The sequence below is a fragment of the Bradyrhizobium sp. genome (genome assembly GCF_004799445.1).
Classification (GTDB): Bacteria; Pseudomonadota; Alphaproteobacteria; order Rhizobiales; family Xanthobacteraceae; genus Bradyrhizobium.
In genome coordinates, this window is the sequence record NZ_SSNA01000098.1 from 1 (window position 1) to 57671 (window position 57671).

Annotated in this window: 52 protein-coding genes and 1 tRNA gene (1 of these 53 running past the window's edge); 25 read left to right on the plus strand and 28 right to left on the minus strand. The window is 63.3% G+C overall.

The window, feature by feature from the left end; translation table 11 throughout:
* Positions 1 to 623 precede the first annotated feature (623 nt).
* Positions 624 to 698: transfer RNA gene (locus tag E8A46_RS12755), tRNA-Val, on the plus strand.
* A 618-nt stretch (positions 699 to 1316) separates the two neighbouring features.
* Here E8A46_RS12755 and E8A46_RS12760 read toward each other — a convergent pair.
* Positions 1317 to 1490 carry a hypothetical protein gene (locus tag E8A46_RS12760; RefSeq protein ID WP_291561072.1) on the minus strand — a complete coding sequence of 58 codons (174 nt, stop codon included), beginning with the start codon at positions 1488 to 1490 and terminating at the stop codon, positions 1317 to 1319.
* A 65-nt stretch (positions 1491 to 1555) separates the two neighbouring features.
* Between E8A46_RS12760 and E8A46_RS12765 the strand changes: the two genes are divergently transcribed.
* Positions 1556 to 1987, plus strand: a complete 432-nt coding sequence (locus E8A46_RS12765; RefSeq protein WP_291561075.1) for a hypothetical protein — start codon at positions 1556 to 1558, stop codon at positions 1985 to 1987.
* Position 1988: 1 nt separating this feature from the next.
* Here E8A46_RS12765 and E8A46_RS12770 read toward each other — a convergent pair whose 3' ends face one another.
* Together E8A46_RS12770 and E8A46_RS12775 are read right to left on the minus strand one after the other, a co-directional pair.
* Complete coding sequence (locus E8A46_RS12770; RefSeq protein WP_291561076.1) at positions 1989 to 2219, minus strand: hypothetical protein; 231 nt, start codon at positions 2217 to 2219, stop codon at positions 1989 to 1991.
* A gap of 157 nt (positions 2220 to 2376) precedes the next feature.
* Positions 2377 to 2601, minus strand: a complete 225-nt coding sequence (locus E8A46_RS12775) for a response regulator (protein WP_291561078.1) — start codon at positions 2599 to 2601, stop codon at positions 2377 to 2379.
* Between the two features lie 1002 nt (positions 2602 to 3603).
* Here E8A46_RS12775 and E8A46_RS12780 point away from each other — a divergent pair.
* From E8A46_RS12780 to E8A46_RS12790, 3 genes are read left to right on the plus strand one after another with little or no spacing between them, the layout of a single operon-like run.
* Positions 3604 to 4101 (plus strand): hypothetical protein, encoded by a 498-nt coding sequence (locus tag E8A46_RS12780; protein ID WP_291561080.1) that lies wholly within the window; start codon positions 3604 to 3606, stop codon positions 4099 to 4101.
* Positions 4013 to 6568, plus strand: a complete 2556-nt coding sequence (locus tag E8A46_RS12785) for an EAL domain-containing protein (RefSeq protein ID WP_291561082.1) — start codon at positions 4013 to 4015, stop codon at positions 6566 to 6568. Before E8A46_RS12780 ends, E8A46_RS12785 begins: the two co-directional genes overlap by 89 nt.
* Positions 6569 to 6618: 50 nt before the next feature.
* The gene (locus E8A46_RS12790; RefSeq protein ID WP_291561084.1) at positions 6619 to 7737 is read left to right on the plus strand and encodes a DUF2336 domain-containing protein; all 1119 of its coding nucleotides are present in this window, start codon (positions 6619 to 6621) and stop codon (positions 7735 to 7737) included.
* Between the two features lie 119 nt (positions 7738 to 7856).
* Here E8A46_RS12790 and E8A46_RS12795 read toward each other — a convergent pair whose 3' ends face one another.
* On the minus strand, positions 7857 to 8369 hold the full coding sequence (locus E8A46_RS12795) for a hypothetical protein (protein WP_291561087.1): 513 nt from the start codon (positions 8367 to 8369) through the stop codon (positions 7857 to 7859).
* Between the two features lie 160 nt (positions 8370 to 8529).
* A complete protein-coding gene (locus E8A46_RS12800) occupies positions 8530 to 10074 on the minus strand; it encodes an acetolactate synthase large subunit (protein ID WP_291561089.1) in 1545 nt (514 codons plus the stop codon).
* A 229-nt stretch (positions 10075 to 10303) separates the two neighbouring features.
* On the opposite strand from E8A46_RS12800, the gene E8A46_RS12805 reads away from it, so the two are divergent.
* Together E8A46_RS12805 and E8A46_RS12810 are read left to right on the plus strand one after the other, a co-directional pair.
* Positions 10304 to 10921: a L,D-transpeptidase gene (locus E8A46_RS12805; protein WP_291561092.1), complete on the plus strand. Its 618-nt coding sequence runs from the start codon at positions 10304 to 10306 to the stop codon at positions 10919 to 10921.
* Between the two features lie 167 nt (positions 10922 to 11088).
* Positions 11089 to 11892: a DUF2927 domain-containing protein gene (locus E8A46_RS12810; RefSeq protein WP_291561094.1), complete on the plus strand. Its 804-nt coding sequence runs from the start codon at positions 11089 to 11091 to the stop codon at positions 11890 to 11892.
* A gap of 105 nt (positions 11893 to 11997) precedes the next feature.
* Here the strand turns inward: E8A46_RS12810 and E8A46_RS12815 are convergent, their stop codons facing one another.
* A complete protein-coding gene (locus tag E8A46_RS12815; protein WP_291561098.1) occupies positions 11998 to 13170 on the minus strand; it encodes an isovaleryl-CoA dehydrogenase in 1173 nt (390 codons plus the stop codon).
* Between the two features lie 369 nt (positions 13171 to 13539).
* Between E8A46_RS12815 and E8A46_RS12820 the strand changes: the two genes are divergently transcribed.
* From E8A46_RS12820 to mdlC, 6 genes are all read left to right on the plus strand, one after another.
* Positions 13540 to 14814: a cytochrome P450 gene (locus tag E8A46_RS12820; RefSeq protein WP_291561100.1), complete on the plus strand. Its 1275-nt coding sequence runs from the start codon at positions 13540 to 13542 to the stop codon at positions 14812 to 14814.
* A 114-nt stretch (positions 14815 to 14928) separates the two neighbouring features.
* Complete coding sequence (locus E8A46_RS12825; RefSeq protein WP_291561103.1) at positions 14929 to 15366, plus strand: PaaI family thioesterase; 438 nt, start codon at positions 14929 to 14931, stop codon at positions 15364 to 15366.
* A complete protein-coding gene (locus tag E8A46_RS12830; protein WP_291561106.1) occupies positions 15363 to 16529 on the plus strand; it encodes an acyl-CoA dehydrogenase family protein in 1167 nt (388 codons plus the stop codon). Before E8A46_RS12825 ends, E8A46_RS12830 begins: the two co-directional genes overlap by 4 nt.
* A gap of 9 nt (positions 16530 to 16538) precedes the next feature.
* The gene (locus tag E8A46_RS12835) at positions 16539 to 17669 is read left to right on the plus strand and encodes a CaiB/BaiF CoA-transferase family protein (RefSeq protein WP_291561109.1); all 1131 of its coding nucleotides are present in this window, start codon (positions 16539 to 16541) and stop codon (positions 17667 to 17669) included.
* The gene (locus tag E8A46_RS12840) at positions 17666 to 18511 is read left to right on the plus strand and encodes a MaoC family dehydratase N-terminal domain-containing protein (RefSeq protein WP_291561111.1); all 846 of its coding nucleotides are present in this window, start codon (positions 17666 to 17668) and stop codon (positions 18509 to 18511) included. Before E8A46_RS12835 ends, E8A46_RS12840 begins: the two co-directional genes overlap by 4 nt.
* A 123-nt stretch (positions 18512 to 18634) precedes the next feature.
* Positions 18635 to 20260 (plus strand): benzoylformate decarboxylase, encoded by a 1626-nt coding sequence (mdlC, locus tag E8A46_RS12845; RefSeq protein WP_291561113.1) that lies wholly within the window; start codon positions 18635 to 18637, stop codon positions 20258 to 20260.
* 194 nt (positions 20261 to 20454) lie between these two features.
* On the opposite strand, the gene E8A46_RS12850 is transcribed toward mdlC, so the two are convergent.
* From E8A46_RS12850 to E8A46_RS12865, 4 genes are all read right to left on the minus strand, one after another.
* Positions 20455 to 20961, minus strand: a complete 507-nt coding sequence (locus tag E8A46_RS12850) for a DUF2867 domain-containing protein (protein ID WP_291561116.1) — start codon at positions 20959 to 20961, stop codon at positions 20455 to 20457.
* 214 nt (positions 20962 to 21175) lie between these two features.
* Positions 21176 to 21661, minus strand: coding sequence for a hypothetical protein (locus E8A46_RS12855; RefSeq protein ID WP_291561117.1), 486 nt, complete (start codon positions 21659 to 21661; stop codon positions 21176 to 21178).
* Between the two features lie 195 nt (positions 21662 to 21856).
* Complete coding sequence (locus E8A46_RS12860; protein WP_291561118.1) at positions 21857 to 22651, minus strand: SDR family oxidoreductase; 795 nt, start codon at positions 22649 to 22651, stop codon at positions 21857 to 21859.
* Positions 22652 to 22835: 184 nt separating this feature from the next.
* A complete protein-coding gene (locus tag E8A46_RS12865; protein WP_291561120.1) occupies positions 22836 to 23540 on the minus strand; it encodes a hemolysin III family protein in 705 nt (234 codons plus the stop codon).
* 169 nt (positions 23541 to 23709) lie between these two features.
* Between E8A46_RS12865 and E8A46_RS12870 the strand changes: the two genes are divergently transcribed.
* Together E8A46_RS12870 and E8A46_RS12875 are read left to right on the plus strand one after the other, a co-directional pair.
* On the plus strand, positions 23710 to 25179 hold the full coding sequence (locus tag E8A46_RS12870) for a YcjX family protein (RefSeq protein WP_291561121.1): 1470 nt from the start codon (positions 23710 to 23712) through the stop codon (positions 25177 to 25179).
* Positions 25176 to 26207, plus strand: coding sequence for a TIGR01620 family protein (locus E8A46_RS12875; RefSeq protein ID WP_291561123.1), 1032 nt, complete (start codon positions 25176 to 25178; stop codon positions 26205 to 26207). The genes E8A46_RS12870 and E8A46_RS12875 overlap by 4 nt, the downstream gene beginning before the upstream one ends.
* A gap of 4 nt (positions 26208 to 26211) precedes the next feature.
* Here the strand turns inward: E8A46_RS12875 and E8A46_RS12880 are convergent, their stop codons facing one another.
* The gene (locus E8A46_RS12880) at positions 26212 to 27891 is read right to left on the minus strand and encodes a glycosyltransferase family 39 protein (protein WP_291561183.1); all 1680 of its coding nucleotides are present in this window, start codon (positions 27889 to 27891) and stop codon (positions 26212 to 26214) included.
* A 207-nt stretch (positions 27892 to 28098) separates the two neighbouring features.
* On the opposite strand from E8A46_RS12880, the gene E8A46_RS12885 reads away from it, so the two are divergent.
* From E8A46_RS12885 to E8A46_RS12900, 4 genes are all read left to right on the plus strand, one after another.
* Entirely contained in the window at positions 28099 to 29826 is a 1728-nt protein-coding gene (locus E8A46_RS12885; protein WP_291561125.1) for an adenylate/guanylate cyclase domain-containing protein, read from the plus strand.
* A 189-nt stretch (positions 29827 to 30015) separates the two neighbouring features.
* Positions 30016 to 30267, plus strand: coding sequence for a hypothetical protein (locus tag E8A46_RS12890; RefSeq protein WP_291561128.1), 252 nt, complete (start codon positions 30016 to 30018; stop codon positions 30265 to 30267).
* A 303-nt stretch (positions 30268 to 30570) separates the two neighbouring features.
* On the plus strand, positions 30571 to 31776 hold the full coding sequence (locus E8A46_RS12895; protein ID WP_291561130.1) for a molybdopterin-dependent oxidoreductase: 1206 nt from the start codon (positions 30571 to 30573) through the stop codon (positions 31774 to 31776).
* Between the two features lie 11 nt (positions 31777 to 31787).
* Positions 31788 to 32108: a cytochrome c gene (locus tag E8A46_RS12900; protein WP_291561132.1), complete on the plus strand. Its 321-nt coding sequence runs from the start codon at positions 31788 to 31790 to the stop codon at positions 32106 to 32108.
* A 174-nt stretch (positions 32109 to 32282) separates the two neighbouring features.
* Here the strand turns inward: E8A46_RS12900 and E8A46_RS12905 are convergent, their stop codons facing one another.
* On the minus strand, positions 32283 to 32606 hold the full coding sequence (locus tag E8A46_RS12905; protein WP_291561134.1) for a hypothetical protein: 324 nt from the start codon (positions 32604 to 32606) through the stop codon (positions 32283 to 32285).
* 12 nt (positions 32607 to 32618) lie between these two features.
* Between E8A46_RS12905 and E8A46_RS12910 the strand changes: the two genes are divergently transcribed.
* The 5 genes from E8A46_RS12910 to E8A46_RS12930 all read left to right on the plus strand — a co-directional run bounded on the left by E8A46_RS12910 (position 32619) and on the right by E8A46_RS12930 (position 38949).
* Positions 32619 to 32825, plus strand: coding sequence for a hypothetical protein (locus E8A46_RS12910; RefSeq protein ID WP_291561135.1), 207 nt, complete (start codon positions 32619 to 32621; stop codon positions 32823 to 32825).
* 285 nt (positions 32826 to 33110) lie between these two features.
* On the plus strand, positions 33111 to 33311 hold the full coding sequence (locus tag E8A46_RS12915) for a cold-shock protein (protein ID WP_079600225.1): 201 nt from the start codon (positions 33111 to 33113) through the stop codon (positions 33309 to 33311).
* A 330-nt stretch (positions 33312 to 33641) separates the two neighbouring features.
* A complete protein-coding gene (gene putA / locus E8A46_RS12920; RefSeq protein WP_291561137.1) occupies positions 33642 to 36728 on the plus strand; it encodes a bifunctional proline dehydrogenase/L-glutamate gamma-semialdehyde dehydrogenase PutA in 3087 nt (1028 codons plus the stop codon).
* A 302-nt stretch (positions 36729 to 37030) separates the two neighbouring features.
* On the plus strand, positions 37031 to 38236 hold the full coding sequence (locus tag E8A46_RS12925; RefSeq protein ID WP_291561140.1) for a CaiB/BaiF CoA-transferase family protein: 1206 nt from the start codon (positions 37031 to 37033) through the stop codon (positions 38234 to 38236).
* A 65-nt stretch (positions 38237 to 38301) separates the two neighbouring features.
* Entirely contained in the window at positions 38302 to 38949 is a 648-nt protein-coding gene (locus E8A46_RS12930; RefSeq protein WP_291561141.1) for a glutathione S-transferase family protein, read from the plus strand.
* On the opposite strand, the gene E8A46_RS12935 is transcribed toward E8A46_RS12930, so the two are convergent.
* From E8A46_RS12935 to E8A46_RS12955, 5 genes are all read right to left on the minus strand, one after another.
* Complete coding sequence (locus E8A46_RS12935; RefSeq protein WP_291561143.1) at positions 38946 to 39110, minus strand: hypothetical protein; 165 nt, start codon at positions 39108 to 39110, stop codon at positions 38946 to 38948. The two genes, E8A46_RS12930 and E8A46_RS12935, sit on opposite strands and share 4 nt — an antisense overlap.
* Positions 39111 to 39147: 37 nt before the next feature.
* Positions 39148 to 40563 carry an MFS transporter gene (locus E8A46_RS12940; protein WP_291561146.1) on the minus strand — a complete coding sequence of 472 codons (1416 nt, stop codon included), beginning with the start codon at positions 40561 to 40563 and terminating at the stop codon, positions 39148 to 39150.
* Between the two features lie 161 nt (positions 40564 to 40724).
* A complete protein-coding gene (locus tag E8A46_RS12945; RefSeq protein WP_291561148.1) occupies positions 40725 to 41960 on the minus strand; it encodes a flavin-dependent oxidoreductase in 1236 nt (411 codons plus the stop codon).
* A gap of 98 nt (positions 41961 to 42058) precedes the next feature.
* On the minus strand, positions 42059 to 43657 hold the full coding sequence (locus E8A46_RS12950; RefSeq protein WP_291561188.1) for a hypothetical protein: 1599 nt from the start codon (positions 43655 to 43657) through the stop codon (positions 42059 to 42061).
* A gap of 236 nt (positions 43658 to 43893) precedes the next feature.
* Positions 43894 to 44946: a hypothetical protein gene (locus E8A46_RS12955; RefSeq protein WP_291561150.1), complete on the minus strand. Its 1053-nt coding sequence runs from the start codon at positions 44944 to 44946 to the stop codon at positions 43894 to 43896.
* A gap of 284 nt (positions 44947 to 45230) precedes the next feature.
* On the opposite strand from E8A46_RS12955, the gene E8A46_RS12960 reads away from it, so the two are divergent.
* A complete protein-coding gene (locus E8A46_RS12960) occupies positions 45231 to 45848 on the plus strand; it encodes a glutathione S-transferase family protein (RefSeq protein WP_291561152.1) in 618 nt (205 codons plus the stop codon).
* Positions 45849 to 45998: 150 nt separating this feature from the next.
* Here E8A46_RS12960 and E8A46_RS12965 read toward each other — a convergent pair whose 3' ends face one another.
* From E8A46_RS12965 to E8A46_RS13015, 11 genes are all read right to left on the minus strand, one after another.
* The gene (locus E8A46_RS12965; protein WP_291561155.1) at positions 45999 to 46496 is read right to left on the minus strand and encodes a TPM domain-containing protein; all 498 of its coding nucleotides are present in this window, start codon (positions 46494 to 46496) and stop codon (positions 45999 to 46001) included.
* A gap of 6 nt (positions 46497 to 46502) precedes the next feature.
* Entirely contained in the window at positions 46503 to 47363 is an 861-nt protein-coding gene (locus E8A46_RS12970) for a YgcG family protein (protein ID WP_291561157.1), read from the minus strand.
* 26 nt (positions 47364 to 47389) lie between these two features.
* Positions 47390 to 47998, minus strand: a complete 609-nt coding sequence (locus E8A46_RS12975; protein ID WP_291561159.1) for a LemA family protein — start codon at positions 47996 to 47998, stop codon at positions 47390 to 47392.
* A 163-nt stretch (positions 47999 to 48161) separates the two neighbouring features.
* Complete coding sequence (locus E8A46_RS12980; protein ID WP_291561162.1) at positions 48162 to 50489, minus strand: xanthine dehydrogenase family protein molybdopterin-binding subunit; 2328 nt, start codon at positions 50487 to 50489, stop codon at positions 48162 to 48164.
* A 199-nt stretch (positions 50490 to 50688) separates the two neighbouring features.
* Positions 50689 to 51564, minus strand: a complete 876-nt coding sequence (locus E8A46_RS12985) for a dihydrodipicolinate synthase family protein (RefSeq protein ID WP_291561163.1) — start codon at positions 51562 to 51564, stop codon at positions 50689 to 50691.
* A 101-nt stretch (positions 51565 to 51665) separates the two neighbouring features.
* Entirely contained in the window at positions 51666 to 52439 is a 774-nt protein-coding gene (locus E8A46_RS12990) for an ABC transporter permease (protein WP_291561166.1), read from the minus strand.
* A gap of 10 nt (positions 52440 to 52449) precedes the next feature.
* Positions 52450 to 53244: an ABC transporter permease gene (locus tag E8A46_RS12995; protein ID WP_291561168.1), complete on the minus strand. Its 795-nt coding sequence runs from the start codon at positions 53242 to 53244 to the stop codon at positions 52450 to 52452.
* Positions 53231 to 54040: an ABC transporter ATP-binding protein gene (locus E8A46_RS13000; RefSeq protein WP_291561171.1), complete on the minus strand. Its 810-nt coding sequence runs from the start codon at positions 54038 to 54040 to the stop codon at positions 53231 to 53233. The genes E8A46_RS12995 and E8A46_RS13000 overlap by 14 nt, the downstream gene beginning before the upstream one ends.
* Positions 54028 to 55074, minus strand: a complete 1047-nt coding sequence (locus E8A46_RS13005; protein ID WP_291561173.1) for an ABC transporter substrate-binding protein — start codon at positions 55072 to 55074, stop codon at positions 54028 to 54030. The genes E8A46_RS13000 and E8A46_RS13005 overlap by 13 nt, the downstream gene beginning before the upstream one ends.
* 34 nt (positions 55075 to 55108) lie before the next feature.
* Positions 55109 to 55516 carry a RidA family protein gene (locus E8A46_RS13010; RefSeq protein ID WP_291561175.1) on the minus strand — a complete coding sequence of 136 codons (408 nt, stop codon included), beginning with the start codon at positions 55514 to 55516 and terminating at the stop codon, positions 55109 to 55111.
* Between the two features lie 201 nt (positions 55517 to 55717).
* Positions 55718 to 57671: the 3' portion of a Tex family protein gene (locus E8A46_RS13015; RefSeq protein ID WP_291561177.1), read on the minus strand. Its footprint extends 389 nt past the window's final position; only the last 1954 of its 2343 coding nucleotides appear in the window; the start codon falls outside the window, past its right edge; it ends in the stop codon at positions 55718 to 55720.

A 57671-nucleotide genomic window follows, 5' to 3' on the forward strand; every position in this document is an offset into this window, starting at 1 on the left:
CAGAGGGCGCAGGGAAAGCCGGGTGCCGATTGCACCCATGGGTCCCGTGCAAAAAAAGCACGGGGGTAGGACCACAGGTTCAACCGGAATCACTCCGGCTTTCCCTGCGCGGTGGTTTACGGCTTACTTCGTGCTCTCCCCCGGCGATCGGGCTTTCTTGTCACCGTCACCCCCGAGAAGCTTGCCTCTCAAGAGCTTGATGCCAGCGTCGGGGCATCAGGACCACACGACTTCACCGTCCGCGAGGCCGCGCTCTCGTCAGGTGCGCCACCCGCGTCCATCGCATCCCGCGCTCTACGTCCGTGACGATCGCGAAACGCCCCTATCGAGAAGGCGGGATGGCGGTGGTTGTAAAGATGATTTGGGTGGTGCGAGAACCGGAATATTTTTGCAAACGGGACTGGACTGCTAGCATCAGCCTGATCCGGCTCGATAAATTAGCGTTTTGGCGCAAACCGCCGGCTCCGGCGATGGCGTAACAGGCCCGCGACCCCATCGATGCCTGTTTCTATCCGCTGGCAGCTTGACACCGATGGCCCGCACTTCGTAAATCGCGGGCTCTGGCACTGTCCATTGCCCGGTCCGACGCCGATTTCAAGGCTTTGATCGGGCATCAAAATCCCGGGCGCATAGCTCAGCGGGAGAGCGTTCCCTTCACACGGGAGAGGTCCAAGGTTCGATCCCTTGTGCGCCCACCATCACGCCTGACACCTGCCGTTCCGAAATTTAACGGCGTGTAGCGTTCAGCAACCGTCCTTCTCCGAGAGGCGGCAGATTCTCATTTTCCGCATTTCGGCGGAGGATACCTAGCTCCCCGAAGGCCGCAGCGATGGCTCTATGCCGCCCACGCTCGATCGGTCCCTTCCGACGCTCCAGCCGTAAAGCCGCCCTGGGCAGGGCTGCCCAAATCCGGGGCCTTGAACGCAGTCGCGGTAGTGATGCGGCCACGGCTGCGGTTCCAGACCCCTTCGGCTTCCCGAACCGAATACGCCAACGTCCTGAGCGAACACTGGGCTGGCGATGGCAGCGGAAAGAACAACGACGGCGCTTAGCGCTTTCATTTTCGTCATGGGTTTTTTCCTCATTCCAATCGCGAGAAAATCCCCGCTCGGGAAGGACGTTCCGCCACCTCAACCGAACGTGAAATCTGAATGACGTTGACAGTACACTCAACTGACCCCGGCTCGCCTTCGCGAGGCATCGGACGGATCGGAAAGTCCGGCAACCCGACGCGATGAATCGTCACGCTCGTTGCCAGGCCGGACATCGCGGCCTGACTTCAAGACCGTTCACCGGGAATATATCGGGCGCGCCTTTTACTTGGTGGCCAGCCAGCGGTTCATCTCGGCGGCGATGCGCAAGCGCCCCGCTTCTCTGAGCGCGGCCCGTCGCTGTTCTCCCGGCGGCATCTTGCGCGCTTCGGCAATGACCTCCGTCGCCCGCTCGTCCCAAACCCGGCTATCAGGTGGATGTCGGGTTTCCTGTTCCATGATCAACTCCACTTTTGCCGCGGCGTCGACGACATTCCGAAGGCATCGGTCTCGACCATCATTTCGTGAACGTGGTCGCACTTGGGACACTCAAAGGTGTGGAGCTCGAAACCCATGCGGGCAGGCATGATGCGGGCGAGCATCATGTAAGCTTGGCATTCTGGGCACGCCGGCCGATGGATGTGAAGGTTGAGGTTGTCAGGCAACAAACAGGATTTTTGCATGGTGCTTCCCCTTTGCAAAAGGCGGGAGCGCAACACTCTCGGTCACCGATGAAATGCCTGTTGGGTAGCGCGGTGATAAAGCACAGCTTTGGGTTTTGCCGTTCGATTGGCTGTTCCTTTTTGATCAGTTTGCGAAGCGTAATGCGGCTTTGCTTAAGCCTGACCTTTCAGCGCGCGGCAGATTTTCGGCAAATTGTCGACGAAGGTCACGAGTTTCATCGCGACGGCAAGCGAGCGGGCGGCAGTCTTGGCGTCAGGAAATTGACGAGGTGATTTACTCGAATTCGTCCTGCGCCAGCTGACCCGCCATTTTTTCGGCCCCATTTGCCATCGCATGCCATTGCGTTGCGAGTTCATGCCATTGCTGTTCGGTGACGAGGTCGGTCGCCTGTTCGGCGGATTGCTCGCAGCCGACCGCTTTCAGATGATATCTTCGCGATAAACCATGATCCGGAAAGCTTTGAAATACGGGCATTCTGCCGCTCCCCGAGAAGGCGGCGCACACCACTCTCCGTAAATCGGTAAGGTACGCCGCGATGATGCGTCAGTTGACAACTTTGCAGCGTGCGGCGCTGCCCAGTTCTGCTCACACCCGGAGGATTTGACGGTGCGGCAAACAGGTCTCGGACGGAGCCCCGGTTCCGTGTGTCGAGCGTCAGCCTTCAGGTCGGCGCCGTGAGTTCCCCGGCAAGCCAGCCGGCCGCCCCCGATTTCAACGGGTCCGTTGCAATGACGCTGATCTCGACGTGGTCGCATTTCGGGCATTCGAACAGCCGTTGTTCGAAACCGGCTGGTCCCGGCGAAACGCGCTCCAGCATCATCCGCGCCTGGCAGCGGAAACAGCAAGGGCGCTCAATTACCGTCAGGAAGGGTTGGGGTGAGTGCATGATGCTTCCCCTTCGTCCGGCGAGAGTACGAAACTCCCGGTCACCGTTGGTTGCCGAAGCGGGGCGGCGACGGAACCAGCATGCTCTTCCAGGTTCCAGAGCCTGTGGTCAATATTGCTCACTCACAGAAAGTTTTGAGGACGGCGGCGAGGGGTAGCCGGGTAGCTTGCTCGGGACGGTATGCCCAGTACAGGTCACAAGCTGTGGAAAACATCGGCCGGTGTTCAATACAGACCACCATGACGGAAGCGGCGCATGCTGGCCTTGTCGGGCTGTGTTCGCGCCTCCCCAAGTTGCCGGGCGCAGTAAACACGAAGGCCCCAGCGCACCGCCGTCCGCTGGGGCCGTTTTAGTGGCGCGGGTCTTCGACACGGATTCAAAAAAATCTCTGCATGGAACGGGCTGGAGTTTCCCATGCAGAGAGAGTCAGGAGGCTGGTCTCGGCCCCCCATGGGGACACCGATACAATCTAGCGATGTAGTGGCGCGCTGTCTGATCAATAAGGGACAGTTCCACCAAGGTTCATGAACCGCCGGCGGGACGCGGTCACAGCTTCCGGCACTGCACTTCGAATCGAACAACGCATCGTTCGACGTGTCGCCCCTGGTCAACCTTCGCCGATCATGCCGCGCTCCGGACACGGCCGAGGAACGAACCAGTGTGTGAAGCGCGTCATGTCCAACGATCCGCCCACGCCGCGTAAGGCCGCGGGTCTGAAATCCGCGTGACTTGCCGGGTGATGCTGGCGCGCGGTGACCGGCCGTTCCGTAGTTCTACGGGACGAAACCAGGCGCGCGCCGCGCGACGCAGGTAATCCCCCGTCACTTCATTAACTCTTGAAACCTAATTTCGGAGAGCGAGAGCGAAGGTCAGTTCCAGCGCAAGGTCGCCGCTATCATGTTTGGGTCGAACAAGTCGGTGAAAAGCGAAAGCGTTGGCAAAGGCTCAAGCCACATTCTCGCGACATGGGGAATCGTAGGGTTCATCGCCGCCGCCTGCACCGTGCTGATCGGCCTGGAAACCTCCCGCATCCTCACTCAGCGTTCGGACGTATTGGCCGACAGCCAAAAGGATACGGCCAATCTTACCGCCTCGCTGATCCAGCATGCCGAGCTGACCTTCGGCACCGCGGACGCCATCTTGATCGGAGTCGTCGACAGGCTTGAGCAGGAATCGCTCGGTCCCGAGACCCGCCAGCGGCTAAGGGCCTGGTTCATTCAGGAAGTCCGTCATTCATCCCAATTCCTCAGTTTTGCCGTTATCGACAGCGACGGCGCGATGATCGTCGGCTCGGCCGTCGAGAAAGAGCAGGGTAACTTCTCCGACCGCGAACACTTCATCTACCATCGCACCCATGACGACGCTGGTCTTCACATCGGCGTTCCGATCTGTGAACGCCTGGATCATTCCGGTGACGCGCCGGTTCAATCGCGCCGACGGCACGTTTGGCGGCGTAGCGGTTGCCGCCATCAATCCGAAGTATTTTCAGGATATCTATGACCGGCTCGAACTCGGACACAACAGCGCGGTTCTGCTCGTAGCACAGGATGGCACGCTTCTGGTACGACGGCCGTTTGTCGAAGGCAATGTCGGACGGGACCTGGCGCATGGCAATATATTTACGCATTTGAAGCAAGCGCCAGCGGGAAGCTTTGAAGCGGCTTCATCAACCGATGGCGTGTGGCGCCTCACCAGTTACGAACAGGGGCATATCTATCCTCTGGTCGTTTCCGTCGCTCAGGATATTACCGAGATGCTGGCGCCCTGGAAACAACGCGCCATGATTCGGCTGGCAGAAATGGTCGCGATAACCGCGTTTATCATGCTGATGGGCGCGTTTGTCTGGCGTGCAACGCGAACGCTGGCCACCAGTTCCATCAAATTGCGCGAGACCAATGACCGCTTCGACGCCGCCCTGGCCAATATGTCGAACGGTCTTTCCATGTTCGACGCCGACGGCAGGCTGATGGTCTGGAATGACCGCTACATCGAGCTACACGGAATGTCCGCCGAAGTTGTCAAGGCGGGCACCAGCATCAACTCGATCGTCGAGCATGGCAAGCAGACCGGAAATCCGGACCTCGACGTCGGCGCCTATCTCGGCGAATTCCGGCAGCTGCTAGCGGACAACGGCCGAAGTCAATCGACCTTCCGGCTCAAGGACGGGCGATCGGTTTCCGTCGTCAACACCGCGATTACGGGCGGGGGCTGGGTGGCGATTCACGATGACATCACCGAAAGGATCCGCCGTGAGGAATCGATGTTGCAGCAGGCGAGCGAACTGGCGCGCACCAACATGCGGTTCGACGCGGCCTTGAGCACCATGACGCAAGGGCTGTGCATGTTCGACGATCAGAAGCGACTTGTCGTCTGGAATGATCGTTACGCGGAATTCTACCAGGTGCCGCCCGACCTGCTGAAAGTCGGAACATCCTATGAAGCGATCGTCACCAATCTTGTCTCTCGCGGTGTGCTGAAGGGAGAAACCAACGCGCTTGCGGTCAAGACCAAAGTCGCCGAACTGGCCGGGCTGCCAGCCGATTCCGCCAGGATCGATGAACTGGCGGACGGGCGGTTCGTGCTGCTTACCCGGCAGCCGATGGAAGGCGGCGGCTGGCTCTCCATCATCGAGGACATCACCGAGCGCCGGCGCGCGGAGGCCGAGATCATTCACCTGGCGCGGCATGACGTTTTGACCGGACTTGCCAACCGCGCGGAGTTCAATGCGAATCTCGATGAAGCGAGCAAGCGCCTGAAGCGGAGCGGTGGCTCCTTCACCGTCATGATGCTCGATCTCGATAAATTCAAGGCCGTCAACGACACGCTCGGGCATCCCGCCGGCGATCAATTGCTGGTCGAGGTCGGAAAGCGCCTGCAATCCACACTTCGTGAAACCGACGTGCTGGCGCGCCTCGGCGGCGACGAGTTCGCGATCCTGAAGGACGGCGGCCCCAATCAGCACGAAGGCGCGATCGCGCTCGCGCTTCGGATCATCAGCGTCATCTCCCAGCCGTTCGATCTTAACGGCGATGAGGCCAGCATCAGCACCAGCATCGGGATCGCCATGGCCCCGGAAAACGGCGTTGAACCCGAGGCACTGCTGAAGCGGGCCGACCTCGCGCTTTACGATGCCAAGGCCAATGGCAAAAATAATTTCCGCATCTATCAAGCGGCAATGCTGGAAATAGCGCATATCCAGCAATCGGCCGAGAGTGAACTGCGGAACGCCATCGCGCGTGACGAATTTGTGCTGCATTACCAGCCGGTGGTGGATGTCAAGACGCGACGGCTTTGCGGCGCCGAGGCCCTGGTCCGCTGGCGGCATCCGACGAAAGGGCTGATCGCGCCGGGCCAGTTCATTCCGCTGGCCGAAGCAACCGGCCTGATCGTGCCTCTCGGCGAATGGATACTGCAGCGGGCCTGCGCGGATGCCGCTTCGTGGCCTGCGCAGGTCAAGATTGCAGTCAATATCTCGGCGGTTCAATTCAACAGGGGAAACCTGTTTGACGTCATCCTGTGCACGCTGGTGGAGACCGGTCTTGCGCCGGAACGGCTGGAACTGGAGATAACCGAGACTTCGCTGCTGGAGAATCAGGAAGCGCATCTGACGACGATACGCCAGCTGAAGAATCTCGGGATATCCCTGGCGCTCGATGATTTCGGCACGGGATATTCCTCCATGACCTATCTCACAAACTTTCCGTTCGACAAGATCAAGATCGACAGGTCCTTCGCTCGTGACGTTCTCAATCGCCGCGATTGCGCGGCGGTGGTGTCCTCGGTGCTTGCCCTGGCCCACGGCCTCGGCACGATAACGACCGTCGAGGGCATCGAGACCGAAGAACAATTCGAATACATGCGCCGTGCGGGAGTAGACCTCGCGCAGGGCTATCTGTTTGGTAAACCCGTCCCGATCTCTCAACTCAACCTGAACGATGCAACCCTGCCCGACGAGTTGGTGGCATAACTGCAAGGCGGCACTTCAAGCAATCTCTGTCGCGGTGTTGGATGATGAACATGAACTCGCACGAAAATATAATCGACCAGCTCGAGAGTATATTGGCCAGCAGGGATATCTCGCGGCGCGCCGGGATTCTGCGAAAGGTCACCGATCTCTTTGTCCTCGGATCGGGCAAGCTGTCCGAGGATCAGATTGAACTGTTCGACAACGTCATGGCCAGGCTGCTCGAAAATATCGAGCAGGCCGCCCGCGCGCAGTTCGGAAGCCGCCTTGCCGGACTTCCCGACGCGCCGCCCTACGTCATTCGCATCCTCGCATCGGATGCCGCGATAGCGGTGGCCGGACCCGTTCTCCGGCACTGCGAACGACTTGACCAGGATGCCCTGGTCGAGAATGCCAGAACCCAGAGCCAGGATCATTTGCTGGCGATCTCCGGCCGCAGGGTCCTGGTCGAGGCGGTGACCGACGTCCTGGTGGAACGGGGAAATCAGGCCGTCATTTCCTCTACCGCGAGAAACGGCGGCGCGCAGTTCTCGAACTTCGGCATTTGCACGCTGGTCGAGAAGGCGCGTGACGACGGAGATCTCGCGATGTGCGTCTGGTCGCGCCCCGACATCCCCCGTCAAAACCTCGTCAAGCTGTTCGTGGACGCATCGGAGACCGTCAAGAACCAGCTTATCGAAGCGCACCCTCGAAGGGCCGAGTTGATCAAGTCCATCGTCGCCAGGGCAGCGGATGCGATACAAACCAAGGCGCGCGCGGGCTCCAGCGATTTCGCGCAGGCATTGTCGCATGTCAGCGCACTTCACGCCGCAGGCAGGCTCGACGAAGCGGAATTGGTGACCTTCTGCAGGGAAGGCAGCTTCGACAAGGTGGTCGCGGCGCTGTCGCTGATGTGCGATCTTCCGGTCGGGTTGGTGGAACGGGCGTTCGTCCAGAATCAGACCGAACAGATTCTCGTGCTGGCAAGAGCCATCAATCTGCCTTGGGAAACAACCACAACTCTCTTGACGCTGCACGCCGGCGTCAACGGCAGTTCCCGACAACAGCTCGACCAGTGTCTGATCGGCTTCTCCCGACTGCAACCGAAGACCGCCCAAACCGCGCTGCAGTTCTATCGAATGAGGGAGAAGGCAAGCCAGCCGGGCGACCCGTTGCCGCTACCGAATAAATGAAATCGCGCCGATGGCGCGCTAGAGCGAGATGACTTTTCGTTGAATCGTCATCTCGCTCTATTTTTTTGTTTGAGCATGATCTTTTCGGAAAACCGCTGCCCACTTTTCCGGATCATGCTCTATTGCGGACCGAGGCCGGTATCCTTCAGCCGCTGCGCAAACCAGCGGGACAAGGGCTGGTCGAGCACGCCGCCGACATAGACATCCGAAACGGCGCTACGCTTGCCCAGCACCAGATGGACGCCGATCCAGTAGGCGAACCACAGATGCGGGTCGGTCAGCGCGCACAGCTTGTGCCGGTCGTGTTCCGGCGGCTGATGGTTGGATGCCTTCCTGACCTCGATGGCGAGCAGATTATTGGGGATTTCGCGCTGGTGCACGACGATGTCGGGATAGATCGATTTGCCGAGATGGTCGTCGGTCGAGACGATCGTTCCATGCGGAAGCCGCAGCGTCCGCGCGCCCAGCCGGTCATAGTCGCAATCGACCTCCCAGCCCGGAAACTGCTTTTCCAGGTGCACCGCCAGCCGGTGCGTCAGCGTGCGCTCGCCGAGATCGTGCTCGAACAGGAATGTCTCGTGTGCGTAAAATTCCCTGAGCGCGGTGACGACCTTGTCCAGCTCGGTTTGCATTGGGCCCCTCTACGTCATTCCGGGGCGATGCCAACGGGTCCGCGCAAGGCGCGGCCCGATGACAGGCTCCGCATCGAACCCGGAATCTCGAGATTCCGGGTCTGGTGCTAACGCACCATCCCGGAATGACGACTAACCCTTGAGCACTCGCCGCCCGCCCTCACATCTGCACTTCGATCAGCCGCGGTCCGCGCTCCGGGATCGCTTCGGCCAGCGCCGCGACGAATTCGTCCGCCGTCGTGACCGAGCGCGCGGCAACGCCCATGCCCTTGGCGAGCGCAACCCAGTCGAGCGTGGGGCGGTCGATCTTCAGCATGTCGAGCGCGCGCTGTCCCGGCTCGCCGGCGCCGACGCCGTCGAATTCGCCGCGCAGGATCTGATAGATGCGATTGGCGAACACGATGGTGGTGACATTGAGGCCTTCGCGGGCCTGGGTCCACAGCGACTGCAGCGTGTACATGGCGCTGCCGTCGCCGACCATGCAGATCACCTTGCGGTCGGGGCATGCGACCGCGGCCCCGGTTGCGACCGGCGTCGAAAATCCGATCGAGCCGCCCATATTCTGCAGCCAGTCGTGCGGGGCGGCCGCGGCGGTCGGCGGAAAGAAGCCGCGCCCGGTGGTGATGGATTCATCGACCATGATGGCGTTTTCCGGGATCGCCATCGCGATCGCCTGCGCGATCGAGGCATGGGTCAGCGCGCCCGTCGGTTTTGCCAGTTCGACCAGCGCCTGCGGCTTGGCCTCGGCGGGCCTGGCGCCGAGTGCCGCGGCCAGCGCCTCGAGGGCGGCGACCGAATTCTCGCCGCCAGACGTCATGCGGTGGACCTCGCAGCCCTCCGGCTTCAACAGGCTCGGCTTGTTCGGGTAGGCGAAAAACGCCACCGGATCGTTGGCTTCGACCAGAATGATGTTCTTGAAGTCCTTCAGGATCGGCAGCGCCTGCTCGATCACGTAGGGAATCCGGTCGATCGCAAACCGCCCGCGCCCGCGCGCCATGCGCGGATTATAGGTCTGGCCCATCACCTTGCAGCCGGTCTTGCCGGCGATCTGCGCCGCCAGCGCCAGCCCCTGCTCGGTCAGCGCGCCGCCGGTCATCAGCAGCAGCGTCGGCGCGCCGCCGCGCAGCACTTTGGCGGCGTTGTCGACGGCCTGCGACGAGTAGCTGGCGCGCTGGGATTCCGCCGGCACCTGCGCGATGCCGTCGGCTTCGTTCCAGGCGGTGTCGGCGGGCAGGATCAGGGTCGCGATCTGCGGCGGCGAACTTTTGGCGGCCGCAATCGCCGCGGCGCCGTCTTTGGCGACGGATTTGGCATCCGGCGAGGTCCGCACCCACGCCGACATCGGCCGCGCCAGCCCCTCGATGTCGGAGGTCAGCGGCGCGTTGAAGCCGATGTGATAGACGGCATGCTGGCCGACGATGTTGACGATGCCGGAATTGGCCTTCTTGGCGTTGTGCAGGTTGGCGAGGCCATTGGCGAGACCGGGGCCGAGGTGCAGCAGCGTCGAGGCCGGCGTGCCCTTCATGCGGAAATAGCCGTCGGCAGCCCCCGTCACCACCCCCTCGAACAGGCCCAGCACGCAGCGCATACCCTCGACCCGATCGAGCGCGGCAACGAAATGCATCTCGGAAGTGCCGGGATTGGCGAAGCACACGTCAACGCCGCCCGCCACCAGGGTCCGCACCAGACTTTCCGCACCGTTCATCGTTCCACTCCCGTTCGGCCCGACCTTGTTCCAAGGACTGAGCGAAGATCAATCATTCCCAGCGGCTTTCGTCAAAGGGTTAGCCGACATTGCTGCCATCGCCGCAGGCGAGCTGCGCTTTTTTAACCGCGCCCTTTGAAATCACGACGCTTCACACGCTAGTTGCTTGCGAAAATACGCCAACTGTGGCCTGACTCGGTGCCCAGATCGCTTTTTTGCGAGGAACGAGATGACCCGGGTTTTTGCCTTCCTGGCCCTGGCGGCGATGGTGCTGGCGGGCGTTTGTCCGGCGCAAGCCCAAACCAGCAACGACGACTTTTTCAACTTCTTCGGGCGTGGCGGCTCCAATTACAGGAGTAGCCCCAATTACGGCGCTGGCTCCGACAATTACGGCGGCGGCTCAGGCCCGATTCCGCGCACCGTCGTCAGCTTTCCCGGCCGATACGCCCCGGGCACCATCTACATCAATACCGCCGAGCGGCGGCTTTACCTGATCCTCGGCAATGGCGAGGCGCTGCAATACGGCATCGGCGTCGGCCGCGACGGCTTCCGCTGGTCCGGCGTCCACCGCATCTCGGCGAAACGGGAATGGCCGGGCTGGACGCCGCCGGCGCAGATGCGGGCGCGGCGGCCCGACCTGCCGCGCTATCTGCCCGGCGGCATCGAAAATCCGCTGGGCGCGCGCGCCATGTATCTGGGCTCGACGCTGTACCGCATCCACGGTTCGAACGAGCCCGAAACGATCGGCCGCGCCGTATCGTCCGGCTGCTTTCGCATGACCAACGAGGACGTCACCGATCTCTACAATCGCGTCTCGGTCGGCGCCACGGTGATCGTGAGGAACTAGGGGCACCCCACGTCGGACATCGTGCCCGGATAGAGCCGATGCAACGGTCATCGCGGCGCCGCGGCGGTAGTTTCGAGAGACGCTGCTTGACGGCTTTCGCACAATAACTAAAGCCTGTGGTTATGGGTCCCTGCTTTCGTGGGGACGACGGTGTCAATATTGTCGCCATGAGCCGGTCCTTGCATCCACGGATAGTTGCGGCGGCTTTGATAGCGATCGCGCTCGGCGGCCTTGTCGCGCCAGCCTTCTCTGCTGAAAATCCTGCGATCGCGTCGCGGCAGCGCGCCGAAAAGAAATCCTTCACCGACAGCGAAATCGCCGATGGCTTTTTCAGAGTAGCGTTCGGCGCGGAGTATCACCTTGCCGGCCGGGTCGACCGCATCCGGAAATACGATCGGCCGGTGCGGGTGTTCGCCGGCGGCGTCAGTCGTCCGGACCGAAAGGCCCAGCTGGCAAAGGTCGTCGCCGATATCGCCACGCGGATTGCGCATCTCGACATCGCCATGGCGAAAACCGCCGATGACGCCAATGTCGTGGTCACGCTGGTGCGCGACCGCGACCTGTTCCGCACCATCAGGAGTTTCTACGGCGAGGACCGGGCGCGCGAAATCCGCAAATCGCTCGACCCGCAATGCCTGTCCGGCTTCCACAAAAACGAGAAATTCGAGATCGAGCACTCCGACGTGATCCTGACCGTCGACACCGGCGATTTCACCTTCCTCGACTGCGCCTATGAGGAACTGCTGCAGGCGCTGGGACCGATCAACGACACCAGCGCGGTGCCGTGGACCATGTTCAACGACAAGGTATCGATGGGATTCTTCGACGTCTACGACCAGTACCTCCTCAACATCCTCTATGACCCGCGCATCAAGGCCGGCATGACTATGGCCGAGGTCGAGGCCGTGCTGCCGGAAGTGCTCGCCGACGTGCGGGTCTGGGTGAGGAAGGTGAATGGACTAAAGGAGTAGAGCAAATTCAGCCGTCATTGCGAGGAGCGCAGCGACGAAGCAATCCACGCTTGCTGTGTGGTAAGATGGATTGCTTCGCTTCGCTCGCAATGACGCTGGAAGCCCCTACGCTGACTTCTCGAACAACTCCCGTCCGATCAGCATGCGGCGGATTTCGCTGGTGCCGGCGCCGATCTCGTAGAGCTTGGCGTCGCGCAGCAATCGCCCCGTAGGATAGTCGTTGATATAGCCGTTGCCGCCGAGCAGCTGGATCGCGTCGAGCGCGCATTGCGTCGCCTTTTCCGAGGCGTAGAGGATGGCGCCGGCGGCGTCCTCGCGCGTAGTCTCGCCGCGATCGCAGGCCTTCGCCACCGCGTAGACATAGGCCCGCGACGCATTCATCGTGGTGTACATGTCGGCGATCTTGCCCTGCACCAGTTGAAAACTGCCGATCGGCTGACCGAACTGTTTGCGCTCGTGGACATAGGGCATCACCACGTCGAGGCAGGCCTGCATGATGCCGAGCGGCCCCGCCGCCAGCACCGCGCGTTCATAGTCGAGGCCGGACATCAGCACGTTGACGCCGCGGCCGACCTCGCCGAGCACGTTCTCCTCCGGCACTTCGCAATTGTCGAACACCAGTTCCGCGGTATCGGAGCCGCGCATGCCGAGCTTGTCGAGCTTTTGCGCGGTGGAAAATCCCTTCATGCCTTTTTCGATGATGAAGGCGGTGATGCCGCGCGGTCCCGCGGACGGATCGGTCTTTGCGTAGACCACCAGCGTCTCCGCCACCGGGCCGTTGGTGATCCACATCTTGGCGCCGTTGATGACGTAGCGATCGCCTTTCTTCTCGGCGCGGGTCGACATCGACACCACGTCGGAGCCGGCACCCGGCTCGGACATCGCCAGCGCGCCGACATGTTCGCCGGAAATCAGCCCGGGCAGGTATTTCCGCTTCTGCGCCTCGTTGCCGTTGCGGCGCAGCTGATTGACGCACAGGTTGGAATGCGCGCCGTAGGACAGGCCGACCGCGGCCGAGGCGCGCGAGATCTCCTCCATCGCCACGCAGTGTTCGAGATAGCCGAGCCCCGAGCCGCCATATTCCTCCTCGACGGTAATTCCGTGCAGGCCGAGCGCGCCGAGTTTCGGCCACAGATCGCGGGGAAACTGGTTGCTCTTGTCGATCTCGGCGGCGCGCGGCGCGATCTCATCCGTCGAGAAATCACGGACGGTGTCGCGGATCGCATCCGCGGTTTCGCCAAGATCAAAATTGAACATCCGATGCGCGTTGGGAATCATGATTCGGCGGCCTTTCGGGCTTAAGCGGCTGGTCTGGCGCACAGCCTTACTTCGTTGCCCATAAGCTTGTCACGGGCCATGGAGGCTGAGAAGGGCCTTTCGCCGGATTGTTCCGCGGTTGCGGCGACAGGCCCAAATGCGGCAAAACTCTCTCTTGCCCTGACCCGCGCAAGAGGATGTAATTCGAACCAATACCACCCTCCGGCAGCAAGCATGGAGGGGGATAATTCTGGGGGAGCGACCGATGCGCGGGACCGATGATCTCGCCAGAATCCCCCGCAGAGCGTTGCGTGTGAACGCGCCGGCGCGCATCGCCGGCCGACATGTTCTTGGAATTTTTCTTAGGATTTATCTCGGGATTTATCAGCGATGAACATCCAGGCCGCCATCAAAACCGATCGACAAGAGCTGCAGCGCGCCGCGCGCGAAGCCGCCTACGCCATGCCGCTGAAGGATTTTCACCCCGGCGCGCCGCAATTATTTCGCAGCGATACGCTGTGGCCGTATTTCGAGCGGCTGCGCAAGGAAGAGCCGGTGCATTTCTGCACCTCTGCGCCGATCGAACCCTATTGGTCGGTCACCAAATACAACGACATCATGCATGTCGATACCAATCACGGCATCTTCTCTTCCGACGTTTCGCTTGGCGGCATCTCGATCCGCGACGTGCCGGCGGGCTACGACTGGCCGAGCTTCATCGCGATGGACCAGCCACGGCACTCCGCCCAGCGCAAGACCGTGTCGCCGATGTTCACGCCGACCCATCTGGACGAGCTTGCCATCCTGATCCGCGAACGCGCCGGCAAGGTGCTCGACGCATTGCCGCGCAACGAGACCTTCGATTTCGTCGATCGGGTGTCGATCGAACTGACCACGCAGATGCTGGCGACATTGTTCGACTTTCCGTTCGAGGAGCGCCGCAAGCTAACACGCTGGTCCGACGTCTCCACCGCGCTGCCCAAGAGCGGGGTGGTCGAATCGGTGGAACAGCGCCGGGCCGAGATGGATGAATGCGCGGCCTATTTCACCAAACTGTGGAACGAGCGCGTCAATGCCGAGCCGCGCAACGACCTGATCTCGATGATGGCGCATAACGACGCCACCAGGTACATGGACCCGGACAACCTGATGGGCAACATCATCCTGTTGATCGTCGGCGGCAACGACACCACCCGCAACACCATGAGCGGATCGGTGCTCGCGCTGAACGAAAATCCCGACCAGTATCGCAAGCTGCGCGACAATCCGGCGCTGATCGATACCATGGTGCCGGAAGTCATTCGCTGGCAGACGCCGCTGGCGCATATGCGGCGCACCGCGCTTGTCGATACCGAGCTTGGCGGCAAGACGATCCGAAAAGGCGATCGCGTGGTGATGTGGTACGTCTCCGGCAATCGCGACGAAGAGGTCATCGAGAATCCCAACGAATTCATTATCGACCGCGCCCGGCCCCGCACCCATCTGTCGTTCGGCTTCGGCATCCATCGCTGCGTCGGCATGCGGCTGGCCGAACTGCAGCTCAAGATCGTGTGGCAGGAAATGCTGAAGCGATTCGACGAGATCGAGGTGGTCGGCGAGCCGAAGCGGGTGTATTCAAGTTTTGTGCGGGGCATCGAGTCCCTGCCGGTGCGCATACCTGCGTAATGGCGGGCACGCTTGCGCTTTGCCCAGCCTGCGTGCTGAGGTCGCTGGGGTGGACGCATATCGCGACGCGCCCACCGCCGGATCAGGAACGACCGACATGAACAGGCTTACTGCTTGAACACCCCCTTGAATCCGTCGAACCTTGCCGACGCCATCAATGCGCGGGGTTTCAGCCATGCTGCGGGCTTCCGGATCAATGCGATCCAGCCCGGCAGCGCGGAGGTCTCGTTGCCGCGCCGGGACGACCTGCTGCAGTTCTTTGGCCATTTCCATGGCGGGGTGATCACCGCCCTTGCCGATCAGGCCGCGGGCATCGCGGTCACTTCCGGCCTGCCCAAAGGGCGAATCGGGGTCACGGTCGAGATCAAGGTCAATTTCCTCTCGCCCGCAAGCGGCAACGAACTTGTAGCCCGCGCCAAAACTCTGAAAATGTCAGGTTCGATCGGGGTTGCCACGGTCGAAGTCTTCAGTAAAGACGGGGCCTCTGAGACCCTCTGCGCATTCTGTACTGCCACCATGCGCGCCCTCGATTTGCCAGCCGAGTTCCGATGACATCCACAGAACACGACGAATATGTCGATATCCGCGAAGCCGTTACAAAACTCTGCGCGCAATTCCCCGGCGAATATTGGCGCAAGCTCGACCGCGAGATGGCCTATCCGTCCGCTTTCGTCGATGCGCTGACGGAAGCGGGCTACCTCTCGGTCCTGATCCCCGAGGAATATGGCGGCGCCGGGCTGAAACTGTCCGCCGCCGCCGCGATCCTCGAAGAGATCCAGCGTTCGGGGTGCAATGGCGGCGGCTGTCATGCCCAGATGTACACCATGGGCACGCTGCTGCGGCACGGCAGCGACGCGCAAAAAGCAAAATGGCTGCCGAAGGTCGCCAGCGGCGAGTTGCGGCTGCAGGCGTTCGGAGTCACCGAGCCGACCAGCGGCACCGATACCTCGTCGCTCAAGACCTTCGCCAGGCGCGAAGGCAATGACAGCTATGTCGTCAACGGCCAGAAGATCTGGACCAGCCGCGCCGAATATTCCGACCTGATGATCCTCTTGGCGCGCACCACGCCGAAGGAGCAGGCCAAGAAGCGCACCGACGGCCTGTCGGTGTTCATCGTCGACATGAAGGCGGCGAAGAACAACGGGCTCTCGATCAGTCCGATCCGCACCATGATGAATCACTCCACCACCGAAGTGTTCTTCACCGACCTTCGGGTGCCGGCGGAGAACCTGATCGGCGAGGAAGGCAAGGGCTTTCGCTACATCCTGTCCGGCATGAATGCCGAGCGCATCCTGATCGCGGCCGAGTGCATCGGCGATGCCAAATGGTTCATCGCCAAGGCCTCCGCCTACGCCAGGGAGCGCACCGTGTTCGGCCGCCCGATCGGCCAGAATCAAGGCGTCCAGTTTCCGATCGCCAAGGCCTATGCGGCGATGCGCGCCGCCGATTTGATGGTCAAGGAAGCCACGCGCAAATATGAAGCTGGGCTGGACTGCGGCGCCGAGGCCAACATGGCCAAGATGCTGGCGGCCGACGCCTCCTGGGAAGCCGCCAACGCCTGCGTGCAGACCCATGGCGGCTTCGGCTTCGCGGAGGAATACGATGTCGAGCGCAAATTCCGCGAGACGCGGCTCTATCAGGTCGCACCGATCTCGACCAACCTCATTTTGTCGTACCTCGCCGAGCATGTGCTGGGCATGCCCCGCTCCTACTGAGAACCTAATATGCTGCCGCTTGAAGGAATAACCGTCATCGCCGTCGAACAGGCCGTCGCAGCACCGTTCTGCAGCTCGCGGCTGGCGGACGCCGGCGCCCATGTCATCAAGGTCGAGCGGCCGGAGGGTGATTTCGCGCGCGGCTACGATGCGGCGGCAAAGGGACAGAGCAGCTATTTCGTCTGGCTCAACCGCGGCAAGGATTCGGTGGTGATCGACCTCGCCAGCCAAGCGGGCCGTGGCAGCCTTGAAGCGCTGATCGCCGGCGCCGACGTCTTGATTCAGAACCTCAAGCCGGGCTCGATGGACAAGCTCGGCTTTTCGCTCGAGCGCCTGAAGAAGGATTACCCAAAGCTGATCTGCTGCACCATTTCCGGCTACGGCGATGACGGCCCCTATGCGCATCGCAAGGCCTATGATCTCCTGATCCAGGCCGAAAGCGGGCTCGCCTCGATCACCGGCGGGCCGGATGGACCCTCGCGGGTCGGATTGTCGATCGTCGATATCGCCACCGGCGCCACCGCGCATGCCGCGATTCTGGAGGCGCTGATCGCGCGCGCGCGCTCGGGCCAGGGCGCCGACATCCGGATTTCGATGTTCGACGTGATGGCGGACTGGCTGACGGTGCCGCTGCTCAATTCGGAAGCCGGCAATCCGCCGCAGCGCATGGGCCTCGCCCATCCTTCGATCGCGCCCTACGGCGTATTTCGCTCCAAGGACGGCAGGGACATCCTGATTTCGATCCAGAGCGAACGCGAATGGAAGAAATTATGTTCGGATGTGCTGGATCAGCCCGACCTGCCCAATGATCCCAGATTCGCCAGCATGGTCGAGCGCGTCCGCAACCGCCAACTGACCGACACCACCGTCGGCGCCAGCTTTGCGACCATGACGCGCGACGATCTGCTGAAGCGATTGTCGGACGCCGACATTGCGTTCGCCGAGGTCAACACCATGGCCGATCTCGCGAGCCATCCGCACCTGCGCCGTATCGAGGTGGACACACCAAAGGGACCGGTGACCTATCCGGCGCCCGCGGCCATTGTCGTGGGAGAACCGCGTCATTATGGCGCCGTGCCAGGGATCGGCGAGCGCACGGGCACGATCGAGAAACCTTCGGCACGGATCAAATCGTCATGACCGAGAAGCCCGATCTCGACCATTTGCGGCAATGGATCGGCCGCAGCACGCAAGCCTCCGACGTCGTCACCGCGCAACTGACCAAGGGTCTGCGCGCCACGCTGTTCCTTCCCATCGGCGAGCCAAAGCCGGGCGACGCCGCGCCATTCACCGTGCATTGGTGCCTGGCGCAGCCGGTCTTCCCGATGGCGGAACTCGGCCCCGACGGTCATCCCGCCCGCGGCGGCTTCCTGCCGCCGGTGCCGCTGCCGCGGCGGATGTGGGCCGGCGGCGAGCTCGAATTCTTCGATTCGCTCCGTGTCGGCGATGCGGTGACGCGGACCTCGCGCATTGCCGAGGTCACAATGAAGACCGGCTCAACCGGCGCCTTGTGTTTTGTCTCCGTCGATCATCTGGTCACGACGCCGCGCGGCACCGCGGTCCGTGAACGGCAGGATATCGTCTATCGGGATGTGTCGCCATTCGCACCGGCCAAGCCGACGGCACCGCCGCCCACCGCGCAGCACCGCGAGAGCCACATGGCCGATACCGTGCTGCTGTTTCGTTATTCGGCGCTGACCTTTAACGGTCACCGCATTCATTATGACCGTGATTACGTCACCAAGGTCGAGGGTTATCCCGGCCTGATCTTCCACGGTCCGATGCAGGCGGCGTTGCTGGTGGAATTCGCGGCCAAATTGCACGGTGGTGCTGCGCCGAAGAAATTCAGCTATCGCGGCGTGCAGCCGTTGTTCGAAGGCTCGGAATTTTCCGTCAACGCCAACGACACCGGCGCCGGCATGGAATTGTGGACGGCAAATTCGGCCGGCCAGCCGACCATGAAGGGGACGGCGACGTGGTGAGGGGTAGCCCGTCATTCCGGGGTGATGCGAAGCATCGAACTACGATGTGCAATTGCACATCGGAGAATCTCGAGATTCCGGGTCTGGTGCTAACGCACCATCCCGGAATGACGGAGTAGAGCATTGCCCCGCAAACCCGCCAAAACCTCCGCCGCCTCCGTCACCGTCAAACAGGCGACGCTCGACCTGTTGCGCGCGTTCGGCATCAAGAAAGTGTTCGGCAATCCCGGCTCGACCGAATTGCCGTTCTTGAGCGACTGGCCCGACGATATCGACTATGTGCTGGGCCTGCAGGAGGCTTCCGTGATCGGCATGGCCGACGGCTACGCCCAGGCCACCCGCAACGCCGGCTTTGTCAATCTTCACTCCGGTGCCGGCGTCGGCAACGCGCTCGGCAATATCTTCACGGCGCACCGCAACCAGACCCCGCTGGTGATTACCGCCGGCCAGCAGGCGCGCTCGATCCTGCCCTGGCAGCCGTTTCTTTACGCTGAGCGCGCCACAGAATTTCCGCGCCCCTACGTCAAGTTCTCGATCGAGCCGGCGCGGGCCGAAGATGTGCCGGCGGCGATCGCACGCGCTTATTACGTGGCGATGCAGCCGCCGTGCGGACCGACCTTCGTTTCGGTGCCGATCGACGACTGGACCCATCCAACGCAGCCGGTGGAGGCCCGCAGTATAAGCCGGGAATTGGGCCCCGATCCCACGGCCATGAAGGCGCTGGCCTCGGCGCTTGCGGCCTGCAAGCGCCCGGCGCTGGTGGTCGGCCCCGGCGTCGATCGCGCGGAGGCCGTTGAGCTGATGGTGCGTCTGGCGGAGAAGACGCGCGCCGCGATCTGGGTCAGCCCGTTTTCGGCACGCTGCAGTTTCCCGGAACGGCATCCGCAATTCGCCGGCTTCCTTCATGCCTCGCCGGAGCAACTCTCGGACGCCCTGCGCGGCCACGATCTGGTGGTCGTGATCGGCGCGCCAGTCTTTACGTTCCACGTCGAGGGTCACGCCGCGATCTTCGATGGCGCGACTGCGATCTTCCAGATCACCGACGACCCCGATGCCGCGGCGATCACGCCGGTCGGCAGCAGCATCGTCGCGAGCATGAAACCGGCGCTGGCGATGCTGCTCGACATGCTGCCCGAGACGGGGCGAGCGATGCCGGCGGGCCGTAGCTTGCCGCCTCCCCCGCGCGCCGGCGATCCGATGGCCGCCGAGCTGGTGTTGCACATGCTGTCGGCGGCCATGCCCGCTGACGCCGTGCTGGTGGAGGAAGCCCCCTCGCACCGTCCGGCGATGCAGAAATTCATGCCGATGCGCGGCCAGGACAGCTTCTACACCATGGCGAGCGGCGGCCTCGGCTGGGCGTTGCCGGCCGCGGTCGGCATCGCGCTGGGACGCCCGGGCGTTCGGACCGTCTGCCTGATCGGCGACGGCTCGGCGATGTATTCGATCCAGGCGCTGTGGACCGCGGCGCAACGCAAGCTGCCGCTGACGGTGGTGGTGCTCAACAATTCCGGCTACGGCGCGATGCGCTCGTTCAGCCAGGTGATGCAGGTGAGCAACGTGCCCGGCCTCGACCTGCCCGGCATCGACTTTGTGCAGATCACACAGGGGCTCGGCTGCGACGCGGTGCGCGTGACGACATCATCCGAGCTGGCGCCCGCGCTCCAGCGCGGTCTCGCCCATGCCGGTACCAGCCTGATCGAAGTGGTGGTGGATTCGGCGGTGCCGGTGCTTTATGCGCAGAGGGGGTGAAGGACGACCTCACAGCGTCATTGCCTGCGACAAACGCGAAGCGTTTGCGCAAGGGAGCGTTGGCGACGAAGCAATCCACTCTTCCTTTGCCGTCCTATGGATTGCTTCGCTTCGCTCGCAATGACGAGGGAGAGCGTGCCGCGCTCCTCACCATGAGGGTCCTGGATTACTTCCCGTAAGGAACACGTCGTCCGTCAGACCTCGGCGCGGCCCATCATCGATCGGACCACGAAGGGATGGATACGGCCGACCGGCGCCATGTAGACGCGGCCGAGCAGGTTGTGCACGTGCACGACGGTCGAGACGACATAATGAGGCAATCCGTTGCGCTGCGACTTCAGCACCGATACGCGCACATCGAGGTGACGGTCGTCGATTCCGAGCAGGAGTTCTTTCTCGGTCTTTCCGAAAATGCTGAAAATGCCGAGCCGGTCGCCGACCTCGTAGGCATCGGGCGCTTTCGCCGCAACCTTCAACGCGCCGACATCCTTGAGGCCGAACAGGCGCACGATGTGGTTGCGGATCGCCATCAGGTCGTCGACCCATCTCGGGGTGGAGCGGGAGGCACGAAGAAAGATCTCCGTCGGCGACAACATCGCGGTGTTCAGCGGCGCCTCATAGGCGTCGTAAAAATCCGCGTCAGCCAGTGTGGGCTTGAGCGCGCTTTCATCCGGCACGGTTGTCGCGGTAACTTTGGTCACGATGCACCCTTTGGTTCGCCCCACGCAAAATCTATCATGGTAACCGCCCGACGGTTCATCGTTCCGGCGAGACAACTCGTCACATGCAGGCACCTAACAAGTGCGTCGTTCGTCGAGAACAGGACCCACCCCTACCGTCACGACCGGTATGGTTGTCCGAAGGACGGCGCCGCTTGCGCTCGCCTATATGTCCCGGCCATCCACGTCTGCGGTGCTAGCGCGGTGCTGCTTCTGAACGCAGGGTGAAGCCTCCAATCGGAATGTGGGCGTATCGCTCTTCAGGCTTGCCGCCATGCTTGAACCCAAGCTCCGACATTCGGAGTTCTTCTTTCACCGTTATCAACACCGGCGGATATTCACCGATAATCAGCGCAGCCCTGTCCAGGGTCACCGTTTCTCTCTCATCCAACAGCATTTGATACATTTTGCCGATCGGGCGGACATGCTCAAACGTGACATTCTTCTTCCAGGACTTGTCGCCGGAGTCGCGGACCTGTTTGGCGGCGTCACTGACGCGATTGTACGTCCGCCAGTTCTCCCGATTGAAGCTTCCGCATTCCAGGTAAAGCGAGACTCCCCAGAGCATTTTGTTGATGGAGAAGCTCGGCCTGACGCCCGCCTTTGCACAATCGACCAGCGCATTGATCAATATGCGAGCTTTTTTCGCATCGAGCGTGTCGTCGTGAATAGAGTACCGCATTTGCCTATGTGGTCACCCGAAGATTGAATGGACGCGATCAGCGCATCCTGCGCCGCAATCTGATGGCGTCATCTACAGCCAGCAGGCGGACGCGGCAACTCCTGCCCAGGCCCTTTGCAGAGATGCCAGTCATTGGCTTCGATGGGCCTCTCGGCGAAAGCCGAAGATAGCCACGCCAGCGTCGGCAGGCTGGATTCACTGCCCGTGCGCTTCCCGCATCCTGGCCTGGATCTTCGCCATGCCCGCGATCCAGCGGTCGTAATTCTCGGTCTTCTTGCGCATGTAACCCAGCACCTGAGGGTGCGGCAGGATCAAAAAGGTCTCCTGCCCGATGCCGTCAAGCGCATCCTTTGCCACCTGTTCCGGCGAAAGGTCGCCGTCACCGGATTGCGGCCCCCTGGGGATCGAGCGCAGCATGTCGGTGTCGACGCCCTGCGGGCACAGGATCGAAACCTTGATGCCGTCGGCCTTGTGCGAGATCGCCAGATTCTCGGCAAATCCCACCGCCGCATGCTTGGTGGTCGAATAGGCCGGGCTGCCGACCTGCGACAGCAGTCCGGCGGCGGAAATCGTGTTGAGGAAATACCCCTCCCCGCGCGCCTTGAAGCGCGGGATCAGATGCCGCGCGGCATAGACATGCGCCATGACATGAATGGCCCAGCTTCGCGCGAACGGTTCGTCGGAGGTGCCCCCGGCATTTTCCGACTTGGGATCGAACCCGCCCCCGATGCCGGCGTTGGAGCAGAACAATGAAATCGGGCCGAACAGCCGCTCGGTTTCCTCGATGACATGGATGATGTCTTTTTCCTGCGCGACGTCGCATTTGAAGGCGGCGCCATCGACCGAGGCGGCCACGGTTCTGGCGCGGGCGACATCCAGATCGGCGACGACGACCTTGGCGGCCCCGGCGCGGTGAAAGGCCTCGCAGAGCGCCCGGCCAATGCCGTTGGCGCCGCCGGTGACGACCACGACCTTGCCACTCACCTGCATCGCCGAACCTGTGTGTTTGAAATCGATCTCAGGTTAGTGCCCCGTTTCCGAAGTTCGTGATCCATTGAGGAGCCACCTGGCACGAACTTCGGAAACAAAAGGGGCACTAATAAATATATATTTCTAGTGCCGCTTTTCGATTTGAAGTTCCCGACGCGAACTCGCGGCAACCACTGTAGGAACTTCAAATCGACGGCACTAGAACCAGATCGAGCACGGCGGTATAATGGCAGGCCGCGCCCAACAGCACGAAGGAATGCCAGATCACGTTCTGGAAGCGAAGCCGGTGCCAAGCATGAAAGATAATCCCGAAACTATAGAGAAAGCCACCGGCAACAATGAACCAGAACGCGAGCTGCGGCAGCGACGACAGGCCGGCGTCGTAGGCGATCAACCCGCTCCAGCCCATCGCCAGATAAAGCCCGACCGATACCCGGTCGAAGCGGCCCGGGAAAAACAGTTTCAGCACGACGCCGACCGCGGCCACGCTCCAGACCCCTGCCAGCAGCGACATCGCGAACGCGCGGTCCTGCATTTGGGCAAACACCGGCGTGTAAGTTGCCGCGATCAGAATGTAGATCGCCGAATGATCAAACCGGCGCAGCAGCCATTTGCGCCGCGACACCGGCCAGAGATTATAGGCGGCCGAAAACCCGAGCATCGCGAGCAGGCCTGCCGCGTAAATCGACGCCAGCGCAATCTGGTAGGCGGACGCGAATACGCCGGCCAGCACGATCAGCACCGTGGTGGCGATCAATCCGCTGAACACGCCGATCCCGTGCACGATACCGTCGGCGATCAGTTCGGCCCGATCGTAGTTCCAGCGGATGGCGCCGGCCGCCGCGTGGGCGGAGGTCGAGGCGAGTTGCTTCAGTCTGAAGACGGTCATGGCGGCCCGGCAAGCTTCAAAACAAGACAAATGGTATCTCCAGGAGGTCAACGAACCATAAAACCCCAATAGCGTCCTAAGTGTGAAGCTTGATTTTGCTGCGCCAATCGCCACTTTCCGGTGAGTCCTGCCGCCAACTTCCCCCGCAAATCGAGCTTTTCGCGCCCGCATGGCCCCCCGTTTTTCCGATATTGTCGAGGAAGCGCGGCTGTCGGCGCGGGCGTTGAGGGATTTTGGCGAGCACTTCTTCAATCCGACGGTGCGGCTTGGCGTCACCGGACTTTCGCGGGCCGGCAAGACCGTCTTCATCACCGCGCTGATCCACGGCCTCACCCGCGGCGGCCGCTTTCCGGTGTTCGAGCCGTTCGCGACCGGGCGGATCGCCCGCGCCCGGCTCGAGCCGCAGCCGGACGATGCGGTACCGCGCTTCGACTATGAGAACCATGTCCGCACCCTGATCGAGGCGCGCCGCTGGCCGAACTCGACGGTCGATATCAGCGAGCTGCGGCTGGTGATCGATTATCAGCGCCAGAACGGCGCCGACCGCAGCCTCACCCTCGACATCGTCGATTATCCCGGCGAGTGGTTGCTCGATTTGCCGCTGCTCAACAAAAGTTACGAGCAATGGTCGAACGAAAGCCTGGCATTGTCGCGGGGGCGTCCCCGCGCGCCGCTCGCCGCGCCCTGGCACGCGTATCTCGCAACCCTCAGCGCCGAAGCACAGGCGGACGAACAGGCCGCGCTGACGGCGGCCAAGCTGTTCACCGACTATTTGCGCGCCTGCCGCGACGAGCGCTTTGCCATGAGCCTGTTGCCGCCGGGCCGCTTCCTGATGCCCGGTAATCTCGCGGGCTCGCCGGCGCTGACCTTCGCGCCGCTCGATCTGCCCGAACACGGCACGGCGCCCGACGGATCGCTGTGGGCGATGATGCGCCGGCGCTTCGAAGCCTACAAGGACGTCGTGGTTCGCCCGTTCTTCCGCGATCATTTCGCGCGGCTGGACCGCCAGGTGGTTCTGGTCGACGCGCTCTCTGCGTTCAACTCCGGTCCGGAAGCCCTCGTCGATCTGGAGGCGGCGCTGGCCGGAATTCTCGATTGCTTCAGGATCGGCCGCAGCACGCTGCTCAGCGCGCTGTTCCGGCCGAGGATCGATCGGATTCTGTTTGCCGCGACCAAGGCCGACCACCTGCACCATTCGAGCCATGACCGTCTGGAAGCGGTGCTGCGGCGCGCCGTCGCCATGGCAGTCGTCAAGGCCGAGGACACCGGCGCCGATATCGACGTCGTGGCGCTGGCCGCGGTCCGCGCCACCCGCGAGGCGATGGTCGCGCGCGGCCGCGAAAAACTGCCGTCGCTATTGGGAACGCCGGCGTCGGGCGAGCGGGCGGACGGCGAGACCTTCGACGGCAACACCGAAGTCGCGACCTTTCCGGGCGATCTGCCTGACGATCCCGAAGACATGTTCAAGGGCGAAGCCGCGTTTCGCGGCCTCGCCAGCGCCAGCGCCGGGAAAACCGATTTTCGTTTCCTGCGCTTTCGGCCGCCGCTGCTGGAGAATGACGGGCCGGATGGCCCGGCGCTGCCTCACATCCGCCTTGACCGGGCGCTGCAGTTCCTGATCGGAGACCAATTGCAATGAGCGAGCGCTCCCCGCATCGCAAGCCGGCGACCTTCAAGCTCGGCGATCCCGGCGTGATCGTGATGGACGGCGACGATGCCAGCCGCCCCGCCCGCGGCACGGTCCACGTCACGCCGGAGTCCGACCCGGCTTTGCTGCCGGTCCCCCTCGAGGCCGAGGTCCTTCCCGCACCGCGGGGATTCCGCTGGGGGACGCTGTTCTGGAGCGCGGTCGGCGGACTGACCCTGCTCGGCGTTGGCCTGGGCGTAACCCAGCTGATCGAGGATCTGTTTGCGCGCAGCGAAGGCCTCGGCTTTCTCGGTCTCGCCTTTGCCATTGCCGCCGCGCTGGCCTTTGTTGTCGTGGTCACGCGCGAGGCGTTCGGACTGATGCGGCTGGCGACGATCGAAAAACTGCATTTGCGCGCGATTGAAGTGCTCGCCAGCGACGATCGCGCCGAAAGCCGCGCCGTGGTGCAGGATCTTCTGAAGATCGCGCACCAGAATCCGCATCTGGCGCGGGCGCGCGCTGCGCTGGTGGGCCATGCCGACGACATCATCGATGGCGCCGACATGATCCGCCTCGCCGAGCGCGAATTGATGGCGCCGCTCGATTCCGAGGCGCGGCGCCTGATCTCACAGGCCGCCCAGCGCGTCTCGATCGTCACCGCCGTCAGCCCGCGCGCTCTGGTCGACGTGCTCTTCGTATTCGCCGCATCGCTTCGCCTGATCCGGCAATTGGCGCGGCTCTACGGCGGCCGGCCGGGCGCGCTCGGCATGATCCGCCTGATGCGCCATGTCATCTCGCATGTCGCCATCACCGGCGGCATGGCGGCCAGCGACAGCCTGATCCAGCAGGTGCTCGGCCATGGGCTGGCGGCGAAACTGTCGCAGCGGCTCGGCGAAGGCGTGCTCAACGGCCTGTTGACGGCGCGGCTCGGGCTAGCCGCCGTCGACGTTACCCGGCCGCTGCCGTTCACCGCGCTGCCGCGGCCCGCGCTCACCGACCTCGCGAAGGATCTTTTGCGCAAGCGCGAGGGTGAGGAGTGAGTTCTTAGGTCCTGGATTTGGTCATTCCGGGACGGTTCGAAGGACCAGACCTCAGATGTGCACTGCACATCGGGGAATCTCGAGATTCTCCGATGTGCAGTTGCACATCGTAGTTCGCGCCCTGCGCACCCCGGAATGACATCTTTCCGGCAGCAACGTGAAATGCTGGGCGAATTTCCCCCGCCAGTTCACGCCAGCGATAAAGCGGCGAGCCCTCGGGCGGTGAGAGCTCCGGTGTCCAGCCGGTGAATTTTTCCAGCGCGTAGGTGTCCATCACGATGCCGCGCCAGACGCGGTCGACCCGTTCCAGCGGCTCCCGGATCGCCGTCGTGGAGGCCCACAGCGGATTGGCAGGGTGATTGTAAGGCTCGCGCCCGACATAGAGGCCGGTGTGACCCCGGATCAAATTCATGTCGGGATCGCGAAAGCCGAGATACCGTCCGCGCTCGTTGATCTGGACCACCGGCAGGCGACCGCCGAAAAACCAGCGCAGCATCGCATAGGTCCGGTAGTCGGTGGTGGCGATCCAGGTCGCGCCGGTTTTTTGCAGTTCCAGCTTCGCCCGATCCACGATCGCCTCGTACCCAGCCTCGCCGCCGACCGGATCGGTCCGGCCGATGAAATTCCACGGCGACGCGACATAATAGAGAAACACGCCGGCGACAAAGGCGATGCCGCAGATGATCGCCAGCCTCGCCCAGGCGAACGACGATCTGACCAACGATTCCGGCCAGCCCTCCCCCCTGAGCATCGCAAGATTGATCGCGGCGGCGGCAAATCCAAACGGCCAGATGAACATCGGCCAGGTATCGCCGACCCGCAAGCTCAGCGACTTCCACAGGAAATAACCGAAGGGAACGATCACCGCGGTCGATAACAAAATGGCCACGGCGTCGCCTCGGCGGTAACCGCGCCACGCCGTCAACGCGACCCCGGTCAGCACCACCGGCAGCAGGATGAATCCGACCAGCCCGAATTGCAGGCCGATGAATTCGCCGAGCGTGCGCAGCGACCATTCATGCGTCGCGATCGCGCGCACCAGCTGGAAGCGGAACGACGCCCAGTCGTGCTGCATGTTCCAGACCAGGACCGGCAGGAACAGCACCAACGCGATCAGCGCCGCCAGCCACGGATAGGGGCTGCGCAGCCAGCGCCCGCGCCAGCGCGGCACCAGCATGAACGCCGCTACCGCCGGAAGCAGCAGGCCGGCGGTGAATTTCGACAGCAATGCCAGCCCCGCGAAGGCGCCCGCGGCAAGCCACCAGCGCCCATCGTCGCTCTCGGTGAGCCGAACCAGTGCCCACACCATGGCGGTGGCAAATGGAATTAGCGCGACGTCGGGCGAGACCTTGGCCATCAGCAGACCGTAGTAGAGTGCGGCTTCCGGCATCAGGACCGCGATCACCACCGCGCGGCAATCATGCGTCACGCGCCGGACGATGTCGGCGATGAGCAGTTGCATCACCCCCATCGCCAGCACGCCGGCAAAGCGCACCCCGAAATTGGTGTCGCCGAAGATCGCGGTGCCGAACCGGATGAACCACGCAATCATCGGCGGGTGATCGAGGAAGGAAAGCACGCTCTCCTTCGACCAGGTCCAGTAATAAGCCTCGTCGGTGCGCAGATCGAGCAGGCTGGCGTAGATCACCCGCAACGCCGTCAGTGCGGCGATCAGCGCGGCCACGGCAAGCCGTCGCCGAAAGGCGGAATGGTCCGGCCTGGCGGGGCCAATGTCGGGAGGCGCAATCGTCACGGTGCTTTCTCCCCGACTCTCCCGGAGGTGTCAACGTGTTCACACCCTCTCCGTCGTCCCGACCAACGCCAGGACCACTTCTCGCTTGCGGAATTAAACGCTAGTTTCGCGGGTCTATCGTAGATGCAACGGATCCGCATGACTGCATTTGACACGGCCCAGCTCGGAAAACTCGTTCGCGGCGTCAGCCTGCGGCAGATCCGTCTGGTCTGCGGGCTGGTGCTGTTTACCTATCTGGTCAGCCATTTCCTCAACCACGCGCTCGGCAATATCTCGCTTGATGCGCTGGCATGGGGCGTCCATTACCACGTCCTGTTCTGGCAGTTTCTGCCGGTCGCGATCATTTTTTACACTGCCGCGCTGCTTCACGCCGGTCTCGGGATCTGGGCGCTTTACGAGCGCCGGCAATTTCGCTGGAAGGCGATCGAGCCGCTGCAGCTCGTGCTCGGCCTGAGCATTCCGGCGCTCGTCGTTGCCCACATCGCCGGCGTGCGGCTCGGCCACACCCTGTTCGGACAGACAAAGCTCTATCCGCAAGTGCTCTACGGCTACTGGGTGGTATGGCCTTTCCGAGTCTGGCTGATCTTATCGGTGCTGGTCGTCGCCTGGATCCATGGCAGCATCGGTCTTTATTTCTGGCTGCGGATGAAGGCGTTCTTCAAACCCGCAGCACCCTTCCTGCTGGCCGCGGCGGTGCTGGTGCCGACGCTGGCCTTGCTCGGTCTCTACCAGGGCGGACGAAGCGTCGCCAAGGAAAGCACCAGCGCCGAATGGCGGACGACCAATCTGTCGCAAGACAAGGTCGGCACGCCGGCCGAGCAGAACGTGCTGGAAAGCATCACCGATGATTTCCTGATCGGCTATCTCGGCCTGATCGGATTTGTCCTGGCCGCACGGGGCGTGCGCGCCCTCAACGAGCGGCGCGGCGGCATGATCAGCCTGTCCTATGGCAATGGCCGCACGGTCCGGGTGCCGAAGGGCCTTTCCGTGCTGGAAGCGAGCCTGCGCCACCAGGTCCCGCATGCCAGCGTCTGCGGCGGCCGCGCCCGCTGCTCGACCTGCCGCATTCGCGTGATCGGTGACTGCGCCATGCTGCCGGAGCCATCCAATCGCGAAGCCTTCGTGCTCAACCGGGTCGGCACCGGAGCGGATCCGGCCATTCGGCTGGCCTGCCAGCTCAGGCCCGAGACCGATATTTCCTTCTTCCAGATTTTCATGCCGCAGACCGCGGCCGCCTCAGGCCCCTCACATATCGGCGAGGAGCGCTACCTCGTCAGCATGTTCGTGGACATGCGCGGCTCGACCAAACTCGCGGAACACCGGCTGCCGTTCGATACGGTGTTCGTCGTCAACCGCTTCCTCGGCGCCGTATCGCAGGCCGTGATCGAATGCGGCGGCCAGCCCAACCAGTTTCTCGGCGACGGGCAGTTGGCGCTGTTCGGACTTGCCACCAATCGGCAAACCGCCTGCCGGCAAGCGCTGAAGGCGGCGGCGATGATTGCCGCCAATGTCGATGAACTGAATCAATTTCTCCAGCACGATCTGCGCGAGCCGATCCGCTTCGGCATTGGCATTCACAGCGGCGAGGTGATCGTCGGCGACATCGGCTACCGCGATCACATGGTATTCACCGCGCTCGGCGACGCGGTCAACGTCGCAGCACGGCTGCAGGACATGACCAAAAATCTCGGATGTGAAGCCATCCTGTCGGACGAGGTCCGGGCCACGGCCGGCCTTGCAGCCGATGCGCTGCCGCGGCAGGAAGTGGACATCCGTGGCCGCAATGAGCCGATGATTGTTCGTACTGTCGCAAGCACAAATGTGCTGTCGGCGTTGCTCGATGACGTAAAGCCTGCGGCTGCTTAACGACGCCATCTTAACGACGTCAGGTCGATACGTGATCTGGCGCACATCTGAATAACCATTCAGAAAAATCTCCCTGAACTGCCATCGAATTTCTCGAACCCCGCTCCTCGGGGGTGCGACTGATGGGCGATGGGTAAGACTGAAAACTACAACCCGCGCCTCTCGCGCATCGCTAAAAGGAGAACGACCATGTTACGTAAACTCACTCTCGCTCTTGTCGCCGCAGCTACTCTCAGCGCAGTAGCGCTGGCTCCCTCCGCCGCTTCCGCAAAGCCCTGGGGCGGCGGATGGGGCTGGGGCGGCGGCTTTCATCATCATCACTTCGGCGGCTTCGGTATCGGCTATGCCGGCGACTATGACGACGGCGGATGCTATGTGACGCGCCGCGTGATGACCCCGTTCGGTTATCGCCTGCGCACCGTCAATACCTGCGGCTATTGATCGAAGTCAGCTTCGCTCAAGCAAGAGCCCCGGCCGCACACCAGCGGCCGGGGTTTTGTATTTTGCTGTCCCAATGAAAGCGTCCCGTCATAGTGATCTGGGCCGGCCGGTTGCTGCATCGCAGCGTCCTGGGCGCTTTCGAAAGCATAAATCAACTCGGAATTGACTTACGCCGTGGCAATGCGACTATCGCGCGGGCTCCATTTAGCAAAATCGACTACCGGTTCGGCGAAAATGGGTAGCCACAAATCACCGAATCCGGCCACCGCCGGCATCGGCAGAAAAGCTTCAGGGGGAGAGGCGATGCTCGACAGACGGGAGTTGCTCAAACGCGCCGGCATCGCGGCGCTTGCGACAGGTTTGGGCCCGGCCAGGGCGTTCGCCCTCGACCCCACCGTGGTGCTGCCATTCGACAACGGCAAACGGCCGCTGGTAAAATATCCACAAAAGCGCCCGATGATCGTCCTGACCAGCCGGCCGCCGCAGCTCGAGACGCCATTCTCCGTGTTCGACGACGGCCCGATCACAGCGAATGATGCTTTTTTCGTGCGCTATCATCTGGCCGGCATCCCCTACACCATCGATCCCGACAAATTCACGCTGGCGATCAAAGGCAAGGTCGATCGTCCGCTCAGCCTCTCCCTTAAGGACATACGCAAGCTGCCGGCGGTCGAACTGGTCGCGGTCAATCAATGCTCGGGCAACAGCCGCGGATTTTTCGAGCCGCGCGTCGCCGGCGGTCAATTGGGCAATGGCGCGATGGGCAATGCGCGCTGGCGCGGCGTGCCGCTGAAGACCGTGCTCGACATGGCCGGCGTGCAGCAGGGCGCAAGACAGGTCACCCTCAACGGAATGGATGGACCGGTGATGGATACGACGCCTGATTTCGTCAAGGCGCTCGATATCGACCATGCGCGCGACGGCGAGGTGATGCTGGCCTACGGCATGAACGGCGAGGACCTGCCATTTCTCAACGGCTTTCCGCTGCGCCTGGTGGTGCCCGGCTATTACGGCACCTATTGGGTCAAGCACCTCAACGAAATCACGGTGATCGATAGTGTGTTCGACGGCTTCTGGATGAAATCCGCCTACCGGATTCCGGACACGCCCTGCAACTGCGTCGAGCCGGGCACCGCGCCGAAAGCGACGATCCCGATCAACCGCTTCACGGTCCGCTCCTTCTTCACCAATGTGAGCAATGACGGAAAACTGAAAGCCCGCAAGACGACGAAACTGAAGGGGATCGCCTTCGACGGCGGCAAGGGCATCAAGGAGGTCGCGGTCTCGACCGACAATGGCGAGACCTGGACACCGGCCAAGCTCGGCAAGGATCTCGGCAAATATTCGTTCCGCGAATGGACGTTGCCGGTGAAACTGGTCCCCGGCTTCTATGACTTGCGGGTTCGCGCGACCAACAATGCCGACGACACGCAGCCGATCGAGCCACGATGGAATCCGGCGGGCTATTTGCGCAACGTCGTCGAAACCGTTCGCGTCACCGCGGCGTGAGGAGACATGTCATGACACGCCGGCTTGCTCTTCCCCTGCTCGCCACCGCGGCCATCTCGGCCCTGGGTCTGGGTGCAGTAATCGCCGCGCCGGTTTCCTACAAGCTTCCGGACGAAACGGCCGCCTTCAAGCCGGGGCCAAATCTCGAGGTGGTGCAGAACAACTGCACGGGCTGCCACTCCGCCGACTATATCGCCATCCAGCCGCGCGGGCCGAAATACAAGACGGATTTCTGGAAGGCTGAAGTCACCAAGATGATCAAGGTCTACGGCGCGCCGATCGACGAAGCGGACGTTGCCAGGATCGTCGATTATCTCGCCGCGACCTATTAGGAGATTTGCAACCAAGGCGGACAGCGGTTTGCGTAAAGCAAAAAGCAAACGTCTCGGTTCTGATTCGATCAACGGATCAAGCCCGGGTAGCAGCGGGGCCGTTCCCGCGATGGAACGGCACCCGCTTGCAATTCCCAGGTCTTGCAATTCCCAAGTCAGGATCAGTTGTCGGGATCAGTTGAAAGTGGCGTGACCGTTGCTGTAGTAGCGGCCGTCGTAGTCGTAGTAACTGCCGTCGTTCCCGCCGTCGTAGCCATATGAATCGCCATAATAGCCGGGGCCGCCATTGTAGCCGTAGACCCCGCCCAGCACTGCGCCTCCGATCAGGCCAGCCGCAACACCGGCTCCGATGCCGCCGCCACGGAATCCACCGCCTCCGAAGTGAGCGCCGCCACCATGGTAACCTCCACCACCGTGACCGCCTCGTGCGAGCGCCGGAGACGCTGCGGCCAACGCAGCCGCAAGACAGATCGCGCCTAAAGTCCTAAATTTGGTCATATGATTTTCTCCATGAGTAAAGCTATGGAGAGAAACGGGGCGTTCACCGCCTTTGTTCCGGACAGATCCAAAGATGACGAAGGTTTCATCTCCTGTTCCAGGGCAGAAAAGGCAGCTATCACCGGAACCAACGGGGCAACCGGCGAACGGGAGTATTCAGCCGGCGATCCGGCCCCCGGCCGCCTCTACCCGATAGCGTTCTTGAAGGTGAAAATTTGATTCCAAATTGAAGGAAGCCATCCAGCGTGACGCAAGTCACAAGCCCAATCCCGGCTCGCTCGAAAAACCATAACCGGCCGCATTTTTCGAGCGTTCACAGCGCGAAATCCTCGCAAAACGGCCAAAAAGCTGCAAATGCGCCGCGATAATGATCGTTTTATGCCGAAATCCCCCTGACGTTTAAGCTATCAAGCGCGCGCCATACCGCGTATCGTATTGGTCGGACATGGCGGTTTGCGGGGACCGGGAGTCCACTTTTGTTTTTGATCCTGCGGAGACGACGTGATGGCTAAAGGTACTGTGAAGTGGTTCAACGCGACCAAGGGCTTCGGATTCATTCAGCCCTCGAGCGGCGGCAAAGACGTTTTTGTCCATATTTCGGCAGTCGAGAAAGCTGGCCTTTCGACGCTTAACGAAGGACAGACGGTGGAATACGAAGAAGTTGCCAATCGCGGCAAGACATCGGCCGAGAATCTCAAGGTTTGATCCGAGAGCGCGGTCGATAGCAGCGCACTCTCGGAGGCGATCCGGGAGTGGGGCTTCAGCAAGAACCCCAAGCAAACAGATTTCAACTGGCAGGAGCGGGAACGCTCTTGCGCATTTTTGAGTCGGCGCAGAACGCGCCGGTTCGAATGCCCGATACCTTTGACCCATTCTCCGACATTCCCAACCTCCGGTGGCAGCACGCTGCCCGCGGCAGGCTTTGCGTCGATCGCACGCCCGATGATTGAACACGCCTCGTCGTGACGCCAAACCGCCGATTCCTTTGAGTTCGGCTTGATTGTATGCTTGGCGGATCTTGCGCCGGGGCATGCGATGAAACTCGATCCCGCCTCCCTTCCCCAGTTCACGGCGCCCTACGCGCCGGACGATGGTGCGATTGCTGGGCAGCTTCTCGAAATCGCCCGCCTGAGCACCGAACAAAACGCGCGGATCGACCGCACCGCGACGCGTCTGATCGATGCCATTCGTTCAAGCGACGACCGGCTCGGCGGCGTCGAGGACATGCTGCGCGAATTTGCGTTGTCCACCAGGGAAGGCCTGGCGCTGATGGTGCTGGCGGAAGCGCTGCTGCGCGTGCCCGACGCCCGCACCGCCGACCGTTTCATCGAGGACAAGCTCGGCGAGGGCGACTTCGTGCACCACGAGACCAAGTCGAGCGCGTTCCTGGTCAATGCGTCGGCGTGGGCGCTCGGGATGTCCGCGCGCGTGATTCAGCCCGGCGAAACCCCGCAAGGGACGATCGGGCGGCTGGTGAAGCGTCTGGGCGCGCCGGCGGTCCGCGCCGCCACCCGGCAGGCGATGCGGCTGATGGGCAGCCATTTCGTGCTTGGCGAGACCATCGAGGCGGCGCTGGCGCGGGCACAGTCGCCCGCCGCCCCGCGCTATTCCTTCGACATGCTCGGCGAAGGCGCGCGCACCACTGACGATGCGGAGCGCTATTTCGATTCCTACGCCAGCGCGATCGAGGCCATCGGCCGCGCCACCGACGACCGGCCCCTGCCCGACCGGCCCGGCATCTCGGTCAAGCTATCGGCCCTGCATCCGCACTTCGAAGCGTTGAGCCGCGAGCGGGTGATCACCGAACTGGTGCCGCGGCTGATCGATCTGGCGCGGCGGGCCAAGGCCCACAATCTGAATTTCACGGTCGATGCCGAGGAAGCGGACCGGCTGGAACTGTCACTGGAGGTGATCGCTGCCGCATTCAGTGACGCTTCGCTCGCCGGCTGGGACGGCTTTGGCCTCGCCATCCAGGCCTATCAGAAACGCGCCGCCGCCGTGATCGACTATACGGACGAACTCGCGTCAACGCTGAACCGGCGCATGATGGTGCGCCTGGTCAAGGGCGCCTATTGGGACACCGAGATCAAGCGCGCGCAGGAGCGTGGGCTTGCCGGCTATCCGGTGTTCAGCCGCAAGGCGATGACCGATTTGAATTACATCGCCTGCGCGCAAAAACTGCTGGGCTTGAGACCCCGCCTGTTCCCGCAATTCGCCACCCACAATGCGCTGACGGTCGCAACCCTTCTGGAATTGGCTGATGGCGGAGGCGGTTTCGAATTTCAGCGCCTGCACGGCATGGGGGAAGCGCTTTACGCGCAATTAAGCGAGGATGCTCCGAGCCTGGCCTGCCGCACCTATGCGCCGGTCGGCAGCCACCGCGACCTCCTGGCCTATCTGGTGCGGCGGCTGCTGGAAAACGGCGCCAATTCATCATTCGTGGCGCTGGCCGCCGACGATGCGGTGCCGGTGGCAACGCTGCTGCGGCGCCCGGCCGGCATCATCGGCACCGCCGAAAATGCCCGCAATCCGAACATCCCGGCCCCCGGCGATCTCTATCGGCCACAACGCCGAAATTCCCGCGGCATCGACTTCGGCGACCGCGCCGCGCTGGGCGGCCTGCTTGCCGCGGTCGCGGCGGAAACGGCTCCGGTTGCGGCAGCATCCGTGATCGACGGCCAGGCCAGCGCAGGCGTTGCGCGACCGGTTTACAGCCCGATCGACCAGACCATAGGGATCGGGAGCGTGGTCGACCCGGCGACCGCCGACGCGAACGCGGCCATGGCAGCCGCCCGCAACGGTTTTTTCGGCTGGAGCCGAACGTCGGCCGACACGCGCGTGAAAATCCTGCAGCAGGCCGCTGACCTGCTGGAGCGGCGCGCGGCGCGCTTCATCGCGCTATTGCAACGCGAGGGCGGCAAGACGCTCGATGACGCGCTCTCCGAAGTCCGCGAAGCCACTGATTTCTGCCGTTACTACGCCGCGCAAGGACGCGACCTGTTCGGCGCTGACAAGACCATGCCGGGTCCGACCGGCGAGAGTAACCTGTTGCGGCTGCGCGGCCGCGGCGTGTTTGTCGCGATATCGCCATGGAATTTTCCGCTGGCGATTTTTACCGGCCAGGTGACGGCGGCCTTGATGGCCGGCAATGCGGTGGTGGCAAAGCCTGCCGAGCAGACGCCATTGATTGCCATGGAGGCTGTCCGGTTGCTGCATGAGGCGGGCGTGCCGGCTTCCGCGCTGCAGCTGTTGCCCGGCGACGGCAATATTGGCGCGGCGCTGACCGCCCATCCCGATGTGGCGGGTATCGTCTTCACCGGCTCGACCGAAGCCGCCCGTTCGATCAACCGCGCGCTCGCCGCCAAGGACGGCCCGATCGTGCCGCTGATTGCCGAGACCGGCGGCATCAATGCGATGATCGTGGATGCGACCGCCCTGCCCGAACAGGTCGCCGACGATGCCGTGACCTCGGCGTTTCGCTCCGCCGGCCAGCGCTGCTCCGCGCTGCGGCTATTGTTCGTGCAGGACGACGTGGCCGAGCGCATGATCGAGATGATTGCTGGGGCCGCGCGCGAACTTAAGGTTGGCGATCCGCGCGATCCATCCGTGCAGATCGGACCCGTGATCGACGCCGATGCAAAACAGCGGCTCGAGACGCATATCGCGCGAATGAAGAATGAAGCCCGCACCCATTTCGAAGGGCGTGCGCCCGCCGGCAACTTCGTCGCGCCGCATATTTTCGAACTGTCCGACGCCGGTCAATTGACCGAGGAAGTATTCGGACCCGTGCTGCACCTGGTGCGCTACGGCGCCGACCGGCTCGGTTCCGTGCTGCGGTCGATCGAACGCTCGGGCTACGGGCTGACGCTCGGTATCCACTCGCGAATCGACGACACGATCGAGGCGGTGGTCGATCGCCTTTCCGTCGGCAATATCTATGTCAACCGCAACATGATCGGCGCCGTGGTCGGCGTGCAGCCGTTCGGCGGCCAGGGATTGTCGGGCACCGGCCCCAAGGCCGGCGGCCCGCATTATCTGGCGCGCTTTGCCACCGAGCAGACGGTGACCGTCAATACGGCGGCGGCCGGCGGCAACGCGGCGCTGCTGTCGAGCGAGGAGTGAGACGTCCTTACCCTCCCCTGGAGGGGGAGGGTCGGCTCGCATCGAGCGAAGCAAGATGCGAGACGGGGTGGGGTGGTCTCTCAGTTCGGACACCGTTCGAGGTGAGAGTCCGTCACCCCACCCTGCCGCTCATTTCATTCGCGTCGACCCTCCCCCTCCAGGGGAGGGTAAGAAAGCGCCGTTGCATCGCGACGCCAACATCGGTCAAATGCGCGCGAATCCGCCTGGTCGCGAAGAGTAATTCCACGGCGCGGTATAACAGCAACAACAGAAGACCAACAACAAGACGGGAGCGACCTCGCATGGAAGAGGGCATCTTTGAAGGCCTCAAGGTTCTGGATTGCGCGAGCTTCATCGCCGCACCCGCGGCCGCGACCGTGCTGTCGGATTTCGGCGCCGAAGTGATCAAGATCGAGCCGCCGGGATCGGGCGATCCCTACCGCAACCTGCCGAATTTGCCGGGATATCCGGTCAGCCCGCATAATTTCGCCTGGCTCTTGGAATCGCGCAACAAGCGCAGCCTTGCGCTCGACCTCTCCAGGCCGGAGGGCCAGGCGGTGCTGTATCGGCTGGTGGCTGAAGCCGACGTCTTCATCACCAATTTTCCGCCCGGCGTGCGCCAGCGGCTGGGCATCACCTATGAGGAACTCAAGCCGAGGAATGCGCGGCTGGTCTATGCGTCGTTCACCGGCTACGGCGAGAAGGGCGAGGAAGCCAACAAGCCCGGATTCGACAGCAACGCCTATTGGGCGCGCTCGGGCCTGATGGATCTGGTGCGCGCCGACGAGAACACCACCCCGGCGCGCTCGGTCGCCGGCATGGGCGATCACCCCTGCGCGATGGCATTTTACAGCGCGATCGTCACCGCGCTCTACAAGCGCGAGCGCACCGGTGAGGGTTCGCATGTCAGCTCAAACCTGATGGCCAACGGCGTCTGGGCCGCCGGCGTGCTGGCCCAGGCCAAATTATGCGGCGCGAAATTCGGAGAGAGGCGCCCGCGCGAGCGCGCGCTGAACGCGGTCACCAATCACTACCGGTGCAAGGACGGGCGCTGGCTCATTTTGTCGCTGCTCAACGAGGAGCGGCAATGGCCGGTGCTGGCGCGCTGCCTCGGACGGGAAGATCTCGTCAACGACGCGCGATTCGCCACCAGGCCCGACCGCCATGCGCGATCGCTCGAACTGATCAGGATATTCGACGAAGTCTTTGCCACCAGGGATCTGGCCGAATGGCGCGGGATACTGGACGGCAACGGCCTGGTGTTCGGCGTGGTCGGCATCCTCGACGACATCCCCAATGACAAGCAGATGATCGAGAACGAGGTGCTGGTGCCGTTCGAGAACGACACCATGCTGACGATCAACAGCCCGATCTGGATCGACGGCAGCCAGAAGGTCAAGCCGCGGCATCCGCCCGGGATCGGCGAGCACAGTGATGACATCCTGCGCGAGGCCGGTTACGACGACGCGTCGATCCGGAAATTGCGGGCGTCGGGCGCGGTGGCGTGAAGGCCGGACGATACGGCGAAGTCAGCCGGCATCGTCGCACGACAGATCAAACAAGGAGATCGGGAATGCCTGCCTACCGCCTGCACTATTTTCCAGAGTCCGGGAACAGCTACAAGCTGGCGCTGATGCTGACCCTTTGTGGACAGACGTTCGAACCCGTCTGGACTGATTTTGGCGGCGGCGTGACGCGTACAGCGGAGTGGCGGCGGACGGTCAACGAAATGGGCGAAATTCCAGTGCTGGAAGAAGATGGCGAGCGCCTCACCCAGACCGCGCCGATCCTGCTCAAGCTCGCCGAACAGTATGGCCGGTTCGGCGGCGAGAATGCCGCGGAGAAGTTCGAGATATTGCGCTGGCTGTTCTGGGACAACCACAAGCTGACCGGCTACATGGCGACCTATCGGTACTATCGGACGTTCACGCCATCTCCCGATCCGCATGTGCTTGCCCACTTCCGCAAGCGCCTCGACGATTTTCTGAGAATCCTGGAGCAGCACCTGCAACGCTCCGCCTTCGCCATCGGCGACCGGCCGACCGTGGCTGATCTTTCAATGACCGCCTACCTCTCTTATCCAAGCGACGAAACCGGATACGACCTTGCGGCGAGCCACCCGGCCGTCAGCGCCTGGCTCGGCCGCGTCGCCAGCCTGCCCGGCTGGCGCTCCGCCTACGATCTGTTGCCCGGCAAACGTCTCACGCATTACGCGCGCTAATGGTTGTGGAGCAGCACCCAGCCGACGGCGGCGAGGACGATGATGACGGCGACTGCGATCGCCCACACGCTAACGCGGATGTCGCCGGTGGTTTGCCGCGCGCTTTCGTTCTCGGCGATCTCGCGGTTCCGCTCTTTGGTTTCCCCGCTCGGATCGCTCACGGCCTGTCCCTCCCGTCACGAACCGTCCTAACCTAGCCTAGGCCCCGGCCGTCGTCGACGGACGCAGGCTCGCCTCAAACGATGCCGGGGATTCGGCAACGCCTCTGCCGCTTCCGCCGAGCCCCGCGAGCCGGCTCAGCGAAAACGCCGCCAGCGCCGCGCACAGGGCCGCGGCCGCGGCCGCCACGAACACCTGCCCGGCACTCCATTTCATGGTCAGCAGCGCGCCGCCGACCAGCGGTCCGACGATCGAGCCGACCCGGCCGATCCCGAGCGCCCAGCCGACGCCGGTGGCCCTGACCGCGGTCGGATAGAACCCCGCGGCCAGCGCATTGGCGGCGATCTGGCCGCCGACGATGCAAAACCCGGCCGCGAAAATCGCCATGGTGACGAAGCTGGCCGAATGCCCAAGCTGGCCGATCGCGCCGACCGCGAACACGGCGATGAAATACACCAGCGCCAGCGCGCGAAACGAGAAGCGGTCGATGATGCTGCCAAGCACGAAAGTTCCGACCACGCCGCCGACCTGCAGCATCGATCCGATCAGAGCCGCCTGCGGAACCGAAGCGCCGAGATCGTTGAGCACGGTGGGCAGCCAGTTCGACAGGAAATAGAGGTCAAGCAGGCTCATGAAGAACACCACCCACAACAGCAGCGTCGCCAGCGTTCGTCCGCCCTTGAAAAGATGCTTGACCGGGATCCCGGCCAGTTCCGGCTCATCCACCATGAACCGGGTCCCCGGTGCGAACAGCGCCTTCGGATTGATAAGCCCGAGCAGTTGCGCGACGCGCGCATCGGCGCGGCCGGTGAGTGCCAGAAACCGTACCGATTCCGGCAATTTCAGCGCCAGGATCGGCGTCAGCAGCAGCGGCGCGATGCCGCCGACGACAAACACCGACCGCCAGCCGAACTGCGGAATCAATGCGGCCGCCAGCAGACCGCCGAGCGCTGCGCCCACGGAAAACCCGCAGAACATGATCATCACCATGGTGGCGCGGCGGCGGCGCGGATTGAACTCGGACGTCAGCGCGATGGCGTTGGGCATCGCACCGCCCAACCCGAGGCCGGTTAGAAAGCGGATGGCGATCAGGGTGCTCACGTCCTGGACCAAGGCGGTGAGGAGCGCGCCGATGCCGAACGCCAGCGTCGACAGGATGATGATCTTCTTGCGTCCGACCCGGTCCGCCAGCGGTCCGAACACAAGCGCGCCGATCATCAGCCCGAACAAGCCCGCGCTGAACACCGGGCCGAGCGCGCCCTTGCCGAGGCCCCATTCCCTGGCGAGCGCGGGGGCGACGAAGCCGATCGCCTGGGTATCGAAGCCGTCGAGAAACAGCACCGCCGCGCAGGTCAGCAGCAATTTCAGCTGAAACCCGCCGACGGGTTGCGCATCGATGAACCCGGCGACATCGACGGGCGGTGCGCCCCCGCCTTGCGCCTGAGAGATATCCATGGGCCTTCCTCTAACAATATCGTCATTGCGAGGAGCGAAGCAACGAAGCAATCCATCTTTCCGCGCGGTTAGATGGATTGCTTCGCTGAGTTTATCATCGGGCGCGCATACGCGCGACCCGTTGGCTCGCAATGACGGTCCCAATGGCGCGCCGCCCATTCTCACACCCGCAACGCTTCCTTCGAATAGCCGGCGATCTGCTTGTAGCCATCGGACAGGGCGACCAGTTCGTCGCGGCTGATGACGTCGTCGATTCGCGCGAACGGCCGGTCGTGGGTGCGTTGAAACACCTCGCGCAGGATCGCGTCGGGCGGATTGGTGCGGTTGGTCAGAACCACGCGCGTGGTCGCTTCAAGCCGCTGCTTCTCGTAGGCGGCGAACGCGGCGACGGGATCGGCGTTGCCTGATAGTGCCGACGTCAGCGCCCGGGTATCGAGGATCGCCTGGCCGGCGCCGTTGGAGCCGCGCGGCACCATCGGGTGCGCCGCGTCGCCGAGCAACGTCACCCGGCCGAAACTCCAGCGCGGCAGCGGGTCCTGATCGACCATCGGAAATTCCAGCACGCTGTCGGCGGCGCGGATCAGGGCTGGAACGTCGAGCCAGTCGAAATGCCAATCGGCGAACGCGCCGATGAAATCGTCGATGGATCCCGGCCGGTTCCAGTCGCGCTTGCGATAGACCGGCGTTTCGATTTCGGCGACCCAGTTGACGAGCTGCAATCCGTCGCTCGCTGCGGCGCGGATCGGATAGATCACCATCTTGCCGTGCGACAGCCACCCCGCCCGGATCAGGCTCGCGCCCGACAGGATCGGCTTCCATCGCGTGACCCCGCGCCACATATTGACGCCGGAATAGCGCGGCTCGCCTTCGCCCGGGAAAAACTGCTTGCGGATCGCGGAGTTGATGCCATCGCAGGCGATGGCGGCGCGGCCGCGGATGGTGTGGCTGGTGGCGCCGCCCGGCCCGGCGGAGAAATGCACGCTGACGCCGGTCTCGTCCTGCTCGACGCCAACGCAATGATGGCCGGTGAGGAGCGCCTCGGCTCCGGCGCGCGCGCGGAACGCCTCCAGCAACACCATCTGCAGGTCGCCGCGGTGGATCGAGAATTGCGGATGGTCGTAGCCCGCGGCGCGGCCCAGCGGCTCCTGGTAGATCAGCTGACCGAAGCGGTTAAAGAAGGTTGCATCCTGGGTGGCGATCGCGGCCCGCGCCAGATCGGCCTCGAGGCCCAGCGCGGCCAATTCCCTGGTGGCGTGCGGCAGGAGATTGATGCCGACGCCGACGGGGCGGATTTCGGCCGCCGACTCGAATATCCGGCACGGGATCCCGGCGGCGTGCAGCGCCAATCCCAGCGTCAATCCGCCAATGCCGGCGCCGACAATGATGATGTCGTCCATGTTTCCTCCCCGGCATGCATCGATGTCCGGTTACCGCGATGAAACAGATCGGTGAGCCTACTGTCAATCTGGAGGCCACGCGACGACCAAGGCTTTGCCTAGCGACTGCCGATGAAACACATTCCCATGCCTGAGACATCGCTGAGGACCTGACAGGCGAGCCCCCTGGCGCAGGTCCATGACCTGAAACTGCGGTCATTGTCGGCGGCGTTGGGGCGCTGGCCATAGCAATGCGCGCCCCAGCCGTCGTCATATTCGGTCCCGACGAGTTCGCTACTGCCGCGCAATTGCGGCCGGCTGGAAAAGCCCCGCGAGTAGTCCGGGCGTTCGCCGTCGCGCATCGAGGTCAGAATGGCGCGGCGGCGGATCTGGTCGCCGAAGAAATGCGGCGAGCCCGGCACCACCGTCGAATTCGAAGGATGGACCGCCATCCAGTCGACGCCCGGGAAATGAAACCCGCCGATGCCACGGGTTTGATGGCAGCCGGAGCATGTGATGTCGTTGAGCCGGCGCTCGAAGCCCGCGAGCGAACGGATATTCTGCAGGCTGATGCCGCGTTTTGCCGCGTTTTCCAGGGCCGCGACGACGTCGTTCTTCGTGAATACCGGATCATCTCGCTCCCCTTGCACCAGGCCGAAGGCCGGTTGCAGGTCGGAGGGCGAAAATCCGGTCGGGGTCGGGGCGATCGCGCGGGTCGCGAGATACGCTTGCGGAATCAGAATCGTCCCGCGATCGAGTTCACTGAAATGCGTTGGCTCGAGCAACCATGCCTTGAAGTCGCGCGCGAGACTCCTATCCGCCAGGATACGCTCGCGATCTATCTGGTTTTCGAGCGGCGCTTCCTCGAACGTCTCCGCCGGCGCGTTGTAGTCAAACACCTTCAGGAGATAGTCGGTGCGGAAATCGCGGACCTGTGATTTCGGCGCGTGCGCGATCTGAAGATTGGTCTCGATGCGGACGATGTTCTCTGGCCCGATCAAATCCAGCGGGCCGGCTTCGGATGTCAGTTTTTCCGCAAGCTCAACCCCGGTCTGCGGCCAGTCGCCCGCTGCGAGCCACCGACGCGCGATCCCGGCGCAGCCAAGTGCGGCAGCCCTGTTGTTCGTCGCATTACCATCCGTCGCCCTGTCGTGCGTCGCCGCGTCGTTCCTGGCCCTGAGCACCAGATTGAGGGTCATCGGCAGCCGCGGCGAGACCACCTGATCACCGGTCGCCGGCACATCGGCCCGCGTCAGCCGGTAGATCAGCCGGATTTCACCGCAATTGGCCTCGGACAGATAGGCGCGGTCCATCCGGTTGACGATGCCCGCCAGCACGAAGCGCGCATCGGGAGAATAGAGCGATGCGCGATCGAACAACTGAAAATCAAAGCCCGTTCCAACGCCGATGGTCTCGTTCGGAAGATCGGCCTTGTGTCGTTGCGTGTACCGCTCGAACTCTTCATCAAGCGCCCTGCGGACGAGGGCCATCGAGGGCAACGCGAACAACTCGCTGCCGCTAAGCGGCGCTTCCGCCGGCCGCGCCGGCACAAGGAGACGAACGAGGCCAAATCTTCCGCGGTCGAGTTCGCGCAAAGCCAGAGGATCGGTGATCGCCACTCCACGCTCCAGCGCGGGCGCGCTCTGCGCGTGGCGTAGCGGAAGCAGGCTACAAAACAGAACGAGGATGACGACGAGAAATCGCAATGGCCGGCCCATATCCTGACAAACACCGCGCAACAAGCTGCATTCCAGGCCTCTCGCAGGCAGCGCTTCTATTTCAGGAAAATAGCCGAAAAGCGGGCCGGCTGTCGCGCGGCCATCAAAATCACCACGCTTGGCTTCACGTCGCAGTGAAGCGACTGGCCAGGGCCTGACCCAGCTTCGCTGAATCAGAACCCCCGCCTGACATGATCTTTTTGCAAAAACCGCTACCCGCTTTGCGGGATCATGGTCTATCGCGCGACGATCAGGCCCTTGCTGGTCACGACGACCCAGCGGCCGTCCTGGCGGCGGATGGCATCGACCCGGCCGAGGCCCGGCACGAAATCACCCGCATACACTTCGTAAACGCCCTGCCGTCCGTCGATTAGCGCGCCGCCACGGGCGACGTCACGCAGCACCCAGCCATCCACCGTCGGCAACCTTCCGACGTCGACCTTGGGCGCCGTGGCCGCTGCCGCCGTTGCCGGCGGCGTAATCGAGCCGGTGACGTCCTTTGCCGGCGCCGGCGCCGCGGCGACCGGCGCAGGCGCAGTGGCCGGTGCGGCGCGCAGCTTGTCCACGGCCTCGCTGAGCTTGGCGATTTTGGCGGCGGGCTCAGCTTGCGCCTTCTCGAGCTTGTCGAGACGATCGCCGGTCTTGTTGAATTGGCTCATGCCGAGCTTGGAGGTGTGTTCGGCGCCGGCCTTCAGCGCCAGGATATCCGCATCGATCCGCGCGACAGTGGCCTCGAGCGCGTGATTGCCGGGGGGCGCGGCGTCATCGCCGGCAACATGCGTCAGCGCAGCCGTCGCCAGCGCGCCGCCGAGCGCGCCTGCCAAAATGGCCAACGCCACCACGGCAGCAAGGGCTGCGATCCGGCGCTTGCCGAACATGGCCTGGCTCTCCGTGATCTCTGGTTCCGAACTGTGCTCGTTGTCTGTCCAGGCCCGATCGCCGGATGACATGATCATGATTTTGCCGGGGATGCGCGGCGCGGCGGCCTCGGCGGCATCGGAACTGGCGGCATGGATGGCCGCGGCGTCAGCCTTGGGCGTATTAGCCTTGGGCGTTTCAGCCTTCGGCATGTCAGTCTTGGGCGCGTCGGCCTCCGGCATTTCGGCGGCTGCGCCCTGCTCCGGCGCCAGACCCGGGGATTCCAGGTCGGTCGATCGGTGCGCCGCCTGCTGCGCCGAGGAAGCCACCGGTTCGTTTTGCCCGTCCGACGAATGGGGAACGGCCGGCCCGTCGCCGAGGGTACCGGATTCACCGCTGATCTGTTCGCCCGTTTGTTCGCTCACGATCAAAATCTCCAGTAAAGGTTGACCATTTGGTAACTTTTATTGCTTGCGAAATCGTTACCTGGCCGCCGGCTTACCGAAATTTAAGGAAGTCACCGGCGCGGGTCTCAACCCAGGACCGCGTCCTTCGGCCGGCCCCTGACGGGCGGATCGCATTTCGAGCCGATCATGCCCATCGCCGCGCGCCCTCAACAACCCGACGAGCCCCGAGCGCCCCGGTTTGACAAAACGGGGTGCGGTCTGCTCAAAAGCGTCAACAAAATGCCGGTACAAATTCTGGGGGGAACGCCATGAAACTCTACGACTCGATCGGACCGAACCCGCGCATCGTCCGCATGTTCATGGCCGAGAAGGGCATTGAGATACCCAGGCAGACCGTCGATCTGCGCGGCGGCGAAAACCGGCAGGCCGACCATCTCAAGCGCAATCCGCACGGCCAGATGCCGACGCTGGAGCTTGATGACGGCAGCTATCTGTCGGAGATCACCGCGATCTGCGAATATCTCGAAGAGAAAAAGCCGGAACCGGCGCTGATCGGAACGACGCCGGAGCAGCGCGCCGAGTGCCGGATGTGGACGCGGCGGGTCGACCTCAATATCTGCGAGCCGCTCGCCAACGGCTATCGTTTTGGCGTTGCCCTGAAATTTTTCCAAGACCGGATTCCCTGCGCGCCGGAAGCTTCTCCGGGCCTCAAGATGATCGCGGCCAACCGCCTGCAATGGCTCAACGTTCAGATGGCGGGCAAGCAGTATCTCTGCGGCACGCGCTTCACGCTGGCCGATATCCTGCTCTACTGCTGGATCGATTTCGGCAATGAGGAGCGAGTCGGCCAGCCGCTCGATCCCGCCAATACCAATATCGCCGCCTGGTTCGCCCGCGTCAGGGAGCGGCCTTCGGTGAAGGCGTAGCTGGTTTCGTGTTCCGGACGCGGTGCAGCGCCTCTTCGCGGTGCACCGCAGAGCCGGGATCCACTCGTTTCCAAATGATGGGGCCGCCGGATCAGCAGCGCACCGCTAACGCGCTGCACTGCATCCGGGGAACGACACCTCCGGCAAGAATCAAATCACCACCGGCTTATCCGAAAGTTCATTCGGCCCCGTTCCGTGTTTCGGAAAGTGCGCCGCCAATTGCTGCGAGACCGCCTGGATTCCCTTGACGACGCCGCCGGCGAAATTGCCCGCCTTGAAATCGGTCTCCATGGCCTTGCAGATCCTCTCCCAGCCGGCGGCGCCGACCTTGGCGTCGATGCCGCGGTCGGCGACGATCTCGACCTGGCGGTCGGCCAGCAGCAGGTAGATCAGGACGCCGTTGTTATGGGCGGTGTCCCAGATCCGCAATTGCGAGAAGATGTCGAGCGCGCGCTCACGCGCGGACTGGTTCGTGAACAGCGGCTTGCCGTCCAGCGCACCCTCGACCACGAAGCGGACCTGGCCGGAATGGGTTTGCTCGCCGGCCTTGATCGCCCGCTCGATCACGGAGAGCGCTTCCGGCGGAAAAATGCGTCGTACCCGCCAGCCGTGCTCGAGAAGATGCTTGCCGATGCGCTTGATGCTCATGCTTGCCTACCAGCTACCCGACGCGCCGCCGCCGCCGAAACTGCCGCCGCCGCCGGAAAACCCGCCGCTGTCGCTCGAACTACTGCCGGAAAACGAACCGCCGCCGCCGGCCCAGCCGGTTCGACCGCTCGACGACGCGAAGCTGCCACCGAACAGAGTGAAGACGAAGGCAATGGCTGCCGCGATCAACGACAGCGCCAGCGATCCCAGGATGAACCACGCCAGCAATCCGACAATGCCGCCGGCGGCAACCGAGCCGACCAGCCTGCCGAGTGCCATCCGCAGGAAGCCGCTGAGGGCAATCACGCCGAAGATGATGAACGGGAACGCGTCTCCGACCTTGTCGGGCAAACTCCAGCTCTGCTGCGGCTGCGGCGCGGGAAGCGGCTCGCCGTTGATGACCGCGACGATCCGCTCGACGCCTGCAGCAATCCCGCCGGCGAAATCCCCGCTCCTGAATTTCGGCACGATGATCTCGTCGATGATGCGCTTGGAGGTGACATCGGTCAGCGCGCCCTCGAGGCCGTAGCCAACCTCGATGCGAAGGTGACGGTCGTCCTTGGCGACAACAAGCAGGGCGCCGTCGTCGATCTTCTTGCGCCCGATCTTCCAGGCTTCGGCGACCCGGATCGAATATTGCTCGATCGTCTCGGGCGCCGTGGTCGGAACGATCAGCACCGCGACCTGGCTGCCTTTGCGCGCTTCCATATCTCTGAGGGTTTGCGTCAGCGAGGATATATCGCCGGCCGACAGCGTGCCGGTTTGATCGACCACCCGCCCCGACAGCGGCGGCACCGCAACGTCGGCAGCCGCGGCGAAAGCCCAGCACACCAGCAGCGCAAGCAGGGAAACCCTTGCAGCGATCATCGAGGAGCCAGTCTGTTTATCGAAAGCTACTTCGCGGGTGCCGGCGCCGGATTGAAATCCACTTTCGGCGCGGTCGAGATTTCCTTTTCGTTGTCGACCGTAAAATTGGCCTTTTCCTTGTAACCGAACGCCATCGCCGTCAGGTTGTTCGGGAAGGTGCGGATGCCGACATTATAATCCTGCACCGCCTTGATGTAGCGATTGCGCGCCACCGTGATGCGGTTTTCGGTGCCTTCGAGCTGCGACATCAGGTCGTGAAACAGCGCATCGGATTTGAGCTGCGGGTAATTCTCGGTCACCACCAGAAGCCTCGACAGCGCGCTGGAGAGTTCGCCCTGGGCGGCCTGGAATTTCGCGAACGCACCGGGATCGTTGACGAGTTCCGGTGTCGCCTGGATGCTGCCGACCTTGGCGCGGGCGTTGGTTACCCCGAGCAGCACGTCCTTTTCCTGCTGCGCAAAGCCTTTCACGGAATTGACGAGGTTGGGCACCAGATCGGCGCGGCGCTGGTACTGGTTCAGGACCTCGGACCAGGCCGATTTGACCTGCTCGTCATTGGTCTGAATCGCGTTGTAGCCGCAATTGGTCAGGCTCAACGTCGCCAGCGCCGCCAGCACGGTCCATAGTCTGCGCATCGAAATCTCTCCGGTTATGCTTGGACCGCAAGGTATCAGAACGATGTGTCAGGGAACACAGTCATTCCGGGGCGCGCAGCAAGCGCGAACCCGGAATCTCGAGATTATGGCGGGAGATTCCGGGTCTCGGCCTAACGGCCGATCCCGGAATGACGACCTCGAGTTACACCCGCGCCGCTTTGGCCTGCTGAATCGCCTGCCAGACCTTCAGCGGCGATAGCGGGGTATTGATCGACTTGATGCCAAGCTCGCTCAGCGCATCCATCACGCCGTTGGTGATGCAGGGCGGACCACCGATCGCGCCGGATTCGCCGCAGCCCTTGGCACCGAGCGGATTGGTCTTGCAGGGCGCCGAACCATCGAGCGTGACCTCGATCGGCGGAATGTCGTCGGCCCGCGGCAGGCAGTAATCCTGATAGCTCGCGGTCAGCAATTGGCCTTCGGCGTCGTAAGCCACGCCCTCATACAGCGCCTGCCCGATCCCCTGCGCGACGCCGCCGTGAACCTGTCCCGTCACCAGCATCGGATTGACGGCGACGCCGACGTCATCGACCGTGGTATAGCGCACGACGCGCGTGATGCCGGTCTGCGGATCGACCTCGACTTCGCAGATATGCGTGCCGTTCGGCCAGGTCGGCCCGTCGACTGAACCTTCACTGTCCACGCTGAGGCGCCCGCCATTCTCCTTTTTCGCGATCTCGAACAGGCCGATCCGCTTGTCGGTGCCGACCACCGTGAGCGCACCCTCGCGATATTCGATGTCCTCGATCGAGGCCTCGAGCATCTGCGAAGCTTTCTCGCGCGCCTTGGCGATCAGATCGTTGGCGGACACCACCGCCGCCGTACCGCCGACAAACAGCGAGCGCGAGCCGACGCTGCCGAATCCGATCGCGAGATCGGTGTCGCCCTGCACCACGTCGATCTTGTCGATGGGAATGCCGAGCGATGCCGCCACCATCTGCGAGAACGAGGTTTGCAGTCCCTGCCCCATCGCCTGCGTGCCCGCATTCAGGATGACGCGACCTTCCGCAGTGGCGTGCAGCGAGACCTTTTCGGTATGCACGGTTCCACCGGTCCACTCGATGTAGCTGGTCAGGCCGCGGCCGTAGAGCAGGCCCTTCTTCCTGGCGGCCTTCTTGCGCGCGGCAAAGCCGTCCCAGTCCGCAAGCTTGGAAGCGCGCTCGAGCATGTGCGCGAACGCGCCGGAATCATAAACCTGACCGACGGCGTTGGTGTAGGGCATCTGCACGGGCTTGACGTAGTTCACCTTGCGGATGGCGCGCGGGTCCATCCCGATCTGGCGGGCGGCGGCGTCCATCAGCCGCTCCACGATGAAAACCGCTTCCGGCCGCCCGGCGCCGCGATAGGCGCCGACCGGCGCGGTGTTGGTCATCACGGCCTTGGTCTCGTAATGCACCAGCGGCAGGTCGTAGACGCCGGTCTGGACGAAGGGACCGAGCACCAGCGGAATGAGGGCGCCGGTGCCGGACACATAGGCGCCGGTGCCGCCGATCGAGCGCACCCGGTAGGCCTGCACGCGGCCTTTGGCATCGAGCGCAAACTCGGCTGATGAGGTCAGGTCGCGGCCATGGGTACCGCCGAGGAATTCATCGCTGCGGTCGCCGCGCCAGCGCACCTTGCGGTTCAGCTTGACGGCCGCATAGGCCACCATGCCGTCTTCCGGATAGAGGCTGGTCTTCTGGCCGAAACCGCCGCCGATGTCGCCGACCAGCACCCGCACGCTTTCCTTCGGCCGCTTCAGCACGGCTTCGGCAAGAATGTCGCGGGTCGAGCCCGGCGTCTGCGACTGCACATGCAGGATCAGCCGTCCGGTTTTCTTCTCGACCTCGGCGATGGTCGAGCGCGGCTCCATGGCGGAGGGGACCAGGCGCTGGCTGACCAGATCGAGCGAAACCACATGGGCCGCCTTGGCGAAGACCGCCTCCACCGCGGCCGCATCGCCATAGCTCATCGCCGCCACGATGTTGTCGGGCGCCCCCGCCCATACCACTGGCGCGCCAGGTTTGGTCGCGGCGACGGGATCGACGACCGACGGCAGCACCTTATATTCGACCACGATGGCCTCGGCCGCGGTCTGCGCGGCCACACGCGATTTCGCCACCACGGCCGCCACCGGCTCGCCGGCAAAGCGCACCATCTCATGGGCCAGCAGCCGCCGCGGCGGCACCGTCATCGGCGAGCCGTCGGGGCGCGGGAAAACCAGCAGCGTCGGCAGCGTGCCGATGTCATCGGCGACCAGATCGGCGCCGGTGTAGACGGCCTCGACATCAGTCATCGCAGCAGCAGCCTTGGTATCGATAGCCACGATTTTGGCATGGGCATGCGGCGAACGCAGCACATGCAGCCACAGCGCGCCTTCTTCCGGCTTGTCGTCGATAAACTGGCCTTTTCCGGTGAGAAGCCGCTGGTCCTCAAGCCGCTTGACGGATTGGCCCGCACCGAAACGCATGTTGCCGGGAAGAATGTTCATGAGCTGATCCTTCGAGTGTGCTGGGCTGGGTCGGGGATTGTTTTAGCCGATAGGCAAGGAACAGGCCAAGCCCTTCATACGCCGTCATTCCCCCCGCAAGCGCGGAGCGCTTGTCGCCGGGCGCGCTTTAGCGCGAGCCCGGAATCTCGAGATTCCGGGTTCGCTCCCTTCGGTCGCGCCCCGGAATGACTCGGTTGGGTTAGGCGATCTCCCGCAACACCGCCTCGACCGCCTTGCGCTCATCGGCGGTCAGGGCGGCCTGAGGCGGGACGGGATCGCCGACGTTGTAGCCCTGGATCGCAAGCCCGGCCTTGATGCAGGCGGCGAGATTGTAGCGCGCGAAGGCCTCGTTGACGCGCCACAGTCTGCGCTGCAGCACCAGCGCCTGGTCCCAGCGCCCGGCCTTGCAGAGATCATAGAGTTCGACGCTCTGCCGCGGAATGATGCAGGCCGGCCCCGCCATCCAGCCCACGCCGCCGATCAGCATCACCGCGGCCGGGATATGCGCGGATGCCGAGAACACGCGGATCGCGTCGCCGCAGCGGTTCATGATCGACAGCAGCCGCCCGGTATTGGTGGAGGCGTCCTTGATATATTGAATGCGCGGATGGGCCGATAGCCGCGCGACGCAATCGAGCGAGAGGTCGGAGCGCTGAAATTGCGGATTGGTGTAGATCACGACGGGAATATCGACCGCATCCGCGATGGCGCGAAAATAGGATTCGACCTGCGCATCCCCAAGCGGGAAATACGCTTCCAGGATCGCCAGAATGCCGTCAGCACCGAGCTTTTGACAGGCTTTTGCCTGAGCCACCGCATCCGCGGTCGACGTCGAGGCGACGCCCGCAATTACCGGCACGCGGCCTTTGGCAGCTTCGATGGTCGCCTGCACCACGGCTGCGCGCTGGGAATTGTTCAGATAGGCGAACTCGCCGGTCGAGCCGAGCGGCGTCAGCCCGTGCACACCGGATGTGATGAGATCGTCGCAGAGCCGGCCGAGCACCTCGGTGCGGATTTGCTCCGACGCATCGATCGGCGAGACCAGATAGGGAAAGACACCGTGGAAATCAGGCATGGTCTGGGGCAAGTCCCGCAATGCACGGCGCCCGGACGCCGTGTCGTTGTCCCTCTATAGTTCAGCCGATGCCAACCGGGCAACCGATCAGGCACAGTCCGTCACTGTCCCGGCGACCAGGCCGGAAAAGCCTGCTGAATCCGCAGCATGATGAAATCGAGCAGCAGACCGACGGCCAGCATCGTCAGGATATAGGCGAACACGGTCGGGCTCTCGAAAAATCGCTGCGAATACATCAGCGTGGCGCCCATCCCGCCGCCGCCGCCGACCATCTCCGCGGTAAAGGTCGTGATCAGCGACACCGGCAGCGCAACCCGCAACGCCGCGAAGATACGCGGCCATGCCGCCGGCAGCACGATGCGAAACAGCAGGGCAAAGTTCGAGGTTCCCAGCGAATAGGCCGACCAGATCCAGACCCGGTTGAGGGCGGAGGCCGCGGCAAAGGTTCCGATCAGGATCGGAAACACGCAAGCAAAGGCGACGAGCAGGATTTTGGAGATGCTGTAGATGCCGAACCAGAGGATGAAGATCGGCAGAAACGCGATCTTCGGCGAGGGAAAAGCGAGCGCGATCACGGGATCGAACATCCAGTGAAGAAGGCGATTGCGCGCCATCGCAATCCCCAGGGGCACGCCGATCGAGGTCGCCAGCAACAGCCCCGCGGCCGCGCGGAACAGGCTGGTGAAGAGATCGCCCGGCAGCGAGCCATCGGCGCAGACCGACCACCATTCGCCAAGCACCTTGGTGAAAGCCGGCAGAAACAGCGGCGAGGCAAGCCCGGCGCGCGCGGCGGCTTCCCAGACGGCGACGATCGTCAGGACCGAAATCAGCGACCGGAGTTGCAGGCCACGCTTGCTTGCCACCTTCTCCATCATCGCGCCCGGCTCATGCCAGCTCCCGCCGGGCTGACGACTCGTGCCAGCGCAGGCATTTGTCAGTCGCGATCAACAGCAGCCGATCGGCGAGGAAGGCGACGACGACAACGCAGGCGATCGCCGCAAACATGTAGTCGTAGGCGCCGTTCTCGCCGTACATGAAAATCAGTTTGCCGATGCCGTTGGTCGACGCGACCATTTCCGAGGAGATCGCCAGCACAAAGGAAAATCCCAGCGCGACGCGAAGGCCGGCGAAGATATCGGGAAGCGCATGGGGCAGGAACACCCGCCACAACATTCCCTTGGGCGGCGTGCCGAAGGCTTCCGCACCCCAGATCAACACGCGCGGGGTCGAACGGACCCCCTGAAAGGTGTTGACCACCATCGGCAGCAGGCAGGCGAGAAACACCGCGCACACCGTCGTCACGGTGCCGATTCCGAACCACAGAATGAACAACGGGATCAGCGCCGATTTCGGCAATGAATATGTGCCGCCGACGATCGGCGCGGCATAGGCGCGAAAGACCTCCGAACGCGCCATCATCAGGCCGAGCCAGACGCCGGCCATGGACCCCAGCGCCAAGCCTATCGCCGCGCGCGACAGCGTGACAAGGAGATTGTCCCGGATTTCCCGTCCCGTCAGGAGGTCGGCGATGGCGTAGGCCACACGCACCGGCGACGGCAGGAAGGACGGATCGACGAGCCTGAACGTACCGGCCGCCTGCCAGATCAGACCCACCACGACGAGTGGAATAATCCGCCCGATCGGCGACCACAGATACGAATGGCGGTCAGATCGCTGCATTCGCAGTTTCCGCCGCAAGCGCCTGGTGCCTAACCGCGATCCAGACCTGGTTTCGAATCTTGTTGAACGCATCCGATGTGACGAGCTGCTCGCGCGGGATGGTGCGGTCGAGATCGATCCTGAACTCGTCGACGATCTGTCCCGGCCGGGCCGACATCACGCAGATGCGGTTGGAGAGATAGACCGCCTCGGTGACATCATGCGTGATCATCAGCACCGTCTTGCGGGTCTCGAGCCAGATCCGCAGCAATTCGTCCTGCATCACCTCGCGGGTCTGCGCATCGAGCGCGCCGAAGGGCTCGTCAAGCAGCAGGATGGCGGGGTCGCAGGCCAAGGTCCGCGCGATCGCGACGCGCTGCTTCATGCCGCCGGAGAGCTCACGGGGGTACCGGTCTTCGAACCCCTTCAGCCCGATGACGCCGATCAGCCGGTCGGCGATTTTCGCGCGCTCATCGGATGCAAGCCCACCACGTTCGAGGCCGTACAGGATGTTGTTGCGCACCGAGAGCCAAGGAAACAGCGCATATTCCTGAAAGACCACGCCGCGGTCGGTGCCGGGACCATGGATCACCTTGCCGTCGACCAAAACCTTGCCGTCGGCATTCAGAAAGCCGCCGACCACGTACAGCAAGGTGCTCTTGCCGCAGCCGGAGGGACCGACGATGGACACGAACTCGCCTTCGGCGATCGAGATGTCGACGGCCCTCAGCGCCTGCACCGGACTGTTGTCGCCGGGATATGATTTGGAGACTCCCCGGATCTCGATTTTCGGTGTCGGGTCGGTCAAGGCGCGCATGGCTTCGGCAGGAAACCGAGATTGAGATATTTGGCGACCTCGATGCGACGATCGATCAGCTTCTCCTCGAACATCGCATCCAGCGGCTTTTGGACGGTCTGCGCGGAAACGCAGCCGTTGGGGTCGCGGTAGTAGTCGCGATCGGTTGCGAAATAGGAGTTCAAGACCTCCTTCGGCGATTTCGTGAAGTCGGAGACGATCTGGACCGCCTTTTCGCGGTTGGCGGGATCATAGAACCACGCGATGCCGTCGACGTAATCGGCGAGGAAGCCGCGCACGGCGTCGGGGTTGGCCTTGAGGAAGACATTGGTCGTCACCTGAAAGATCACCGAGGACGGGCCGAACGCGTCGCCGCCGGTGAAGACGGGACGAAGGTCGCCCTTGGGACTTTCGACCGCCAGGAAGGGAATCACCAGCACGCCGCAGTCAATCCGCTTCTCGCGAATGGCGGACGCAATATTCGGAAAGGCGATTTCGACAATCTCGACATCGCGCCGCGGATCGATCCCGTTCTTCTTCAGCACCACGCGCAAGGCGAGATCGACGGCGGAAGCAAACGCGTTGATGCCGATCTTTTTGCCTTTCAAATCGGTCACGCTTTTGATCGGCGAGTCCTTCAACACCATGAAGCTGTTGGTCGCATTGCCCGGATGCCCGTCCTGATAATTGTCCGAGATGATCGTCAATCCGCCGGGCACCGCGTCCTTGACGATCACGGTCGCAAAGGCCGGGCCCGACAGTGTCGCCACATCGACCTGTCCCGCCGCGAGCAGCGCGGCCGCTTCGGGCGTTCCGCGCGTGAACGTCATGTCGAGGGTATAGGACTTGCCGTAGTTCTTCAGCACGTTCTGTTTGAGGTGGTCCAGGAAGATGATGGTTTCCATCTCGTTGGGGCCGATCCCGCCGCCGGTCGCGTAGCGGATATTGGGGACCGTTGCGGCCGAGGCGCGCGAAACAAAGGGAGCCGCGATCGCGGCGCCCGCAGCACCCAGCGTAAAGACGCGGCGTGAAATGCGGTGGTGGGTCGGCTTCATCGGGTTTTCCCTTGTTTCAGCAATCAAGCAAACATCATGTTTTGAGCAATGCGATGGCTTCGATTTCAACCAGCAGGCTCGGGTGCGACAACCGCCGCACCTCGACGGTTGTGCTCGCCGGCAGACCGACGCCGAGATAATCGTGCCTGACGTCGACATGTTTGAAGAATTCGTCGATGTCGGTGACAAAGGTCGTGGTCTTGACCAGATCGTGGAGCGTCGCCCCCGCCGCCTCAAGCGCGTTCTTGAGGTTCTCGCCGACCTGCCGGATCTGGGCACGCATATCGCCGGGACCGACGATGTCGCCATTCTGGTCGCGCGCCAACTGGCCGGAAATGAAAACCAGCTTCTCGCCGGATGCGACTACGACATGGGAGTACAGCACGTGGCCGCCGACGTTCCGCTTGAACAGGGAGGCCGGCTGAATTTTCTCGATCGTCATGCTTCGATGCGTCCGTCAGGTTGCCTGCGGAGAGGTTAGGGCAAGACGCAAGGCGGCTCAATCGCCAAGCCGGCATGGCCGGCAAGCGCAACGCAGGCGAAAGTGCATGGGGCCTTGCAATTAGACGGGGTGCTGCCGTCGTATGGCAGAGCTGTATCCCCTCATGCCCAACCCGGCAATTTGCTCTTGCCCGCCATCCCGCTAGGCCTTCTTGTTGCCGGTCCCGCCCTTCTCACCGGCGCGGCGCAGGGCTTCGGCGAGCGCTCCGCCGCCGGAGGACTGTTGCGGCTTGCGCGGCGTCTGTGATGTCATCGACGCGCGGGAGTTGTCGCGTGGCATGCCTTGCGCCGGACGTTCGCTTCTGCCACCGGGTTCGTCGTCGAGACGCAGCGTCAGCGCGATGCGCTTGCGGGCGACCTCGACCTCGAGCACCTTGACCTTGACGATGTCGCCCGACTTCACCACCTCGCGCGGATCCTTGATGAAGGACTTCGACATCGCCGAGATGTGCACCAGCCCGTCCTGATGCACGCCGATATCGACGAAAGCGCCGAATGCCGCGACGTTGGTTACGGTTCCTTCGAGGATCATGCCGGGTTTGAGATCCTTCAGCGTCTCGACCCCCTCCTTGAACACCGCGGCCTTGAAGGCCGGGCGCGGATCGCGGCCGGGCTTTTCAAGCTCGCGCAGAATGTCGGTCACGGTCGGCAAGCCAAACGTGTCATCGACGAAGCTCTGCGGCTTGACCTGGCGCAGGATCTCGGCGTTGCCGATCAGCGCCTTGATGTCGCTTTTGGTCGCGGCAAGAATCTTGCGCACGATGGGGTAGGCCTCCGGATGAACGCCGGAGGCATCGAGCGGATCGTCGCCACCGGCGATGCGCAGGAAGCCGGCGCATTGTTCGAACGCCTTCGGCCCCAGCCGCGGCACCTGCTTCAGCGCCTTGCGTGACCTGAACGGACCGTTGGCGTCGCGGTGCTGCACGATGCTTTGCGCCAGTCCGGTGCCGATCCCCGATACCCGCGTCAGCAGCGGCGCCGAGGCGGTGTTGGCATCGACCCCGACCGCGTTGACGCAATCCTCCACTACCGCATCGAGCGAACGCGCCAGTTTGCTCTCGCCAAGGTCATGCTGATATTGCCCGACGCCGATGGCTTTCGGATCGATCTTGACCAACTCGGCCAGCGGATCCTGCAGCCGCCGGGCAATCGACACCGCACCGCGCAAGGTGACGTCGAGTTCCGGCAATTCCTCGGACGCAAAGGCGGACGCCGAATAGACCGAGGCGCCGGCTTCCGACACCACGACCTTTGACATCTTCAGGTCCGGCAGCAGCTTCACCAGATCCATCGCGAGCTTGTCGGTTTCGCGCGACGCCGTGCCGTTGCCGATCGCAATCAAATCGACGCGATGCTGCACGGCGAGCTTGCCCAGGGCCGCCAGCGCCTCGTCCCAGCGCCGCGCCGGCTCGTGCGGATAAATCGTGGTGGTGGCTACCACCTTGCCGGTGGCATCGACGACGGCGACCTTGACCCCCGAACGGAAACCCGGATCGAGGCCCATGGTGACGCGCGCGCCGGCCGGCGCCGCCAGCAAGAGGTCGCGCAGATTCGACGCGAACACGCGCACGGCCTCCTGCTCCGCCGCGGTCCACAGCCGCATCCGCAAGTCGATATTAAGATGGACCTGGATCTTGGTGCGCCACGCCCACCGCGCGGTCTCCACCAGCCATTTGTCGCCGGGGCGGCCCTGGTCGGAAATCGCGAAACGCTGCATGATCTTCAGTTCATAGGAGCTGACCACGGCCGGCGTAGCAGTGACCGGCTCGGGCAGCATTTGCAGGTCGAGTATCCCCTCTTTCTCGCCGCGGAACATCGCGAGGATCCGGTGCGACGGCAGCCTGGTGAGCGGTTCGCTGAAATCGAAATAGTCCTTGAACTTCTCGCCTTCGGTTTTCTTGCCACGGCGCACGGACGAGGCCATCAGCCCGTTCGACCACATCTGCTCGCGCAAGCTCCCGATCAGGTCGGCGTCTTCGGCGAAGCGCTCGACCAGAATTGCGCGCGCGCCCTCGAGCGCGGCCGCGGCGTCGGCCACCTGCTTGTCGGGATCGACGAACGGGACGGCCACGGCTTGCGGGTCGTTCTCCGGCTGC

Coding starts and splice junctions, on each gene's coding strand:
- E8A46_RS12820 (WP_291561100.1), top strand. CDS start 13,540: ATGAACATCCAGGCCGCCATCAAAACCGATCGACAAGAGCTGCAGCGC.
- E8A46_RS12760 (WP_291561072.1), bottom strand. CDS start 1,490: ATGGAACAGGAAACCCGACATCCACCTGATAGCCGGGTTTGGGACGAG.
- E8A46_RS12990 (WP_291561166.1), bottom strand. CDS start 52,439: ATGATGGAGAAGGTGGCAAGCAAGCGTGGCCTGCAACTCCGGTCGCTG.
- E8A46_RS12975 (WP_291561159.1), bottom strand. CDS start 47,998: ATGCGCAGACTATGGACCGTGCTGGCGGCGCTGGCGACGTTGAGCCTG.
- E8A46_RS12885 (WP_291561125.1), top strand. CDS start 28,099: ATGACTGCATTTGACACGGCCCAGCTCGGAAAACTCGTTCGCGGCGTC.
- E8A46_RS12870 (WP_291561121.1), top strand. CDS start 23,710: ATGGCCCCCCGTTTTTCCGATATTGTCGAGGAAGCGCGGCTGTCGGCG.
- E8A46_RS12950 (WP_291561188.1), bottom strand. CDS start 43,657: ATGGGCCGGCCATTGCGATTTCTCGTCGTCATCCTCGTTCTGTTTTGT.
- E8A46_RS12965 (WP_291561155.1), bottom strand. CDS start 46,496: ATGAGCATCAAGCGCATCGGCAAGCATCTTCTCGAGCACGGCTGGCGG.
- E8A46_RS12960 (WP_291561152.1), top strand. CDS start 45,231: ATGAAACTCTACGACTCGATCGGACCGAACCCGCGCATCGTCCGCATG.
- E8A46_RS12995 (WP_291561168.1), bottom strand. CDS start 53,244: ATGCAGCGATCTGACCGCCATTCGTATCTGTGGTCGCCGATCGGGCGG.
- E8A46_RS12970 (WP_291561157.1), bottom strand. CDS start 47,363: ATGATCGCTGCAAGGGTTTCCCTGCTTGCGCTGCTGGTGTGCTGGGCT.
- E8A46_RS13010 (WP_291561175.1), bottom strand. CDS start 55,516: ATGACGATCGAGAAAATTCAGCCGGCCTCCCTGTTCAAGCGGAACGTC.
- E8A46_RS12800 (WP_291561089.1), bottom strand. CDS start 10,074: ATGAACGGTGCGGAAAGTCTGGTGCGGACCCTGGTGGCGGGCGGCGTT.
- E8A46_RS12915 (WP_079600225.1), top strand. CDS start 33,111: ATGGCTAAAGGTACTGTGAAGTGGTTCAACGCGACCAAGGGCTTCGGA.
- E8A46_RS12875 (WP_291561123.1), top strand. CDS start 25,176: ATGAGCGAGCGCTCCCCGCATCGCAAGCCGGCGACCTTCAAGCTCGGC.
- E8A46_RS12985 (WP_291561163.1), bottom strand. CDS start 51,564: ATGCCTGATTTCCACGGTGTCTTTCCCTATCTGGTCTCGCCGATCGAT.
- E8A46_RS12775 (WP_291561078.1), bottom strand. CDS start 2,601: ATGCACTCACCCCAACCCTTCCTGACGGTAATTGAGCGCCCTTGCTGT.
- E8A46_RS12790 (WP_291561084.1), top strand. CDS start 6,619: ATGAACTCGCACGAAAATATAATCGACCAGCTCGAGAGTATATTGGCC.
- E8A46_RS12835 (WP_291561109.1), top strand. CDS start 16,539: ATGCTGCCGCTTGAAGGAATAACCGTCATCGCCGTCGAACAGGCCGTC.
- E8A46_RS12795 (WP_291561087.1), bottom strand. CDS start 8,369: ATGCAAACCGAGCTGGACAAGGTCGTCACCGCGCTCAGGGAATTTTAC.
- E8A46_RS12905 (WP_291561134.1), bottom strand. CDS start 32,606: ATGACCAAATTTAGGACTTTAGGCGCGATCTGTCTTGCGGCTGCGTTG.
- E8A46_RS12865 (WP_291561120.1), bottom strand. CDS start 23,540: ATGACCGTCTTCAGACTGAAGCAACTCGCCTCGACCTCCGCCCACGCG.
- E8A46_RS12930 (WP_291561141.1), top strand. CDS start 38,302: ATGCCTGCCTACCGCCTGCACTATTTTCCAGAGTCCGGGAACAGCTAC.
- E8A46_RS12945 (WP_291561148.1), bottom strand. CDS start 41,960: ATGGACGACATCATCATTGTCGGCGCCGGCATTGGCGGATTGACGCTG.
- E8A46_RS12980 (WP_291561162.1), bottom strand. CDS start 50,489: ATGAACATTCTTCCCGGCAACATGCGTTTCGGTGCGGGCCAATCCGTC.
- E8A46_RS12890 (WP_291561128.1), top strand. CDS start 30,016: ATGTTACGTAAACTCACTCTCGCTCTTGTCGCCGCAGCTACTCTCAGC.
- E8A46_RS12805 (WP_291561092.1), top strand. CDS start 10,304: ATGACCCGGGTTTTTGCCTTCCTGGCCCTGGCGGCGATGGTGCTGGCG.
- E8A46_RS12910 (WP_291561135.1), top strand. CDS start 32,619: ATGAGTAAAGCTATGGAGAGAAACGGGGCGTTCACCGCCTTTGTTCCG.
- E8A46_RS12830 (WP_291561106.1), top strand. CDS start 15,363: ATGACATCCACAGAACACGACGAATATGTCGATATCCGCGAAGCCGTT.
- E8A46_RS12925 (WP_291561140.1), top strand. CDS start 37,031: ATGGAAGAGGGCATCTTTGAAGGCCTCAAGGTTCTGGATTGCGCGAGC.
- E8A46_RS12895 (WP_291561130.1), top strand. CDS start 30,571: ATGCTCGACAGACGGGAGTTGCTCAAACGCGCCGGCATCGCGGCGCTT.
- E8A46_RS12940 (WP_291561146.1), bottom strand. CDS start 40,563: ATGGATATCTCTCAGGCGCAAGGCGGGGGCGCACCGCCCGTCGATGTC.
- E8A46_RS12815 (WP_291561098.1), bottom strand. CDS start 13,170: ATGATTCCCAACGCGCATCGGATGTTCAATTTTGATCTTGGCGAAACC.
- E8A46_RS13005 (WP_291561173.1), bottom strand. CDS start 55,074: ATGAAGCCGACCCACCACCGCATTTCACGCCGCGTCTTTACGCTGGGT.
- E8A46_RS12810 (WP_291561094.1), top strand. CDS start 11,089: ATGAGCCGGTCCTTGCATCCACGGATAGTTGCGGCGGCTTTGATAGCG.
- E8A46_RS12840 (WP_291561111.1), top strand. CDS start 17,666: ATGACCGAGAAGCCCGATCTCGACCATTTGCGGCAATGGATCGGCCGC.
- E8A46_RS12900 (WP_291561132.1), top strand. CDS start 31,788: ATGACACGCCGGCTTGCTCTTCCCCTGCTCGCCACCGCGGCCATCTCG.
- E8A46_RS12860 (WP_291561118.1), bottom strand. CDS start 22,651: ATGCAGGTGAGTGGCAAGGTCGTGGTCGTCACCGGCGGCGCCAACGGC.
- putA (WP_291561137.1), top strand. CDS start 33,642: ATGAAACTCGATCCCGCCTCCCTTCCCCAGTTCACGGCGCCCTACGCG.
- E8A46_RS12855 (WP_291561117.1), bottom strand. CDS start 21,661: ATGCGGTACTCTATTCACGACGACACGCTCGATGCGAAAAAAGCTCGC.
- E8A46_RS13000 (WP_291561171.1), bottom strand. CDS start 54,040: ATGCGCGCCTTGACCGACCCGACACCGAAAATCGAGATCCGGGGAGTC.